The organism is Synechococcus sp. 'PEA 65AY6A-5F PE A' (genome assembly GCF_047462575.1).
GTDB lineage: Bacteria > Cyanobacteriota > Cyanobacteriia > Thermostichales > Thermostichaceae > Thermostichus.
In genome coordinates this window covers 1-56,576 of record NZ_JAOALE010000012.1, presented here as the reverse complement: position 1 = coordinate 56,576, position 56,576 = coordinate 1, and the positions used below count along the sequence as shown (strand labels likewise).

Here is a 56,576-nt window from a genome sequence, read left to right as displayed (position 1 = left end):
GCCGGATCCAGCGCAAACCCCAGTTGAGCTGCCTGGCGATAGGCCCGCAACAGCCGCACCGGATCGGCACTGAGGTTGTCGGGGTGAACCATGCGCAGACACCTCTGCTCAATGTCTGCCCGCCCCCCCGTGGGATCCAACAGGTGCCCCTCCCGCAGTTCCAGAGCCAGGGCATTGCAGGTGAAGTCCCGCTGCCGCAGATCTGCCTCCGGGGTGGGGCCCACCTGCAGGGCCGCGTCCACCGTCGCCGCTGTGGGGGTGGAAGCCCCTCCTTGGCCCAGCACGATGCGGGCAATCTGTCGCTCCGCATCCAGCACCACAAAGCCGGCCTTCAGCCGCCGCGCCACCCCCGCCGCCCACCCCACGGGATCCGCCGGACACATTAAATCCAGATCCACCGGCCCCTTGGAGTCTCCAGCCTGGCCCCGCAGCCAAGCCAGATAGGCATCCCGCAGGGATCCCCCCACCCAGTAGCTCCCCTGGGGCAGCCACTCTTTGGGAAAGGGCAGCCGTTGGCGGAAATAGGTCAGCAGCCACTTGCTCAGCAGGGCTTCGCTCATCGATGTGCACAGGGGGGAGACTTCGATGATCTAAAAGGCTAGGATCCCCAGAGCGCAAGCAACCAGACAGGCCGTACCCTCACCTGACCGCTGCGCAAAAACAAGCGATTGCTTTTGGGGATTTGACCCTCGCTTGCCCAGGCCCGCTCGCGGCCTGGATCCCTTTTAGCTATCGCTCCAGCAGCGAGCCGCCCACCGCCGCCGGTACAAAAGCAGGTGCTGAAGTGAGCAGATGGGGCCGCACCAGCGCCACCAGCCCGGCAATAAACAGCGGGTCGGCATTCAACGCGGGCACGCGGCGAAACTCGCGGATCCCAGCCTGGTGGGCCAGCTCCCGATACTCGATGTCGATCTCCTGCAGGGTTTCGATGTGCTCCGACACAAAGCTAATCGGCACCACCAGCAGTTGCCTGACCCCGCACGCTCCCAGCTCTGGGATCACCGTCTCGGTATAGGGCTGCAGCCAGCGCACCGAGCCCACCCGGCTCTGATAGGAGAGGGTGTGGCGATTGGGGCGCCCAACTTCCCGCCAGATGAGCTGGACGCAGGCCTCCATCTCCTGCTGGTAGGGATCCCCGGCCTGGGTGACATAGCTTTCGGGAATTCCGTGGGCGCTAAAGAGCACATGCACCCCTGCCGGATCCTCGAAGGCATCCAACTGCTCCCGGATGGCCCTAGCCATGGCCTGGACATACTGGGGCTGGTCGTACCAAGAGCAGATCTGGCGGCGCTCGATGCGGGCCAGCTCCGGGTCTTCGGCCCAGAGGCGATCCAGGAGTTTGAAGCTGGAGCCGGTGGTGCTGATGGAGTACTGCGGGTAGAGCGGCAGCACCACCAGGCGGGTGATCCCATCCGACTTGATCTGCTGCACCACCGACTCGATCAGCGGGTGCCAATAGCGCATGGCCACATACACCGGCACGTCGTAGCCCGCCGCCACCAGTTGAGCCTGCAACGCTTGTGCCTGGGCGGCGGTGATGCGCCGCAAAGGGGATCCCCCCCCGATGGCCGCGTAGTTGCGCCGGGATTTGGGCGCCCGCAGCGTGGAGATGGCCCAGGCAAAAGCCCTCTGCAAAAAGGGAAAGGGCAGCCGGATGAGCTCCGGATCGGCAAAGAGGTTGTAGAGAAAGGGCTGGACCTCAGCCTGGGTTTCTGGCCCCCCCAAGTTCAGCAGGAGCACGCCGCTTTTGGACATGACAAACCCAATGACCTTCCTTATCCACTGTAGGAGGTCTTGCCCCCCAGCGGGGAAGGGGCATTAAGTTTTCTTGCAACCTTTCTCAGCTTTCTCTCGGCCCCCATCCTTAGCCAGGGATCCCCCCTCCTCCCCTACTGCTCCGCCCGGTGTCAGCTAGAAACCGCAGGAGCCCCGCGCTCTGGCGCAGCCGAGCGTCGGGAGGAATGCGGTCTGTTGATGTATAGTGACAGCATGACCCAAGTCTTGACTATTTCCTGCGAACTGTTCGCGCTAGCGGGACGGAGTCCTATCGGAGTCGCAAGCCGCCAAGTTAGATGCGACGCTGGACGCCTTTGTGCAGGCCTTGAACTGGGTCAACCAAAACACGCCGGAGAAGATCCTCAACGCCCTTAAGCTCCAATCTCTGGGTTACCGCGACATCTGTGCCCGCTTTGGCCTATCCAGCAACCTGGCACAACAGGTATGCAGATGGGTGGTATCTGCCCGCAAGACTGCCAGCCAGAAAAAACCGTCCGGTCAAAGCCTTCAAGGCGGGCTTCGTGACCTACGCTGCCCGCATCTTCTCCTTCCGAGCGAAAGACTGGACAGTATCGCTCACCACCGTTGAGGGGCGGGAACGGTTGGAGCTGTCCATCGGCAACTATCAACGAGGGATGCTGGACGGCACCAATCCCCAATCGGCCACCTTGTCAAACGCAAAGAGGGTTCTTACTACGATTTGTGTGGAAACGCAACCGCCGGAGCTGCAAACCGCGGCTAAGGCGATTGGGGTGGACTTGGGGAGGAGAGATATTGCCCATACCTCAGAGGGAGATCCCTGGAATGGACAGCCGTTGATCCTGGTTGCGAGCGGTGCTCCCATGCAAAGCCAGTCAGGGCACAAGGTCTAGTCGGCGTAGATGCCGCCAACTCTTGCAACAGCTGTCTGGTCAGGAGAGACGCTTGCAAACCTGGGTCAATCCCTGCATCTGCAAGGCTATTGTTTCCAGGGCAAAGGCGACCAATAGCACGATTGCCTTGGAAGACCTAACTGGAATCGGAGAGCGTGTCAACCAACCGCCACGGAGCAAAACGGAGCGTCGGCGGTCGAATAGTTGGGCGTTCTACCAGCTGAGGCAGTTTGTGCACTACAAGGCGCTGCGGGCCGGGGTCACGGTTGTGGTGGTGCCGCCTGCCTATACCTCGCAGATTTGCCACCAGTGCCTGTGGATCGGGCAACGGGAAGGGAAACGCTTCCGTTGTGTCAACCCGGCTTGCAGTTGGGAAGGGGATGCAGACTACAACGCAGCATTAGCGTCAGCGAAGCGTAGCGCCTATGTCATTGCATTATTGGGGGCTGCTGTAAACCGGCCACCCTACATCCCCCTGCCCCCCGTATACGGGGGGCAGTCGGAGCCGGGTAGTTTACAACTCTTGGCCGCGGTAAACCCGCTGTAGGGCCGGCGTGACCGAATAGCTATCGACATCGGCCAGGCTCAACTTCAAGCGCAGCGTATTGAGCAGCCGCTGGTAGGGGGGCACAAAAGGGGTTTTGCCAAAGGGTTGGACGGCATCCCGGGCAACTGTCTCCAGAGGGCAGCCACGGTAGCGGAGCGGGCCAGCCCCAACAAGGTGAGCTGAGGATCCCTCTTGGCCGGGATCCACCGTCAAGCCGCGAAACTGAATCGCTCCCGGACGAGAGGCTTTGCGATAGCGCAGATAGCCGGCCCACACCTGAGCCATCCACTCCGGCAGAGCTTCGGGCCGAACGTGGCAGCGCTCCGGCAACAGCCGGTCGTTGAAAAAGCCGACAAGCACAGACCAAGCTTGCCAGAGAACAGCTCCCAAGAGGCGGGCAGCGAGAGATGGCGAAATCTTCATGGCGGAGGCCAAAAATCACTGTGGGTGGGAGTTGCCGTCGATTATATCAACCCCAATCCTGCAAGATGCTCATCTTGAACAGTTTCCCCCTCACTCGAAAGCGGAGGCCAGCTTGGGGCTAGGCGCGTTGAGCCGGCCAACTTCATCGACTACAATAAGCGCAAAGCTTAGGTGCCGTTTAAAGAAATTCTGAAAGCGCACCAACAAGCAGACTCCAGCACTACTGCACTGAACTGAGGGGCTCGAGACATGACCTGGCGCGGCGACATCACTCCCATCAATCGGCTGTGGGGATCCCTTCCCTACCTTCTGCCTTTGGTATCGGCCCTGCCCTTCGGCTTTGTGCCCTCGGGTTTGTTTCAATCTCTGCCAGGTTTGATCCCCATTTTTAGTCCACTGCTGCGCTTGCTGCCCCTGGCCACAGGCTGGTTGGGGGTGGGGATATTTCTCGCCCTGCTATTTTTAGTCCGCAACAGCCGTGTCGCCCACTTTGTTCGCTTCAACACCATGCAGGCGCTGTTGCTCAACATTGCCCTGTTCTTGGTGCAAGTGTTGATGCAGGTGTTTGCTATGCTCTTTGGCAACCTCGGCCTGGCAGCACTTGTCAGCATTTTGGCCACCACCGCACTTCTGGGCGTGATCGCCATCACCGTCTACGCTTGGGTGCAGAACGTTCGCGGCCACTATGCCGAGGTGCCGGTGCTCTCCGATGCCGCCTATGCCTGGATTCGCTATTAATTCCTGGCAAAGAGGGAGGTAGGCAACGCCTAGTCCAGAAGTGAGGATGAAAGCGTTACGCCAACCGAAGCTGCTGGTCGGGCTTGCGCTGCTAACTGGAGTGCTGGCCCTGCTCTGGCCGATGCTGCAGCGGGGCTACCCCATCACTCATTCCACCCACTTCAACCTCAGTTGGGCCTTTCAGTATCAGCGGCAGTTTTTCGGCGGGCAGTTTTACCCCCGCTGGCTGGAGTATTCCAACTTCGGCTACGGCAACCCCACCTTTGCCTTCTATCCACCTCTATGCATGGTGGCCCCTTTGCCGTTTCGCCTGCTGGGGCTGGATATGCCCGGATCCTTGGTGGCCAGCATGGGCCTGGCGATGGCGGTCTTTGGCGCAGGGCTGTATGCCCTTCTCCGGCAACTCATCCCCTGGGCTTGGGCTCTGGTTTTGGCTCTGGCGGGTATGGCCGGCCCCTATTGGCTGGTGGATATTTACCAACGGGGGGCAATGGGGGAAGTGTGGGCCATTGCTGTCTCTCCCTGGATTTTCTGGGCCTCAGTCCAGGTGATCTGCCGGCCCCAGTCCCTTTGGCCGATTGTGGCCTTGGCCATTAGCTATGGCCTGTTGGCCCTATCTCACTTGCCCACTTTGCTGGTCTTTACGCTAACTTGGCTGCCTCTGCCTTGGGTGCTGGGCCGCTGGGATCCCCTCTGGCCCAGGGTGGGGCGCTGCTACTTGGGGTTTGGGCTGGGGCTGGGGTGGACGGCGTTTTATCTGCTGCCAGCCTTTTGGGATCAGCGCCTCATCCAGGTGGAGTTGGTGAATTTTGTCGAAGAGTACATGCCCCAACATCGCCTGATGCTGAGTGGGCTAACCCGGCTCCAGCCGCAACTGACGCAGCACTGGTTTGAAAGGGGCCTGGTGGGGTACTGGATCTGGATGGTGGCCGTTGTCTTGGGTGCTGGGATCCTGGTTTTCTGGGAATGGCTGGCCCGCAGGACAAGGGGGATGACCCCAATCCATTCCGCTCGTGCTGGCGAGACGGAGTCCTTTGATGCCTTGGGATCCCATGCTCCCCTGGCCAAAGCCATCCTGCTCTACAGCTTGGGGGCCAGCTTGGTGGCCTTGCTGATGATGACGGATCTGCTGGGTTGGCTCTACGAGTGGGTTTTGCCCCTGCGCCGCATTCAGTTTTCTTGGCGCTGGATGGCGGTGACGGCGGTAACCGTGCCCTGGCTGTTGGGATCCCTGGCCGCCTGGGGGTGGGGGCAAAAGGGCTGGAGGATCCTCTTGATTGTGGGGATAGGTCTGGCCATGGGGATACAAAGTTGGCAGGGCTGGCAGGTCTTGTCCAGAGCCTGGTTTGACCCGCAAACCATCCAAACTTTTCAAGAGCTGTCTGCAGCCAAGCCATTTCCCAATGAGCCCCAGCAGCGACCGGGCATCGCTTTTCTTCACTGGCACTGGATCTTTCCCGATGGGCTGGCGCTGGTGGATGTGCTGGAGTACCGACCTCGCCAGGCAACGCTGCCCATGCCGCCCCCAGAGGTGGATCCGCTGCTGCGGTGGCAAGGCGACATGGTGAACTTTGGACGAGAACAAAGCGATCTGGAGCCACTGTTGGAAGTGGAACGGTGGAGCTATGGCTATCGTCGTTTTCGGGCCGTTAACCCCACTGCTCAGGATCGATGGGTAGTCCTGCGCACGTTTTACTACCCTGCTTGGTGGGTACAGGTGGATGGTCGCCTCACATCTGCCGAGCACAATGGACTGGGGCTGTTGCAGGTGCGGATCCCACCGGGGGATCATCGCGTGCAGGTGCGCTATCTGGGCACCCCAGCCGACTGGATAGGATGGATCCTGACTGGCCTAACGGGGGTGCTGCTGGTGAAGGTGCGGCGGCTGCTTAGTTTGTTGAATTTGAACGGAGCGCAGAGACAAGAAACTCCAGAGGAGGTAACAGCATGCTGAGTCGCGTGGCCGATTCCATCTACTGGCTCAACCGCTACGTGGAGCGCGCCGAGAACATCGCCCGCTTCATCGATGTCAATCTCAACCTCATCCTAGACTTGCCCAGCGGTCCCGCCCAGCAGTGGGATCCCATCGTCTACACCACCGGGGATCAGGAGCTGTTTTACCAGCGTTATGGCCAGGCGACCCAAGAAACGGTCATCCAGTTCCTGGCTTTTGATAGGGATTACCCCAACTCCATCCTTTCCTGTTTGCGGCTGGCGCGAGAAAATGCCCGTTCTGTGCGGGAGGTCATTTCTTCAGAAATGTGGGAGCGGGTCAACCGCTTTTATTTGATGGTCAAAGAAGCGGCTCAGCAAGGCCCCCACCTGAGTCAGCTCCATGATTTTTTCACGGAAGTGAAGCTGGCCAGTCACCTATTCGCCGGGGTGATGGATGCCACCATGACCCATGGGGAAGGATGGCATTTTGGCCAGATTGGCCGTCTTTTGGAGCGGGCGGACAAAACGGCGCGCATTTTGGATGTTAAGTATTTTATTTTGCTGCCCTCTCTGCAGTACGTGGGCACGGCTTTGGATGAGCTGCAGTGGATCGCCTTGCTGAAGTCGGCCAGTGCTTATGAAATGTATCGGAAACACAGCCGCCAACACCGCATCAATCCCAGGGAGGTGGCCTCTTTTCTCATTTTGGATCGGCAATTTCCCCGCTCTATTCAGTTTTGTCTTATTCACGCAGATCGATCCCTGCACCAAATCACCGGCACCCCAGCCGATACTTGGCGGGATCCCAGCGAGCGAGCTTTGGGCCGCCTGCGTTCTGAGCTGGACTACCTGACCATCGACGACATTATGGAGCAGGGCTTACATGAGTTTCTCGACAAATTGCAGCTACAAATGAACCACGTTGGCGATTGCATCTACGAAACTTTCTTTGCCATTCGCCCCTTGCAACCGTCTGAATCCTCTCCCCTGCTGCAACGGCAGGCTTAGCTAAAATCCCTCACCCCTAGCCCCTCTCCTACAAGAGTTAGAAATTAATCTAACGAACGCTTCCACAGCTATCGACAATGAGCCAAATGTGTTGCTTATATCTCATTGCTATTGTGCAATGGATTGACAATGGTGAAACAGGAGCAAAGGGACAGGTTGATTTTCTGGATCCCTGGCTCCTCTCTTTTTCTGGGACTGGAGGCGGCGCGGAGCGCTGGGGCAGGTCTGGAATTGCCGAACCCCCGGTAGCAGTAGGATTGGGGAAATGGAAGCCGTTGCCAAGGGCGTTTGGAAAGTGGGGTTAGAGCAGCAGCCGAGAGGGATCGACCAGGCAGCCTTTATTGCCGCCAATGCCACACTGATCGGCGATGTCCAACTTGCGGAAGCGGTGAGCATCTGGTACGGGGCCATCTTGCGGGGGGATCTCTCGCCCATTGTCATTGGCCACCGCAGCAACATCCAAGATGGAGCCATTCTGCACGGGGATCCCGGACAGCCGACCCTGATTGGCGAGGAAGTGACCATAGGCCATCGAGCGGTCATCCACAGTGCCCACATCGAGGGGGGATGTCTGATCGGGATTGGGGCCATTATCTTGAGCGGGGTCACCATCGGGGCGGGCAGCATGGTGGGAGCTGGAGCGGTGGTCACCCGGTCTGTGCCACCCCACTCTTTGGCGGCGGGGATCCCGGCCAAGGTTATCCGCACCCTCACCGAGGAAGAGCATGCCTCTAACCCCCAAAACCCTGAACTTTGCTGAATTTACTGAGCTTTAGGCGGTTTGGCAAAAGTCATTGAGAGGGATATAGTAGACCAAGTTTCCCCCTGATCCTTGAGTCCACCGCAACGGTTGCCGGGAAGTGAAGGGGGAAAGCGCTCGGGGGGTATTCCTCAGGGCTTTGCGGGATACCGCCTTCCTGCTCAGAGATAGGCAGGATGCGATCGCTTCTTTCCTGAACCATGTTCAGGAGAGTCCAGCGTGAATGTATCAGGTCGAGCAACTGCGCCTTCACGCCCAGCACTACGTGGATTTGGCGCTTCAGCATGCCAGCCGCTTTGGCCGGTGGAGCAGAGGTTCGGGCGAGCGGCTCTGAACCTATTTTGCAAGCCGTCTCTCAACAGCCGGGATCCGCGCAGAGCACCCAGGTATCTTTGCTGCCGCCCCCCTGGGAGGAGTTCACCACCAGAGATCCCTTCTTGAGGGCGACGCGGGTCAGCCCCCCTGGGTGAACGTAGATCTCTTTGCCGTAGAGGATATAGGGCCGCAAGTCCACATGACAGGGTTCTAGACGGGGGCCTTCTCCCCGATCCACCAAGGTGGGCACGCGAGAAAGGCACAGGGTGGGTTGGGCGATGTAGTTGCGCGGTTGGGCGCGGATTTTCTCGGCAAAAGCAGCCCGCTCTTCCGGTGTGGCCTGGGATCCCATCAGCATGCCATAGCCACCCGACTCGTTGGCTGCCTTCACCACCAGCTTGTCGAGGTTCTCCAGCACATACGCCTGATCCTTGGGATCCCAGCAGAGGTAGGTGGGCACGTTGGGCAAAATGGCTTCCTCTCCCAGATAGTAGCGGATCATCTGGGGCACATAGGCGTAGATCACCTTGTCGTCCGCCACCCCCGTTCCCAAAGCGTTGGCAATCGCCAGCCGCCCTGACCGATAAACCTCAAACAGGCCGGGTACCCCCAAGAGGGAATCAGGGCGAAAAGCAAGGGGATCGATGAAGTCATCGTCGATGCGGCGGTAGATCACATCCACCCGCTGCAGCCCTTTGGTGGTGCGCATTTGCAAATAGCCATCGGCCACCACCAGATCCCGCCCTTCCACCAGCTCCACCCCCATTTGCTGGGCGAGGAAAGAATGCTCGAAGTAGGCGGAGTTGTAGATGCCGGGGGTGAGCACCACCACCGTTGGGTTGGCTAGGTGCGGCACCAGGTTAAGCAGAGTATCCAACAAATGGCTAGGGTAGTCGTCCACCGGGCGGATCCCCATGGTGTTGAACAGGGAGGGAAAGGTGCTTTTCATCACCCGCCGATTTTCCAGCACGTAGGAGATTCCCGACGGACAGCGCAGGTTATCTTCCAACACGTACCAAGTCCCGTCCCGATCCCGCACCAGGTCGGTGCCGGTGACGTGGCACCAAATTCTCCCCGGCGGGTTGAGCCCCACACAGGGCCGCAGAAATCCCTTGGCCGTTTCGATCAGCTCGGCAGGGATCACCCCATCCTTAAGGATCTTCTGGTCGTGATAGACATCGTCGATGAACAGGTTGAGGGCGTGGATGCGCTGCTTGAGACCCTTCTCCAGCCGCTGCCACTCGGAAGCCGAGACGATGCGGGGAATGATGTCAAAGGGGAAAATTCGCTCCGTGCCCTGGCTATCGCCATAGACGTTGAAGGTCACCCCCATTTGAAAGAGGGCCGCCTGTGCTGCCGCTTGCCGCTGCTGCAGTTCCCCTTCTTCCAGAGAATGAATGCGCTCAATCAACGGGATCGCCTCAGGACGGGGCTGGTTACGCCCCAAAAACAGCTCGTCGTAAAACCCCTCGCCCGGGTCGTAGGCATCAAAACGCACGTCTGGGATCCCTGGAACGCTATCTTCTTCTACTGTTGGGGGCTCTGGATCTGCATAATGTGCTTTCAGCTACTTTTAGCCTGGTAAAAAGAAAGGACTCCGTCGCGCTGACGCGAAAGGACTCCGTCCCGCGAACAGTGGGTTGGCCAAACCAGGGGGGGAGCTCTAGGGATCCGCCACCTCAAAGGCCCATAGCCCCCGCTCGGCAGGGATCCGATGCAACTGCCCCTTGGGAAAGCGCCGTTGCAGCTCTGCCCCCTGCTGATCCCATACCCACTCGTTCATGAACAGGGTAAACGGTGGCTCCAGCGCCTGGATGGGCAACACCTCGGGGGAAAACACCGCTACCTTTTGTTCCCGTCCGGCAAAAAATTGGATCCAGCTTTGCCAATAGTGGGGTTCCCCCCAGCCGAAATAGGGGTAGGCAGTGCTAGCCGCCAGATAGAAGCGGTAGTCGGGATCCATTTGGCGAGCTGCCACATAGCGCCCGGTGGCCCCCACATCGTTGCCCTGCGTCCAGCCTTTGTGGACAAAGTCTCCAAAAATGGCCAGGTTCCACCCCCCAATCAGCAGGATTGCCCCCGCCATCGCCGCCGCCGGCAGCCAACTCCCGGCCCGGGATCCCCAGCGTTCCAGGAGACCTGCCAGCACTTGGATCCCTTCCAGGGTTAGGTAGGCTACAAAGGGCAGGATCACCAGCAGGCGAGTGTAGTTGGGGGCTTTGGTGATGGCCAAGCTAAAGAGCAGGTAGAGAAACAGGAAGCTGCCCAGGCAGAGCCAGTCGTGGGGTTGGCTGCGCCCTTTGAGAAGGCGGTAGAGCCCGGATCCCAGCCCCAGCCAGATCAAGACCCCTGTCAGGGGATCTACAAAGGCATGGCCGTAGTTGGGATAGATATAGCCCCGGTCGTGCTGGCTGGGGTCGTTGAACATACTTAGGCCGTTGCGGATGTTGCGCCACACCGCCTCGGCTGGCGTAGCGGCATTCACCCACATCTGCTGCAGCGCCCGCCCTTCTGGGAAAAAGAGAAATTGCTGGCGGGCATACTCGGCGCTCACTGGCGGAGCAGTGGCAGTGGCCACCAGAATGGGCGCAGCCACCAGGAAAAACCCCAGCGCCGCCGGCACCGTCAGCTTGGCCAAAGTCCAGAAGGGGTTGGCCTGCTTGTTTTCTCCTTGCAGATCCTCCCGGCCCAGGAGCAGGTAGAGGCCGCCAAACAGCAACCCCAGCAAGATCACCACCCGCCCCGGCAGATAGCCGTAGAGGGAGAAACCCGCTGCCCCTCCCCCCAAATACAAAAGCAGGGGATTCTTTTCCCGCACGCCCTTTAAGATCAAGGCCAGGGCCGCACACTCCACCAGCACAATCAGGTTCTCCCGCATCGCCATGCGGCTGATGCCCAGCAGAGCGTGGTTGGATCCCAGGAGGGCCGCCGCCGCCAAGGCCAGCCGGGGGTTCCAGAACGACCGAAAAAACCCGTAGGCCACCAGAATGGTGACAACCCCGAAGGTGGCATGCACCGTGCGCACATTTACCAGCGTGACTCCCCCCATCAGCCGCGTCAGGCCGCCAAAGAGGCTGAACATAAAGCGGGGAAAATAGAAGTACTCTGGCATCAGCCCAAAGATATCGGGGTAGCGTACCGCTGAAGCCCGCCGGGCCATGGAGGTGATGACAATCTCGTCGGTGTTGATCTGAAAGGGGATGTTGGCCAGGTCGTAGAGGTAGATGGGAGCAAAAACCAACGCCAATAGCCCCAGGTGCAGCAACTCCTGGCGCCAGCGCAGCCGCGTCGGATCCCAAGGGGGCTGAGCTGGGGGAAACTGGGCCACGTACAACCCCACCAACAGGATGCTCAACAACCAGATGCCAACCTGCAAGACGTGGTAGCCGAACAGCCCATACCCAAGGGTCAAGGCTATCCCCAAGCCCAAGCCGGATCCCAGCAGGGCCGGACGCCGAGAAGTTGCCAGCGTATCCCAAACCGCCATAGGACTGGAGTGAGGAACAGCACTGACCCCAGCCTACCAGGCCTCTGCCGGTGTTCGATCCCTCACCCCCGGCCCCTCTCTATGCAATATCAATAAGCAATATCAATAGCCCCGCATCGCCTCGGTCTCCCGCTCCAGTTCCGGCTCCACGAAGTTGGAGGGGTCGTAGAGGAAGCGGTTGACCTCGTCTTCAAGGCGGTAGATCTCAAAAGGCTGCAATTGCTTGCCAGTTCGCAGGGCCAGCAGGTAGCCATCCACCAGCAGGCGCAGCTCGTCAGTGCGCCGATAGCCGCGATGCCAACTGTCCACCAGCGCGTCGGTCAAAGCCTGATAGTGCCGGATCAACTTCGGGTCTTGCAACATGGGGTTCCCTTGCCCTGCTTGCTTCTATCCTAACGTTTGATGTCTGTTTGTGAGGAGGAGTTGCGAAGGGATGAGAAGCTGTGTTGTCTTAAACTGTCACTCCCCCTAACTCCCCTCGACAATGGGCAGATGCAGCCGCGAGGGGGTGTCGCTGCCGCTGTGAAGAGCGAGGGTGAGAATGCGGGCCTCGATGAGCCGCTCTTCTCGCATCCCCGTGCCTGTGTTAACGGGGTAGGCCGGGAAACAGGCCGCGCTAAGGCTGAGGCGCAGGGCGTGGCCGCGGGGAATGCGGATGCAGGTGGGCTGGCAAGGGATCCCAATGGGGGCCTTGGGCTGGGGATCCCGCAGCCGGCGGTAGCCCTGGGAAAAGTTATACACCTGGCCCTCCGGCCTCACCACCGAGAGCACGGCGCAGAGATCGAAACTGGGGCTGTCGGCTTCCACATACACTTCCACGAGAATGTCCCCTGCCAGGACGAGGTCGGTTGCCAGGGGAGAGGTGGTGTAGGTGAGAACATCGGCGCGGCAGTCGAGGGCAGAGCGCTCCTGCGGCCCGGCGGGATGGATGAGGTGGCCTCCTAGGGCCGGCACGGGTCGCCAGGGATCGTGAACAAAAGTATCCGACTGCTGCTTTGGTGGGGGCTCTGGGCGAAGGGATCCCTCTGCTTCAGAAAGGGCGGCCAGGCCGCTGCTGTGCAGGTAGAAAACCTTCGGCTCCGGCGTGGGCCAGGCCTCAAAGCTGCGCCAGCGGTTGGATCCCATCTCGAACAGGCGTACCGGCGGCTCTTGGAGGATCCCTGTGTCTTTGCCTTTGAGGAACTGGTCGAACCAGCGCACCTGCAGCCGATCGATGGGGCTGACGGCCTCGGGGCCAAAGTCCAGCGCCCCCACTTTGCGCCCCCAAGGCAGGTGGGCCCAGGGCCCGACAACCAGGTACTGAGGGTTTTGGCTGCGGGCGCTTATTTCCTTGTAAAGGCGCAGGCTGCCGGTTAGGTAGCTGTCGAACCAGCCGCCAATGTGCAACATCGGCAGATCCACCGCTTCCAGACGGGGGGAGAGCTGGCGCCAGTAGTCGTCGGGCTCGCTGTGCTCCAGCCAGTCAAAGTAATAGGACTGGGGCGCATATTGCTGCAGCACGCCTGGCTTGAGGGGGATGGGATCGTAAAGGGGCAGGTTGCGGGAGGCCTTGAAAAGGGCCTGGTAAGCGTTGGCATCGCCGCGCAGGCGCGCCCCCTCAGCTTCCAGTTGCAGGGCCCAACTGAGGTTGTTGTAGAAAGCGAAGGCTCCCCCCGGATAGGCGGCATCGGCGTAGAGATCGTAGGGCAGCATGGCTGGGCAGATGGCCTTCAGAGCGCTGGGACGGGTGGAGGCGGCATACAGTTGGGTCATGCCTTGGTAAGAAAAGCCGTACATACCCACCACACCGTTGCTCCCCGGCAAAGCGGCCGCCCAGTTGACGGCGTCGAACCCGTCCTCGGCTTCGTGGCGGAAAGGGTAGAAGGATCCCTTGGACGTGCCCCGCCCCCGCACATCCTGGACGACCACGATGTACCCGTGGGCCGCATACCAGCGCGGATGGGCGTATACTACCGTCGAGGCAATGGCCCGCCCGTAGGGTTGCCGCATCAGCAAGACCGGGTAGCTCCCCTCCCCTTCGGGGCGATAGACATCCGCGTCCAGTTGGATCCCGTCGCGGGTGAACATGGAAACAGTTTCGCGGGGGCGAACGGGCAACATGGCCTGGGTTGGGCTAGCGGATCTTGCCAAAGGGATACCAACCAAGGACAACCTAAGGGATCCCTGGGTGGATTCTTCCTAAGATAAAACAGAAGCCCTTATGAGAGCATGACTCTAGTCAATAATAAGCTCAACTATACTGAAAATAATGTATAATATGTTCAGTACGGATTACTACCAGTTGATCTTTCTGTTTACTTTCGAGTCTGCCAACATGGTAGCCAAAGCAAAGCAGAAAATTGGTAGTAAGACGACACGGAAACTGCGCTTTGGGTATTCTACTCAAAGCTTTGCGGGATACCGCCATTCTGTTTGGAAACAAACAGAATGCTATCGCTGCATAGTTGAACAGTGATGTTCAGCAGTGTTCAGCGTAAATGTATCAGGGAGAAACTCCCACCAGAGTTTGAGCCCCTTCCCTGGTATTGCCCTTGATCTCCGGCCTGCTGGCGCAAACGCAACCCCCTCCAGACCCCTCTTTTATGGCTTTTATGGATTTATGGAAACAGAGACCCTGGGAAAAGATTTGTCGGAGCATGCCTCTAACCCCCAAAACCCTGAACTTTGCTGAATTTACTGAGCTTTAGGCGGTTTGGCAAAAGTCATTGAGAGGGATATAGTAGACCAAGTTTCCCCCTGATCCTTGAGTCCACCGCAACGGTTGCCGGGAAGTGAAGGGGGAAAGCGCTCGGGGGGTATTCCTCAGGGCTTTGCGGGATACCGCCTTCCTGCTCAGAGATAGGCAGGATGCGATCGCTTCTTTCCTGAACCATGTTCAGGAGAGTTCAGCGTGAATGTATCAGTACCCCTGACTTCCAACCTCTACAGCTCCCAGAGCCATTGAGGCCTAAGCCTCAGCAAATGCCCTTCTCCAGCCCCCCGACAGCACCTGCAAATCCTCCTCATCCAAGTCCGCAGGAGTGCCGGAGCGGATGAGCTCGGCAAAATCTTCGTTGGGCACCATGAAGCAGAGGGCGTAGAGGCGGCCTGGGCCGGTGTTGCGGATTTCATGCACGCCTGTTGGCGGAACCAAAATGCTGTCTCCGGTTTTGATGGGGGCCGCTTTTCCATCGCAAATGGCCAGGCCTTCCCCCTTGAGAACAAAAAACATTTCCACAGCCATTTGATGGCGGTTGGGAGGGGTTTTGCCTCCCTCATCGAAGATCTCCACACAAAAGGTTAGAGAAATCTGAGCATGAGAAGGATCGAACACGATGGCCAGGCGATTGGTATCGTGGGGGCTGATGCGAAAAGCCTGATAATCGGCAGGGGTTTTAACAATTGGAATCACGCAGCGGGAAAGCGTTTGCATCGGGATCCTCCACTCAAGCGATAAGGGGTGAATAGCGGGAAGGGCTAACAGGGGAGAGCCGCCAGCAAGTCAGGGGAGGAGGCGACAAAGCCAAAGCATTGCTTGACGTTATAGAGGGTGGCCAGCAAACAGTATTCAGGAGAGGTGGTGGCGGCGCAGTCTTCCAGCAAAATGCAGTCGTAGCCGAGGAAATTGGCATCTTGCAGCGTGGTCATGACGCACTGGTCGATGTTCACGCCGGCAAAAAAGAGGGTGGTGCGCCCCAGGTTTCTGAGAATGCTATCGAGAGGGGTATCCCAAAAGCCGCTCATGCGGAACTTATCCACCCAGATATCCTCGGGCTTGACCTCCAGTTCCTCCACCACAGCAGCGCCCCAACTGCCCCGCGTGAGGACCAAAGACCCGTTCTTAGGCAAGGGATCCCCCAGCCCTACTCCCTCTCCGGTGGGGTTGTACACATGTCGCAAGCCGGCGCTGATGTTGAGCAAGTCAGGGCGATTGCCCCAGTTCACCCACACAATCGGCACTTGAGCTTGTCGCAGGCGGGGCAGCAGGGCTTTTAGAGGGCCGATGGGAGCCCGTGCCGGTGTAACATCGACGCCAATGCTGGCCAGCCAACCGTCGGGATGACAAAAGTCGTTTTGCATGTCGATCACCAACAACGCCGCCTTGGCCAGATCCAAGCGCAGGGTTTTGCTGGAGGTGGGTAGCAGGATGGGCCGGGGATCCAAAGGCGGACGGGTGAGGTCGGCCATTTCGGCATTCACAGCCCAGGCATTGGGAGGGATCCCAAGGGTCTTCAAGGGGCGATTGGGAGTGCTCATGGATTCTCCGCTCGCGTCGCGCAGCAGTGGGATCAGGTGGGGCGGATGACCCACAACTACGCTCGACCTTAATGCACAGCCAACCTCACTTTGGAATCATAGGCTACACTTTCTCACCTTATTGACGCATGGGATCCCCCAGGGTCAGTTGATAGGGATTGAGATGGAGACCAGGAGAAGAAAAACCGAGGAGATTTCCGAAAAGCTGCCTAGGGATTCCCCTCTGCACGCTATGCTGTAGAGACCAAGGTTATGTAGAAATATGAGCATCCTGCGGCAATATATCTTTCCTGCCCTCATCCTGCTGGTGTTTCTGTTTACCCTGGTGGTGGTGAGCATTCGCTCGTTTCTGCCGGAGGATATGGCCCAGCCTGCCCCTCTAGAAGAAGCGACGCCTGTGGCCCTTTCTGCAAATGCCTGAGGATGGCTGAACAAGGGATCCCTCTGCCTGTGGGTTATCGTTGGCGCATCGGTTCAGCCTGGGATCGGCCCTGGGTGCGACGAGGATTGCAGGCCACGTTGCAGGAATCTTTTCCAGAACAAAGCAACTGGGATCACCTAGAAGAGACGCTGGATCGCCTCTTCGACCCCCCCCGCACCCCCTGCTGGTGGATCTTGAAAGAAGAAACTGCAGAGCCGGTGGGCTGTGTTTGGGCCGGCATCTCCACAGATCAAGCCACCCATCGGCGGGTGGCCTACGTCTTTTTGCTCTGGGTGGATCCCGCCCATCGTCGGCAGGGCCTGGGCAGAGCTTTGATGCAACAGGTGGAACGCTGGGGATCCCAGCAGCAGTTAGCGGCCATTACCTTGCAGGTTTACCGCCACAACCAAGCTGCCCTCAACTTTTACAGGCAGGCCCACTTTACTGTGCAAGGCTACTGGCTGTACAAACCCCTTGGCCCTGCTGCTGCCTCGCAGGAACCGGAAGACTACGAAGTTTTGTAAAGAAGCCGGGATCCGCCCTCAGGTGATTTTTTGATGAAAGCGGTGGCAACGACTGGAGGGAACGCCCATGTCCAGACCTGTCAAACTCAGCGAGGCTGAGATCCAGACCAAGCTGGAAAGCCTGCCGGGTTGGTCCTTGCAGGATGGGAAGCTGCATCGCCAATTTCAATTTCGCTCTTTTGTGGAAGCTTTTGGCTGGATGAGCAGTGTGGCTTTGGTAGCCGAGAGCATGGGGCACCACCCCGAGTGGACCAATGTGTACAACCGCGTGCGGGTGGATCTCACCACCCACGATGCCGGGGGCATTACGGAACTGGACTTCACTTTGGCGCAACGCATGAACGAGCTGGCTGGCTAGACACTCTCTCGGCAGCAGACTGAGCCATAACCAGGGATCCCTGCGGCGCCGCGGGGATCCCTATTTGTTTGCCACTGCTCAGGTCAAGTTTTGACACTCCCACCCAGGGGATTCTTACGCAGCCCAAAATGGACTCGCGAAGGCGCTGTCAAGAAGCAACTAAAGTGGCTCAAGGGCTTTTCCGCTCCGCACTAAAGTACGGGGCTACCAAGCTATCCTCTTGTGTTAGGAGCTGCATCCGTCTGATAGACTAAGCCTAAGGTTAAGAAATGATAATTTTATGAACGTGCTGGTTGTGGGGGCAACGGGAACGCTGGGCCGTCAGGTGGTGCGGCGGGCCATCGAAGAGGGGCATCAGGTTACCTGTCTGGTGCGGAACCCAGCCAAGGCTGCTTTCTTGAGCGAGTGGGGGGCTCACCTCAAGGTGGGGAACCTACTGCAGCCCAGCACGCTCCGAGCGGCGATGGAAGGCATCGAGGCGGTGATCGACTGTGCCACGGTGCGAGTAACCGACACCCTCAGCGCCCGCCAGGTGGATTGGGATGGCAAAGTTGCTCTGATCAATGCGGCACGGGCTGCCCAAGTGGGGCATTTTATCTTTTTCTCCATCATGGGTGCTCAGCACGAGTACCCTAATGTGCCCCTGATGAATTTCAAGCACCACATCGAGAAATACTTGATCGGATCCCAGATGCCCTACACCATCTTTCGTCCGGCGGGCTTTATGCAGGGATTGATCGGCCAGTACGCCATCCCGATTTTGGAAGAGCAAATTGTTTGGGTAGCCAGCGAGAGCATCCCCACGGCCTACCTCGACACCCTAGATGCAGCTCGATTTGCCGTGCGAGCCCTCAGCGTCGAAGCCGCCAAGCAGCAGGTCTTTCCCTTGGTGGGACCCAAGGCCTGGACTTCCCAAGAGGTCATCGCTCTCTGTGAGCAGCTTTCCGGCAAAAAGGCCAAGGTTCGAACCATACCACTGGGGGTCTTGCGGGGAGCGCGCAGGGTGGCCCAGTTTTTTCAGTGGAGCTGGAACATTGCCGACCGGCTGGCGTTTGTGGAGGTAATTGCCGCCAAAGAGCCGATGTATGCCGACATGACGCCTGTGTGCGAAGCCTTGGGCATTGAACTGGCTTCCCTGACCTCCCTTGAAGACTACCTGGCTGAGTATTTCCAAAAGATGTTGAAACGGATTCGCGAGCTGAAGGTTAAACAACCCAAGGTCAAGAGGCCCTTCTAGGAAACTGCAACCAAACCAGTAGCTGGGACAGGGTAAACTGGATAGCGGCCCAGCATCCCCCAGGGTTCGCCCTGGTTCTTTTCTCAGCCCCGGCTTTCTCTCTATGAGCGAGACGGTTGCCCCCTCCCCTGAAGCGACTGACCTCCATCCCGAACCGGCCATTGCCATCTCCGGCCTGACCAAAACCTATCGCACCGGCTTTTGGCTAAACAAGGTGGTCAGCCCCCTGAAGGATTTTTCTCTAACGGTAGCCCGCGGCGAAACTTTTGGGCTGTTGGGGCCGAATGGGGCCGGCAAAACCACCACGATCAAATGCCTGCTAGGGATTGTGGAGCCCACCAGCGGCAGGGGCACGCTCCTGGGCAAGCCTCTGGGGGATCGCTCCATTAAGCAGCGGGTGGGATATCTGCCGGAGAACCCCTATTTTTACGATTACCTGACGGCATGGGAGTTTCTCTATTTTGCCGGCAAGGTCTTTCGCCTGTCCGATAGCCTCCTCAAGGAGCGGATCCCGCAACTGCTGGAGCTGGTGGGGCTTTCTATCGATACGGCCCGCAAAAAGCAACTGCGCACCTACTCCAAGGGCATGCTGCAGCGCACCGGCATGGCCCAAGCCCTGATCAACGACCCGGAGCTGGTGTTCCTAGACGAGCCGATGTCGGGGCTGGATCCCATGGGCCGCTACCAGATGCGCGAGATCATCTTGTCCCTCAAGCAACAGGGCAAAACGGTGTTCTTCAACAGCCACATCTTGGGAGATGTGGAGGTGATCTGCAACCGCGTCGGCCTCATGGTCGGCGGCAAATTGGTGCAGCAGGGGACGTTGGACGAGCTGCTGGGCCAAAGCAAAAGCTACCACGTGCAAGGGCACGGCGGCGCCATCGACCAGTTCCGCGACCGCCTCGAGCACTTCTCCATCCAGGGATCCCACTGGTCGGGGGAATGGGGCGGATCCCTGCCGGAGCTGCTAACGCTTCTAAGCCAGGCGGGGGCGGTGGTGACCGATTTGCATCTGCAGCGGCAATCTTTGGAAGAATTCTTCGTCGACCAGGTGCGGGCTATTGAAGGGGATCGGCCCGTCTCTGCCTAAGTGGACTCCACCCTAGGTGTCCTGGAACGTCATTTCCGCAGCCTGGATCCCGACTCGGCGATGACGGCGCGGTAGTACTCCTCCAACTGCTGCGTGGCTGCCGACCAACTCCAGCGCTCAGCCTCTTGGCGGGCCTGCTGCCGGAAGAGCTGCCGCTGCCCGGCGCTGTCCAACAGCTGCCGCGTGGCCCGAACAAAGTCGCTGTCGGAGTCCGGCTCGAAGAGAAAGCCGTTGCGGCCGCTGTCCACCACATCGGTAATGCCGCCGCAGCGGGGGGCGATCACCGGACAGCCGGCAGCCATGGCCTCCAACAAGACCAGCCCCAGCGTCTCGGTACGGGAGGGGAACACGAACAGATCCGCGGAAGCAAAGGCCGCTGCCAGGTCTTGCCCCTGCAAGTAGCCCGTAAACACCACATCGTAGCCGGCAAAATGTTGCTCCAGGGATCCCCGCTCCGGCCCGTCGCCCACAATAGCCAGCCGCGCTTGCGGGATCTGCTCCAGCAACACCCGGATCCGCCCCACCTCTTTTTCTGCTGAGAGCCGCCCCACGTAGAGCAACAGGGGTCGCTCCGGCTGCCCTGCCGTGAGGCGGGCCCGCATCTCTGGGCTAGCAGCCTGCGGGTGAAACAGCTCCGTATCCACCCCCCGCTGCCACAGGTGTACCCGCTCGATGCCGTGGGCGCTCAACTCCTGCATCATGGCCGTCGAGGTGCAGAGGTTGAGCCGCGCCAAATTGTGTCCCAGCTTGAGGAGGCTCCACAACACCCCCTCTAGGAAACCCAGCCCGTAGTGCTTGAGGTACTTTGGCAAATGGGTGTGGTAGGAGGCCACCAGCGGGATCCCCATCGTCTGGCTGTAGTAGAGGCCCCCCAACCCCAAAACTGCCGGGTTGACCACGTGGATCACATCCGGTCGAAAACGGTTGAGCAGCTTGCCGATGGCCGGGCCAGGGGCAGCCAGCTTCAACTCCGGGTACAAAGGCAAGGGGAAGCCCGGGATCCCGTAGACCCGTGCCCGCGCAAACCGCCTGGGGGCTCCCTGAGGCGCGACGATAAGCACCGAGTTGCCGCGAGCCGTTAGATGGCGCACTGTGTGGCAAAGCCGCGTGACGATGCCATCCACCTTGGGCAGAAACGTCTCCGTAAACAGGGCTATGCGCATTGGGATCCCAAGCCTAATGAAAAGACTCTAAAGATTCTCTGAGGATGAGTGTTGCACAAAACGGCAACGAGATAACGGCTTGGGACAGCAGCGGCACAACTTTATTCCAGCAGCTTGTCTTGCAGCGGAACAGAATGAGTTGGCTCTTGGTTCTGGCCGAGGGTATCAGCCGCCGTTTTGCTAATCAACAACAGCGTGGCCGCCAGGGCCAGTCCGATAACATCTCGCCACATAATCCGCTCCCACACTCCTCACTCCTCATGCCCCCTACTGTAGCGGCGGTTTTTGCGGCTGGGCAGTGATGGGCGACGGATTTTTAGGTGACAGGAATCACTTCCAAAATTGCGGTTTTGCCCCCTAGTCGCGAAAGGCCAGTTGCAAGCTGGTGATCAGCAAGACCAAAGAGAACACCGCCATCACCCCTCCCCAAAACCAGTAGGGCAAAAACAGGTTTTGGGCAATCTGGCTGGAATCCGAGAGGACCAGCCGCCCGTTAATCACCGCAGACTCCACAAACAGGTAGTCGAGTTGGTGGTAGGTGCTCACACAGGCTTGCACCCCCAAAAACTGCAAGGCAAAGCCCCGCAGCCAAGGAGAAGCCCAGCGAGCTACTGCCAGGATGCCCAAACCCATGGCCGGGAGGAACAACAGGCCAAAGGGAGAGCGCACCCAGAGCAGCGTCGAGAGCAACAACAGGGATCCCAAAAACACCAGCCCCAGCCGAGCTGTGCCGCGGCGGCGGGAGGTGAGGATGAACAGGGCCCCGGCTAGCGGCGGCCCCATCGGCCCGGCAGCGGCTACCAAGGCCCGCCCCACCCGCCCCAAAAATAGCTGGCCACTGTGGATGGCCAGCCCCGAGCCGTCGGGATAGATCTCGAGACGATGAAACTCTCCCCCCAACAGCAGCGCCATCAGGCCATGGCCCATCTCGTGAAACCAGGTGGCTAACAGGGTAAAGGGGTAGAGGAGGTAATTGCCCCAGGGAAACTGCCAGAGCAAGACCGTCAGCCCGGCAGCAGCCACCAGCCAAACCACGCTGTGCCGGCCAGGCCTTGCGGAAGGGGAAGGAGGCAGCTCAAACTGAGTCATACCAGCAGGTGGGTGGGGAAAAGGCCCAAGATGACCTGCTGGTCTAGACGATTGCCAGCAGAAGAAAGTTCCACCTCAGGCAAAAATAGCCAGGCCAACTCCCCTCTCCCTCCGAGAGAGAGGTTGGGGTGAGGGGCAGCAAGGAGACAGGGGAGCCGTCTCACAGGTAGGTTGAAGAAGCCCCCCAGGGATCCCTGCTTATGGCCACCTTCCTGCGCGACTGGAGCTACCGCTTTCCCTGGCTTTACCGCAGCATCAGCCGCGCGGCGGCCCTGGCGGTGGGGGGCCGCGAGCGATTGCGGCGATTGCCCCTACAAGGGATCCAGATTCATCCCCAGGAGCGGGTGTTGGATCTCTGCTGTGGCCCCGCTGAGGTAACCCCGATCTTGGCCGAGCTGAGCCAAAACGTCGTTGGGCTGGATGCTTCCCCCAAGGCCCTGGCGGCAGCCCGCCAGCGCCTCCCCCACGTCGAATTTGTGGAAGCCTTTGCCCAGGATCTGCCCTTCCCCACCGACAGCTTTGATTGGGTACACACCAGCCTGGCCCTGCACGAGCTGCCCCTCCCCGATCTGGAACAGGTGCTGCGCGAAGGGTGGCGGGTGCTCAAACCGGGGGGAGGGCTTTTAATTCTCGATTTGCACGCGCCCCGGCAGCCCCTACTTTGGCCTGGACTGGTTTTGTTTCTAGCCCTGTTTGAGACCGAGACTGCTTGGCACTTCCTCAAGCTGGACTTGCCCCAGTACCTGCAGCAGCAGGGCTGGCAAGCCGTCCGGCAGACCCTGCACGCTGGAGGAGCCCTGCAGGTCGTCCAGGCGCAAAAGCCTGTTGCTTGAGTTATAGGGCAGTTAACCCTGGTGCCAAAAGGGAGTGCCGAGGACAGGCGTACTGGGCTGAGCTGTTTCCTGAGGGATCATGGCCCCGGCCAGGTAGGCTCGGCGGCCTGAGCGCACCGCTTCTGCAAAGGCCTCGGCCATCGCCACCGGATCCCGGGCCAGGGCCACCGCTGTATTCAACAGCACCCCATCGAAGCCCCACTCCATCACCTGGCAGGCGTGGGAGGGCAGGCCCAGTCCAGCATCCACAATTAGCGGCGCCTCGATCCGCTCCCGCAGCAGGCGCAAGTTGTAGGGGTTGAGGGGGCCTTTGCCAGTGCCGATGGGGGCGGCCCAGGGCATGACCACCTCACAGCCGGCATCCAAGAGCCGCTGGCACAGCACCAGGTCGTCGGTGCTGTAGGGCAAGACCTTAAACCCCCGCCGAACCAGCTCGGCGGCGGCAGCGGGCAGTTGCACCGGATCCGGTTGCAAGGTGTAGTCATCGCCAATCAGCTCTAGCTTGATCCAGTCGGTGCCGAACACCTCCCGCGCCATCTCCGCCGTCGTGACTACCTCCTGCACGCTGTGGCAGCCGGCGGTGTTGGGCAGAACCGGGATCCCTAGCTTCTGCAGCAAGGCCCAGAACCCCTGGGAAGCTTCCGGCCCCAGCGCCCCCTGGCGCCGCAGGGAAACGGTCAACAAACAGGGCTGGGCCCGCGCCACCGCCTGCTCCAAAATAGCCGGCGAAGGATAGCGGGCTGTCCCCAGCAGCAGGCGGCTGGGCAGCGCTTGGCCGTAGAGCACCAAGGGATCCTCATCGGCCCGAGTTGAAGGGGAGACAGGAAGAAGAGTGGACATCGCTGAGGGGCAACAATGCGGGATTTGAGGGGAGGCAATCGGGCACTAGCCGCCGGCAACCGGCACGACGATCTCCACCCGGTCGCCTTCTTGCAAACGGGTTTGCTCGTAGCGGTCGCGTGGCACAAACTCCAAGTTAACCGCCACCGCAAAAGGGCCGCTGGCCCCCACCTGGGCTATCGCCTCGGCCAACGTGGTGCCCTCCGGCAGATCGTAAGGCTTTTGGTTGATCAAGACACGCATGGCGATAGGGATTCACCGGCAAGAGGGGCAGCCTGCACCTGAAAGGGGATCCCAAGCTGCTGCGCCAAGCGGCAACTGCCGTGGTGGAGGTACTCCAAAACGGCATCGTGAATGGCGGGGGAGATGAGGAAACCATGGCGGTAGAGGCCGTTGATCTGCAACAGCCGCGGGGAGCGCTCCACCACTGCGGGGAGATGATCTGCCAAGGTGGGGCGACATTGGCTGCCTAACTCCAGGATACGCGCTTCGGCAAAGGCAGGATGCACGGCGTAGGCGGCGCTGAGCAGCTCCAGAGCCGAGCGGACACTCACCGGCGAGCGATCTTCAGATTCGATTTCGGTAGCTCCCACCACAAACAGGTGCCCCGGCTTGGGAGCGATGTAGATCGGGTAGCGGGGGTGCAACAGCCGGGTCGGGCGCCGCAAAGATACTTCCGGGGCATACAGACGTACCACTTCGCCCCTAACTCCCCGCAGCGGTGCCTGTCCGCCCCATTCTTTTCGGGATCCCAGGCCGCGGCAGTCCAAAACCCACCCGCCGGTTTGCTCCTGCCAAGCTCGCGCCTGCTCCAGATCCCAGGGGCGGCCCCACTCCACCTCCACCCCGTGCTGGCGCAATTTGGCCAGCAAAGCAGCCAGCAGTTGGCGGTTGTCCAGTTGGCCCTCCTGGGGAAGATACAGGCCCTGCCCAAATCGCCCGGCCAGCGAGGGCTCCAGCTCGGCCAGCGCCTGGGCATCTAGTTGCTGAGGCTTGGGGAGATGGGGAAGGCGTTCCCCTACAGCAGCCAGTAGGGCCGAGAAACGCTTGGCTTCCCCGGCATCTTGGCGGTGCCAAAGGATCACAGTGCCCTCCTGCTGAAAGAAAACCGGCTCTGGCAGGCTGGCCAGAAGGGCGGGCCAGCGGGAGAGGGCATAGTACCCCTGCGCTACTACGCTGGCCTCGGCGACGGCAGACTCCGCCAGAGGAGCCAGCATAGCAGCAGCCAGATGGGCCGCGCTGCTCTCAGGGGCAGTGGGAGAAGCTGCCTCCACAATGCGCACAGAATGCCCGACCTCGACCAGGGTGGCAGCCAACAGGCGCCCCATTAGACCGGCTCCAAGGATGAGGACGGGATCCGGCTGCACTCTCCAAGAAGCGAGCGGGGGGGCGGCCAGAGAAGATGGGTTTGACAGGCTCATGGGGCGTTGGCGTGTCTAGCGCTACCCGCAGCACTATGGTGGCATATTCTATTGGGTCGAGAATGCTGAATGGCTCCTCATTAAAACCATCCCCTCTCCCCAGAGAGGAGAGGGGCGGTTGGCTTCATCCACCGGTTGAGAGTAGCCCAGCCTACAAGCCCTGCAGCACCGTATCTTGGCGCACCGACAGGTTCTGGATGCGGGTATCTTGGGCAGCCGGAGTGTCGGCTTGGGTAAACACGCCGATCTGCCGCAAGTAGCGGGCCAGGGCATCCTGCTCGCTGCCGGGGGTATCGAAGCTGTTGCCGGAGCTGGGAGCCAAGTTCACCCGGTTGGGGTTAGACAGGCGCGGAAAGGGATAGTCATCCCCGCCGTCGGCCAAAAAGCCCAACGTCACCAGGCGGAAGGTACGGCGGGGATCCCCTTGCAACTGGCCGTTGCGCACCACCACATCCCGGCCGGTGGGCGTGTCCACCCGCAAGGAGACCACGCGGGATCCCGGTGGCCGCGAGGGATCGAAGCTGAAGGCAAAGCCGCCGATCTGCGGGAAACGGCCCGGCGTGGCCCCCGGCTGGCTTTGCGCCACCCCATGTTCCATCAGTTGCTTCAGCTCCTCAGCGGTAACCGTCACCAGCGACAGGCCGTTGTTAAAGGCAAGGGAAGTTTCGATATCCAGTTGCGAAACTTGGCCCGCCTGCTTGCCGGCATCGGGGTTGGCCAGCGGAGGGATCCGCCGCACCGGCTCGCCGCCGCCACCGCCGGTGGTAGCCCCAATGGGAGCGCGAATGCCGCCGCCGTTTTTGAGGGAGATGACCGTGGTGGGGTCAACCGTTCTGGCATAGGCCAAATTGGCATCCGCCGTGAGGTTGCCCAGGTTGGTTTCCTCGGTGCGCACCTCGGCCCGCAGGCCGTTGAGGAATTGGGTGGTAGAGCCAAAGGTGCGGCCATCCTTGGTGCGGATGATGTTGCCGATCTCGTTGGCGATCCGCACCACGTCGGGGTTGGGGGTGCCGCGCACGGCTGCTACCCCTTGGTCGTCGGTGGCATAGGCGCCGCTCACCGGATCGATGCGGGCAATCACCCCGTTGGCGTCGAAACCGACCACCAAGCGGCCCACGTAGCGGTAGTTGGCGCCGGTGTTCACCACTGCCACGGGTTGGCCGCTGGCCGAGGAGCGCAGGATGGGGTAGTCACCTGTGCGCACATCTTCAGGGCGCAGGCGGTCGGTGGGCTTGGCGATCACCCGGTGGGAGCCGCCGGCGATGATGATGTCCACATCCCGCAGTTGGCTGGCTAGGGTTACCTCGTTTTGGAGCTGCTGCAGGTGGGCCAGGAGGATGATCTTGTTAATGCCCTGGCCGGTGAGCTGGTTGACGAAGTTCTGGATGAGGGCGGCATTCACCTGGTCGGTGTCGTCCACTTTGCCTTCCACCCTCACCTCAGGGCCAGGGCTAGAGATGGCGGCCAGGCGCGTAGTGGTGGCACCCACCAGGCCGATCCGCTGCCCTCCCACCGTAATCACCGCCGTCTTGACGATCTTGCCGCGGATGGAGCTGGCCTCTTGGCCATCGGCAGCAAAGTCAGAGCTGGTCAATTCGCCAGTGCCGCTGAAGCTGAGGTTGGCGCTCAAGTAGGGAAAGCGGGCGCCCGCGTAGCCGCGGCTGGTGTCGGGTCGGATCAAGTCGCGAATTTGGCGTGTGCCTTGGTCAAATTCATGGTTGCCAAAGGCAGCCGCCTCGAAGCCGATGGCGTTGATGATTTCAATGTCGGCTTTGCCAGGAGTGCGGTCATACCGGCCCCGCAGCGAGGGATCCGTGCTGGCGTTGTAGAAGGGGCTGGGAATGTAGTTGTCGCCGCTGGAGAGCACCACCGTATTTGGGAATTGGGGGCGCAGAGCGTTCACCACCGCCGAGAAGCGCGGCGCATCTTGTACGGCAGCGATCGAGGCTTCCAAGTCGCTGGCATGTAGGATTTGCAGGGTAAAAGCGGGCGGCTGAGAGGAGAGCCTAACGTTGGGATCTGAGGCGATAAACCCTGCCCCGCCGCCGGCTGGAGGAACTGAGCTACTGTCGGTGGTACCGCAGGCGCTGGCCAGGCTCAGCGGCAAGCAGCACAGCCCAACCCGCAGGAACTTGGCCAGAGCGTTCAGCCAAGCTGGAAGCCCTCCCTCAGCAGGGGCAGCCCCTCGAGCACGACAAGCTGGTTTCATGACCACTCAAGACGCATCCGCATTCACGTTACCAAGGCTAGACAGGAGATTTCGCTATGACCTGTTTAAGGTTAGGTCAAGCGCAGGTTAAGCTTCCCGGGGATCCCAGCCAAACTGCTGCAGATCCACCCGACCTTCGGCGTCAAAGGGGATCCCTTCAGCTTGGAGTAGGACTTTTTGCAAGTCGTCGTAGCCAAGGCGAAAGGGGGAGTAGGAAATGCGCCCTTGGGCGTTGATTACCCGATGCCAGGGGATGTCGGTCTCTTGACCTTGCAGGCGAAACAGGGCATAGCCCACCTGTCGGGCATAGCCAGGACAGCCGGCAAGCCGCGCCACCTGCCCATAGGTAGCTACACGCCCCGGCGGGATCCGCCGCACGACCTCATAGAAGCGCTGGTAGAGGCTGACAGACTGGGCCACCGGGATCCCTCCCCAAACTCAGGAGACAATGGAATTGGCCGATGACGGGCACAGATTATCCCATGAGCTACCTATGAGTTACCTCATTGCAGTACTGCCGGATCGCATGGCTGCCGAGGCGGCCTACAGCGCCCTGGAACAGGCTGGCTTTCCCCTGCAGCGGCTGCACCTACTGGGGCGAGGCTACAAAACGGCGGACGAGTTTGGGCTGATCGATCCGGCCCAAGCGGCCCGCCGCCAGATGCAGCGCCTGGCCATCTGGCTGGTGCCCTTTGGCTTTTTGGCCGGGGTGGGGTTCAGCGTCCTCAGCGGCCTGGATACCTTTGCCTGGGCGGGATCCCTGGGCAACCACCTCATCGGCGGCCTGCTGGGTGCGCTGAGCGGGGCCATGGGCAGCTTTTTTGTCGGGGGCGGGGTGGGCCTGACCAGTGGCTCCGGCGATGCTTTGGCCTACCGCAACCGTCTCAATGCGGGCAAATACGTGCTCATTGTGGAGGAAGAGAACGAAACCCGCCTGCGCGAGGCCACGCGGATCTTGCGCCAATTTGAGCCGGAGAACTTGCAAGGGTACAGCGAGCGCCTTTGAACTTGCCCAGAAAACCCGCCTGTTGGTACAGCAAGCTTAGACCCATTCGCATAGGTTCAATCGTGAGGTAGCAAAAAGCATGTCTTGGCAGTGGCAGCGACCTTTGTCCTTGCCTGCTCAGGTGGGCCGCGGCTGGGCCGTTGGACTGGGGGCGGGGATCGCCTGGCTGGCCTCTGGGCCGGCTTTTGCCCACCACGCCTTGGGCGGGAGATTGCCCGCCACGGGGTGGGAGGGGTTTTTGTCGGGCCTGGCCCATCCGGTGATCGGCCCAGATCACCTGGCCTTTGTGGTGGCCATTGGCTTAATTGCGGCAAGGCAACCCTGGCGCTACGGGATCCCGCTGGGCTTTGTGCTGGCCAGCCTGCTGGGCACCGGGATCCACCTGGCCGGCTGGGATCCCCTGGGGCTGACGGAGTTGGTCATCGCCAGCTCGGTGGTGCTCTTTGGCCTGCTGCTGGCCCAATCGCGGCAGATCCCAAGTTGGCTTTTGCTCCTGTGGGGATCCCTGGCGGGGCTATTCCATGGCTATGCCTATGCCGAGGCGATCATCGGCGCCGAACCCATGCCTTGGCTGGGCTATTTGCTGGGCTTGAGCTTGGTTCAGTACGGAGTGGCACTTTTTGCCCTCTGGGCGGCTGAAACCTGGGGGTCGCGGATCCCGGGCTTGCTGCGCTGGGCCGGCTGGGCCATCGCGGTGGTGGGGAGTGGCTTCCTGGCCTTGGCCGTGGTGGGATCCTAGACACCCTTGCACTGGGGATCCCCAATCCGGTACAAGGATAACGGTGAAGATTAGTAACAACAAGGGGAGATCCCATGGAGCGCACCTTTATCGCCATTAAGCCAGACGGCGTGCAGCGGGGGCTGGTGGGCAGCATCATCCAGCGCCTGGAAAGCCGAGGCTACCAGTTGGTGGGCCTGAAACTGGTGCAGGTGAGCCAAGAGCTGGCGGAAGCCCACTATGCCGAGCACAGGGAGCGCCCCTTCTTCCCCGGATTGGTGAAGTTCATCACCTCGGGGCCGGTGGTGGCCATGGTCTGGCAGGGCAAAGGGGTGATTGCCGCCGCCCGCAAGCTCATCGGCAAGACCAACCCTTTGGACGCCGAGCCGGGCACCATCCGCGGCGATTTCGGCATCGACATAGGCCGCAACCTCGTCCACGGCTCCGATGGCCCTGAGACCGCCCAACGGGAGATCGCCCTTTGGTTTCAGGAATCTGAGCTGGTAAATTGGACGCCCGCCACCCAAAGCTGGATTTATGAGTAGGGCGGCAGCAAAATGGTTCGTCGCGTCGATCCCTAGCTCTCTTCTCCCTTCGAACAGAAGCTAGAGATGAAAACTGTGCAGCGCTCCGGGGCTCCCCTCTCCCACAGGGGGAGGAGCTGGGGGTGAAGGTAGCGGCGCGGGGTGCTTGGGTGGTGTCTTATGTATTTTGTTTGAAACGGCTATAAATCTTTGGGCTTTCTGAGACAGGCATCGTACCTCTGCCCTACAACACAGCTCTGGAAAAGGCAGAGCCAAGCCGGCCCTAGCCAGAACGGGAATCGAGGCCGACGGGCTCAGAAGCGGCGGAGCTTTCGCTGGGATCCGGGAGATACAGCCGCTCTTCCGAAGCATCGTACTCAAAGAGCTCCGCGTAGCGGCCCCAGTCAACGGCTGTAGCAAACTGCCGTTCAGCTTCCTCGTGGGGAAAATGTTCGTCCCAGAGATCCAAGAAGAAGTCCGCCCGCATGGAGCGGCTGTTTTTTTCTTCCAGAGTCTGCAGGATGCTCTTGAAGACCGGCACCCGTGCCAAAAGCTGCTGTCGGAAGAGATCCTTGCTGCGCAAGATGGTGGTGTTGGCAAAGTCCTGGCCGATCTCGGTCAGTTGTACCACCCTGCCGGTTACCTCGGCAAAGCCCAACAGCACCGCCGCATCCAAAATCGGCAGCAGATCGTCCACTGCCAGTTGCAGCCGCTCGGCCAGCTCGGCAATCTCCACCCGTCCCTGGGGCCATTCCACAATCAGCTCCAGCAAACCGCTGATGCCGCCCACCCGCGCATGAGGCAGGGGCAGCGCGTAGGGAGAGGGTGCCCTGCTGCCCACCCGGCTGGGGACAGCCACCTCGCCAGTGACCGGGATCTCCGGATTGGTCATGATCTCGTAGATGTAGTCCACCAAGGACTTGAAGCGGGGATCCGTACGTTCGTGGGGCCGCGGCAGGTCGATTTTCACCTCTCCCCGGATCCGCCCCGGGTTGGATCCCAGGATCACCACCCGATCCGCCAAAAACACGGCCTCTTCGATGTTGTGGGTAACGATGAGAATGCTCTGGGAAGGGAAAGCCTGGGTGTTCCACAGCTCGTCGATCTCCCCCCGCAGGTTCTCCGCCGTCAGCACGTCCAGGGCGCTGAAGGGCTCATCCATAAACAGCACCTTGGGTTCCAAGACAAAGGCGCGGGCAAAGCCCACCCGCTGCTTCATGCCCCCCGAGAGTTCCTTGGGGTAGGCGTTCTCAAACCCATCCAGGCCCACCAGGTCGATGGCCTTGAGGGCCCTTTGCCGCCGGATCTGGCGCGGGATCCCTTGAGCCTGCAGCCCCAGCTCCACATTTTCTTGCACCGTCAGCCAGGGCAAGAGAGCAAAACTCTGAAACACCATGGCCACATCCGGGTTGGGGCCCCGCAGGGGTCGGCCATTGCTCAACACCCGCCCTTCGCTAGGCGGGATCAGGCCCGCCATGATGCGCAGCAGGGTGCTTTTGCCGCTGCCGCTGCGGCCCAACAAAGCCAAAACTTCCCCCGCCCGCACTTGCAAATCGATCTGGCTTAAAACTGTAAACTCGCCCTTGCCCTCCGGCAAAGGAAAGCGCTTGTAGACCTTCTCAACCTCGATCAGAACCGGAGAAGCCGCAGAGCTCATATCAGATGGCCTCAAAGATTAAAGGTGATATTTTTCTTCCGCCAATTGATACAACCGCCGCCAGAAAAGGCGATTGATGCCCACCACAAACAAGCTCATCATGCCAATGCCCAAAGTGATGCGGGGCCAATCTCCCACCGCCGTTGCTTCCGCAATATAGGTGCCCAATCCTGTAGCCTTAAGAGTGGTGGATCCCCAGGCCACGATCTCCGAGACAATGCTAGCGTTCCAAGCCCCGCCGCTGGCCGTGATCCCCCCGGTAACCCAGGCGGAAAAGATCCCCGGAATAATCAGCTTTTGCCAGCGCTGCCATCCCCGCAAGCCCACATCCACGGCCATTTCGCGCAAATCGGTGGGGATGCTCTGGGCGCCGGCAATGGAATTGAAAAGAATGTACCACTGCGCACCGAGCGACATGAGCAAAATGCTGCCCCACTCAATGCTGATCTGGGTGCGGATAAAAAACAAGGTGGCAAACGGAAAGAGGAAATTGGCCGGAAAAGCTGCCAGAAATTGCACCACCGGCTGCAGCAGCTTCGCCAGGCCTGGATTAAAGCCGATGGCCACCCCAATCGGCGTCCAGATCACGGTGGCGAAAACCAACAGCACGCTGACCCGCAGCAGGGTGAGGATCCCCAGCCCAAAGGTCAGCAGCACCTCCCCAAAGCCCACGGTGGTGGTTACAAAATAAACAATCCAAATCCCGATCCCGGCAATGGCAGCCCAAGAGAGCTGAGTCAACAGCCGCTCGCGGCGTCGCTCCGCCTCTGGATTGGGTGGATCCCCCCAGCGCAGGCGAGTTAAATGGGACAACAGCCGATCCGCCAATTCTCTGGAGGGAGCTAGCCAATTGCCAATCAGCCGTGGGATCCGCGCCGTGGTTAGCAGATCGTACAGCCACGACTCCGGGGCAGCCGCGCCGGCGCTCTGCTCCAGGCGAAACTTATCCGACCAGGCCACCAGAGGCCGCCAAAAGAGCTGATCCACCAGCAGAATCACCACCGCCATGGTCAAAAGCGCCCAACCCAACTTGGGCAGATCTTCCGCCTGGACGGCAGCTTCCACATAGGATCCCAACCCCGGCAGCGTATATTCCTGGTTGAGCACGCTGATGGCCTCGCTGGCGGCCACAAAGAACCACCCCCCGCCAAAACTCATCATGGCGTTCCAGATGAGGCCCACCATCGCCGCAGGCACTTCCAACTGGACGAAGCGCTGCCAGCCGGATAGGCGGTAGAGGGTGACCGCTTCCACCAGCTCCTGCGGCAGGGTGCGCAAGGATTGGTAAAAAGAAAAAGTCATGTTCCAGACCTGGCTGGTGAAGATGGCGAAGATAGAAGCTGCCTCCAGCCCCAGCAGGCTGCCGGGAAAAAGCGCGATAAAGCCGGTAACGGTGATGGAGAGAAACCCCAACACCGGCACCGATTGCAGGATGTCCAGCAAAGGGATCAAAATTCGCTCGGCCCAGCGGCTTTTGGCGGCGATATACCCGTAGATCAGGGTAAAAAGGGTGGAAAAGGCGAGGGCGATGAACATGCGCAAGGTGGAGCGGGCGGCGTAGTAGGGCAGGTTGCGCGGATCCAAGTCGATATGAGGTACCACCGCCGGCGGCTGAAACCGCTCAAAAGTCCCTGCCCCCACCTGCGCCACCAAGCCCAGGAGAACCAACGTGCCCAGAATGATGGCCCCATCCGCAGCCCCCGCTGGCAGCCGACGCAGCGCCTCCGGAGAAGGAAAAGTCCTCATCTTCCCTGACCAAGCCCGGCATCCGCGCCCAGTGTACACCGTTTGCGGTTAGCCAGGATCTAGCCGGCTACTCTTCCGGCAAGTCGGGGGGAGACTCCTTCCACTGGGGATCGTCCAAGATGGCTTTTTTGGTCTGTTTGAGTTGTTTCCACAGCTTCTTGATTTGCCGGTAGGCTTCTTCCGGGGTAATTTTGCCCCCGGTTTCCAAGCTACAAATCAAGGACACTTTATTGCTAAATTCCTGCAGGTTGGCATCAAAAACTAGGTTCTGCGGCCTCACTTCGCCCCAGTAGGGGTAGCGAGGCGAAATGAATTCATCTTTGTTGGGAGGTTTGTTGGGAGGAGTTGGTTCTGCCACGGCCTAACCAGGGTAAAAGAATGGTTCACAACAAGAAGGTCAACATGAAAAGCTCCATTAAAGCAGGATCTACTAGCCCAGTTTATGGGCGTTTTCTCTTAACCGGCTTGGGTACTTTTGTGGGATCCCGCGGCGGATACACTTGTGGATTGGAAATGGGCTGCTGCCCTCGCGGCGGGGGGAGAGGGCCCTTCTGGAGTCGGGGGGTTGAACGCTTCAGGCGTGGGCGCGGCGGCGCCTTGAGCACAGGACCGATGGGAGTTCCTGCCTCCACGTAGAGCAGGGATCCGCGGCGGCGCACCTGCAGATCCCAGAAGATGCCCACTCCTTTGCCCGGCAAGGATCCGATCAGGCGCAGTTTAAAAGCCTGAGGCTTGGGAGCTGTTGCCGCAGGCGATGCGGCGCCCTTGGCCGTCTGGGCCCGCTGAGGGGAAGAGCCGGCGGAGTTCTTTTTGCCGGATTGACGGATTTTGACGATAATGAACCCTTTTTCCTGCGATTGGAAAACGACCTCGCCGCGAATGGAAAACCAGTCCGGCACCACCGTCGGACGGGATCCCTCTGGCAGAGTTTGCCCCATTTCTTCTGGGGCCCACACCCCCATCAACTGCACGTGCAGATCCTGGCTCTTGTCGCGGGTGCGGGGATAGACCACCCACAAATAGTTGCGTTCCGGCTTCAGGTACTTGCGCACCAGGCTCATCACCCGGCCTAGCAGTACCGCATTGAGATCTAAACCATCCGAGGTGCGCAAAATCCCGCGAGTGAAGTGGTTGGGCGAGGGAATGTAACGCCCCTCGATGAGGCCAATCGCCCGGTACTGCATCTTCTCCCCGGGCGGCGGGATGGGCTCCAGGCAAGGTCGCTCTCTCCCCATCGCTTTCTTCTGCTCTAGCGTAGCGGCGGCGGCGACAACAGGCTGGCCCCCACCAGCAGCTGACCCGACATCTTGAGCTGATCCCCTGGGCTCGCTGGTTGAGGTGGGCCTGGGGGGCCGTACAATTCGAAGGGGAGGTCTCAGATCTGAGGACATCGTAACGGTTCCGCTGCAGTCAATCCAGGATGTTTACCAGAATGCCCAGCGGTGGGCGACGACGCTGGGAGGCAGTGCAAGACATCTGCCGTTGCCAAAACAGGGCTTACCTTTGCCCTTGACCCAAGACCCGCTCAACACACCACCGAGCTTTACCAGCCTTCCTCTTTTCCTCCCGTCAGCTTAGCAGACCCGCCCAAGGCCTGCGCCCAACAAGTCGCGGTTCAGCGGTTGTCAACACTGTAGCTGAAGTCTAGCCGATAGTAGCAACTGCTCCGGCCCAGGTTGCAGAATGTTGAGCTACAGAGCCGCACCTTTTCCTCAGCTCGCGCCCGGCGGCCCGGGACTAACCCAGCCATGCCAAGATCCCTTCCCTATCTGGCCTCTACCCATGTCTGAGGGGTGAAACTGCCGTGGAGGCCGTAGGGAATGTGATGCCGCAAGGGGATCCGCGCCACCGGGCCGGCAGCCAGGTCTGAGGCATCCAGGATCACCACCTGCGAGCGCTGACTGGCGGCATCAAAGACCACTGTTACAATCCAGCCGGCTTCCTCTGCAGCGTCCTCAGGATCGGGGATGAATACCGGCTCTCCCACAAAGCCGCGGGGGGCAAAGCTGTACTGCTCGCTGCGGCCTGTTGTCGTGTCCAACTTGAGAATGGCCTGCAGGGGGGCGTTGGGGCCGGGAGCATGGGTAGCCCCAATGTAGATGTAGCGATGGGATCCCCCCATACGGGCCGGATGGATAGCCGGAAACTCCACCGAGCGATCCAGCAGTAGCTCCCGCTTAACCTTGCCCGCCTTGGGATCCAGCTCAAAGCGCCACAGCTTGCCGGCTGGCACCTGGGCAAAGTCAATTTGCAAGTAGTCAGCCCCTGGCTCCAGGGCAGGGTAGGCTTCGTAGAGAACGGCATCCACCACCACCTGATCCCCAACCTCGTAGCCGTTGACAAAGTGGAAAACAAACCCCGGCTCCGTTTGCAGTTGCAGCGGCTCGCCCTGTTGGGGAAATAGCCAAATGCGGGTGGGCTCTCCTTTTTTTAGGGTCAAGCAGGTGCCCGCCGGCTGCAGGCCCAGCATATAGGGCAAGGGGTTGAAGGCCACCGGATTCTGGAAAAAGATCCAGTAGCGGGGCGTCCAGACAAAGTCGTGCAGAAAGGCAAAACCCGGCAGGCGGTAGTCCCGCTTTTCCACCAGCCTTCCTTGGGCGTCGACGCGGTAAAACAGCAGCGTGGAGGAAGGTCCTGTCTGCACCCCAAAGGCCATGAGATCCCCCGTGGCTGGATCCCGGCGGGGATGCGCCGTAAACGGCTGGTTGGGGGCAAGGGCACCGGCAAAGGTCTCGCTCCCTTCGGTGGCCAAGGTGGCGGGGTTGAGCCGATAGGGAGCGCTGGCCTCCCAAAGCGCCAGGAGCTTGCCGCCTTGGTAGATAACGTTGGTGTTGGCGGGGTTTTTGAAGCGCAGATCGAGGAAATTGGCCCACCAGCCTCCCGGCTTCTGGGTGCCGAATACGCCGCGGTAGAGCACCCGTCCCGCCTTCTCCTCGGCCTCAAACTCGGGAGTGCGCACAAACCGGTTGCGGAAATGCACCCGCCCGTCAATAAAGGTGATGGCACACACCATGCCGTCGCCGTCGAAGGGATGGCCGTAGCGCTGGGATCCCGCCTCCAGCTTGCCAGGCCCGTTGCGAAAGAGGGTTCCCTGCAGCCTTTCGGGGATCCGCCCCTCGATTTCCGTCGCCCAATAGTCATACTCCTGGCGTAAAGAGCGATAGCCCAACTGCCAGTCGGTGGTGCTGTAGGAGCGGGAAGCGACGCTGACCATGGCCAGTCTGCAAGCGACGCCTTCTATTGTTGCTTAAACTTTCGTAAAGTAGCCAGCCTTTCTCGGCCCAGGTAACGGCTGGGGCCGGGATCCCCAAGATGGAGCTGCCCCAATTGAACTATGGTAGGAAATGCCCTAGCAGCCCTTGACAGGATGAACAGCGCTCATGTTTGATGCCCTCTCCGAGAAGTTGGAACTGGCCTGGAGAAAGCTGCGCGGCCAGGACAAGATCACCGAAACCAACATCCAAGAAGCTCTGCGGGAGGTGCGGCGAGCCCTGTTGGACGCCGACGTCAACCTCCAGGTGGTGAAGCAGTTTATCGAGGACGTGCGGCAGGCCGCTCTGGGAGCTGAGGTCATCCTGGGGGTGACGCCAGACCAGCAGTTTATCAAGATCGTCCACGACGAGCTGGTGAAGGTAATGGGGGAGGCGAATGTGCCCATTGCCCAGGCGGAACAGCCCCCCACCATTGTGCTCATGGTCGGCCTGCAGGGATCCGGCAAAACCACCACCTGTGCCAAGCTGGCTTTGTATTTGCGCAAGCAGGGCAAAAGGCCGCTCCTGGTGGCCGGCGACATCTATCGTCCGGCGGCCATCGACCAGCTCAAGACCCTGGGCCAGCAGATTCAGATCCCTGTCTTCGACCTGGGCAAGACGGATCCCGTCGAGATCGCCCGCCAGGGAGTGGCAGCCGCGCGGGAACAGGGCTACGACTACGTTATCTTGGATACCGCCGGTCGCTTGCAGATCGACCTGGAGATGATGGCGGAGCTGGAGCGGATCAAGGCGGCGGTGCAGCCCCACGAGATCCTGCTGGTGGTGGACGCCATGATCGGGCAGGAGGCCGCCAACCTCACCCAGGCCTTCCACGAGCGGCTGGGTCTTACCGGCACCATCCTCACCAAGCTGGATGGGGACACCCGCGGTGGAGCCGCCCTCTCCATTCGCCAGGTGTCCGGCCAGCCCATCAAGTTCGTCGGCGTCGGCGAAAAGGTGGAGGCCTTGGATCCCTTTTACCCGGATCGCATGGCCTCGCGCATTTTGGGCATGGGAGACATCCTCAGCCTGGTGGAAAAAGCCCAGGAGGAAATCGACCTGGGAGATGCCGCCCGGATGGCGGAAAAGATGATGACCGCCCAGTTCGATTTCACCGATTTCCTCAAACAAATGCGCCTGATCAAGCGCATGGGATCCCTGGCGGGGCTGCTGCGGCTGATGCCGGGGATGGGCAAAATCAGCGAGGAACAATTGCAAAAAGGACAAGACCAACTGGCCCGCGCCGAGGCCATGATCAACTCCATGACCCCCGAAGAGCGCCGCAACCCGGATCTCTTGGCCCGCAGCGTCAGCCGCAAGCGGCGGGTGGCCCTGGGCTCTGGCCACAAGCTGGAGGATGTCAGCCGGCTGGTGAGCGATTTTCAGCGCATGCGCGACATGATGCGCAGCATGAGCCTGGGCGGCCTTGCAGGGATGCCGGGTGGACGAGGCCCACTGCCGGTGGGCGGCCCCCAGTGGCGAGGACGTTCTGCAGCGCCGCCGCGACAGCAGCCCAGCCGCAAGCCGGGCAAAGGTGGGGGCAAAAAGGGAGGCGGTAGCCGCGGGTTTGGCAGCCATTGAGAGCGGCTCATGCCCTTCCATGTTGTTTTGGTAGCTCCGGAGATCCCGGCCAACACGGGGAACATCGCCCGCACCTGTGCAGCTACCCGCACGCCCCTCCACCTGGTGGATCCCTTGGGGTTTCGCCTCTCGGATCGCTACCTCAGGCGGGCGGGGCTGGACTACTGGGAGCACGTCCAACTGCATCGCTATCCCTCTTGGTCTGCTCTGGTGCAAGCCCACCCCGAGGCGCGGTTCTGGTGCTTTAGCGTGCGCGGCAAGGCCCTCTACACCGAGGTGGCCTATCAGCCAGGAGACTGGCTGGTGTTCGGCAGCGAAAGCCGTGGCCTGGATCCTATGTTCTTGGAAACCTATCCCAGTGTGCGCATCCCCCTGAGCGGGCCGGTGCGCAGCCTCAATCTCAGCAATGCGGTGGCGATCGCCCTCTTTGAAGCGTTGCGTCAACAGGGATTTTCCACCCAATGAGGCGAAAGCTGGCCGGACAAGGCGATGGGCGGCAAACTAACGGTGGTATCTACACAGGAGTGGCAGTGGAAGACAGGTCTGGAGCCGGTTTGGGCCAGCAACCTTTGCAGACCAGACAGAGAAGCCGGCAACTTGCCCAACGGCAGCGGGGCAGACCTGCTTGGCCCCCTTGGCCGCCCAGCCACCGGCCCCAGGGATCCCGGCTGGCGTGGCTTTTGGGGGAGCGGATCCCGACAGTCCGACAACTAAACTTTCGCATTGCGGCGGTGGGCCTGGTTCTGGCTGTCGCCCTGGTGGGGGTGGGGGCACGTTTGGTCTATTTACAACATCACCAGGGCCTGCTCTTACAAAAGCGGGCCGAGGCCCAGCAGCGGGCCCAGCTCCGGCCCTTCATCCCCCGCCGCTCGATTGTGGACCGCCACTCCTTAGCTCGGCAGCAGGCGGAGCTGTTGGCTGTAGATCGCCCTGCCTATACCCTTTGGGCCCATCCCCGCCTCTTCGGCAAGCGTACCCCCCAGGAGATTGCCACTGCTCTGGCCCCTCTGCTGCGGCGGCCAGTTGAGCAACTGACCCAGCAGTTGTCGGCCACTCACGCGGTACGGCTGGAGCGCTGGCTGTCGCCGGAAGTGGCGACTCAAATTCAGGCCTTGTATCTGGACGGCCTGGAGCTGGTGAGCGAGCGGCAGCGGGTCTATCCCCAGAAGGAAATGGCCGCCGAAGTGGTGGGCTATGTGGATCTGGATCACCGCGGCCAAGCGGGGCTGGAGTACTCTCAACAGGTCTTGCTGGAGCGGACGGTTCAGCACCTTACCCTTCCCCGCGACGGCTACGGCCAGTTGTTGGCGGCCGAAGTGCCGGAAGGACTGTTGCAATCCCACGAGACGGTGCTGCAACTCACCCTGGATATGCGGCTGCAAAGGGCTGCTCGCGCCGCCCTGAAAACGCAACTGGAACGGTTTCAAGCCCTACGGGGCACGGTGATCGTCCTGCAACCTCACACGGGAGAGATCCTGGCCCTGGTGAGCGAGCCCACCTACGATCCCAACCGCTACTTCGAGTATGACCCTGCCCTTTTTCGCAACTGGGCTGTTACGGATTTGTACGAGCCGGGATCCACCTTCAAGCCCATCAACATCGCCATTGGGCTCGATGCCGGCGCCTTCACGGCCAACGAACGGGTCTACGACGCGGGGCAGATCTGGATTGGTCGCTGGCCCATCCAAAACCACGACTACCGCCAGCGGGGTGCCCATGGCTGGCTGAGCGTTACCGAGGTTCTGCGCCTGTCTAGCAACGTAGGCATGGTGCACCTGATGCAAAAGCTGGATCCCCGCCAGTACTACCATGCCCTCCTGCGGCTGGGATTGAACGAGCGCAGCGGTGTCGATCTGCCCTTTGAGCCGCCCAGCCGCCTGAAGCCCCTGCGGCAATTTGTAACTGTACCGGTGGAGCGGGCCACCGTCGCCTTTGGCCAGGGATTGGCCCTCACGCCTTTGCAGTTAGCCACCTTGCACTGCATCATCGCCAACGGCGGGCTGAAAGTGCGGCCCCACGTGGTGCGCGGTCTGGTCGAAAAGGATACAGACACCTTGGTTTGGGGATCCCCGCAACCCCAGCCGGTGCGGGTGCTGTCGGAGCAGGCTACCCTGGCGGTGCGCATCCAAATGCGAGATGCGGTGGATTTTGGCACCGGGCAATCGGCCAAGATCGAGGGATACGAAATCGGCGGCAAGACGGGCACGGCCCAAAAGGCAGGGCCGCGGGGAGGCTATCTGCCTGGCAAGCGCATCACCAGTTTTGTGGCCTATTTCCCCGCCCTTCGCCCCCAGTACGTGATCTTGGCCGTGATCGACGAGCCGCGGGGAGAAGATGCCTTCGGATCGACAACGGCGGCTCCTGTGGTTCGCTCGGTTATCCAGGAGATCATCACCCTAGAGGGGATCCGTCCCAATTCCCCTTGACATGGCCTGATCTCTATCCAATGGCAATGGAACCGATCGAGAAGCCGATCCTTAACTCCTTGGGAGAGGAGTTGAGGATGAGGGCACTGGAGCAGAGCGCTTCAGGAGTGTCTTAATTGGGTCTGAAATAACCAGACGCTCAAGACTTGTCGCCCCCGGGATCCAGCTTAGCCTCTGCACTTTTCCAGCTCAGCTTGGAGTTGAGGTAGAAGTTCCAGAATACAACAATACCGATCGCAATTAAGTTGGCCAACAGATAGTGAATGCCCAAGCGCTCGCTCAGCAAAATCACCAGCGAAGAGTTAAGAAACAGGCCGATCAAACAGATCATATTAAACTTGGCCAGCCGCTTCAGGCGGTTCGAGAGGCCCGGCTGCAATCGGGTAACATGGCGAAACGTCCACAGATCGTTCCACAGGAAGTTATTGAGAATGGCCATTTCCGAAGCGATCAGCTTACTCGTGATGAGATCCCATCCTAAGTTGGCCGGGTCGTGTAACAAATAGAGCAAAACCATGTCCACCACCGTGCCTGACAGGCCGACTGTGCTGAAGCGCAAAAAGGCTCCCACCTGCCCTAGCGAGAAGCGCAGGTGAATGAGATGGTGGAGATACTGAAGACAGGTTTGCAGTTGAATTTTGCTCTCGCCGTTTTGGCGCTCCTGAAAGATGTAGCCGACTTCAGCAATGGTTGTCACCCGGCCCCGTGCCAGCACCTCGATCAGCAGCTTGTAACCCTTGGGGCTGAGCGGGATCCCGGCAATGGCCTGGCGTCTGACCAGAAATAACCCGCTGAGCGGATCCGACACCCGCCTAAAAACCCCTGGCAGCAAAACCAGCCCGATGGCTTGAGCTCCCCGAGAGACGAGGCGCCGGCCCAGGTTCCAGTGGCTCACCCCCCCCGACCCCACGTAGCGGCTGCCCACCACTAGGTCTGCTCCCTCTTGGATGGCAGGCCATAGCTTGAGAATGATCTCCGGCGGATGCTGCAGATCCCCGTCCATCACCCCCAGCACCTCGCCGCGGGCCGCTTGCCATCCGCGCAACACAGCCGTGGCCAGGCCCCGTTCCCGCTGGCGGCAGATAACTTTGAGTTGGGGAAGCTCCTCTTGCAGTTCCTGGGCCAACTTGGCGGTGTAATCCGGGCTGTTGTCGTCCACCACAATCAGCTCGTAGGCTCCCGGTAGAATCGTGTCGAGGTGGGCGCACAACTGCCGGATCAGGCTGCAAATGCTGGAGGCCTCGTTATAGGTGGGAACGACCAGCGAAAGTTGGACAGAGCTGGGTTGAGAGAGCGGCGGGATCTGAATAGGGACTGCCGAAGCTTGCAGATGGGTGGACGAAGCAGGAGCTACATGAGGCATTCAGCAGGCCATCCAAAAACGAGGGTAACGGATCCTAAGCGGAGAGCTTGAGTGCAGGTCAAACTTGGAGCTGTGTCGCTTCGCAACAGCGCCACGCGCCACCGGCGCAAATGATCCCTTATCGTACCGATGGATGAGCTCTGGGACTAGACTTTTCTCGACCTACTCAGCTCGCCGAGGCTAGGGAGATCCCGTTGAAGGAGTCATCAGCACGGGCATCTGGGCCTGGGCAGCGTCGGACTCAGGCGAGGGCAGGGCAGGGGCAGGACTGGGGTAGGGAATGCGCTCGTGGTTGGATTCCCGCCACACCTCCACAAAAGCGTCTGCCACCACCTCCAAATCCCGCAGCGTCAGACCGCTATCGACCAGTTGGCCATCTTGCCAACGGGCCTGGGCGATTTTGCGGACAACGGCCTTAGCCCGCTCAACCACCTCAGGGCCGAAGCCGTCGCTCAGGGTCATGCTGCGCAGGGCCGCCTCACAGGCATCGGCCAGCATCACCACCCCTGTCTCCTTGCTCTGGGGGATGGGGCCATCGTAGCGGAACGGCTCCTCGGGCACCGGTTGATCTCCGGCTTTCATCTGGGCTTGATGGTAAAAGTAAGCAATCAGGATCGTCCCCTGGTGCTCAGGGATAAAAGCTTGGACGGCGGTGGGCAGATTGTATTGCTTGGCCAGGCGCAGCCCATCGCTGACGTGCGCTTTGATGATCTGGGCGCTGCGGTAGGGATCGTCCAGTTGCGTATGGGGGTTGAGGCCGCCCATTTGGTTCTCGATGAAGTAGCGGGCCTGCAACATCTTGCCGATGTCGTGGTAGAGGGTGCCGGTGCGCACCAGCTCCACGTTGAGGTTTAACTTCTGGGCGGCCCGTTCCGCCAAAGTGGCCACAAACAGGGTGTGCTGAAAGGTGCCAGGGGCCTCTGCCGCCAGCCGCCGCAGCAAGGTGCGGTTGGGGTTGCTCAACTCGATGAGGCGAATGGGGGTGGCCAGGTCGAACAGGCGCTCCAGGTAGGGGCTGGCCCCCAGGGCCACAATGCTCCACCCCAGCGTGATCCCTCCCCCCAAGGCCATCGCCAATAGGTCGATGCCGCCCGTTGTGGTCAAGCTAGCAGCCGCATAGGTGAGCATCTGCACTGCCGCCGCCCCTCCTCCCAGCAGGGCCAGCTCTTCGCGGGAACGCGAGCGCCCGGCCAGGGCGCAGGCCACCACACTGCCGGAAAGTAAGGGCACAAAGGTGAGTAGGTTGGCAGCAGAGACCAAGGGCAAAAACAACGCCTGGCCCACCACTACCACCAGGCCCAGCCCAGCCCCGTAAAAACTGCCCAGCAACAGCCCCACCGCCGGCAAAGAGCTGAACTCCAGCTTGAACAAGGCCGCCAACAGGGGAGCAGTCAGGGAAACCATCAGGATCAACACCCGATCCCGGCGGCGCAATCCCGGCTGCAAGCGTTGCTGCAAAGGCACGAAGACAGCCAGGCCCAAGCCCATGACGCCAGCTACCCCCACCAGGCCCCAGATGTTGATCCGGCGCTGGGTAAAACCAAAGTGATCCAAAATCAAAAAGATCTCGGGGGTGATGACCTGATCCACTCGCACAATTACCTGGTTCTCGGCAACCGAGATCAGGACGGGCTCAACTTTTTCCAGCTCGGCGCGAATGCGCTGCTCGGTGCGCTGCGGATCCACCTCCAGATTGGGGATCAGCACCTGCTGCAGCCACTGATAGACCAGCCCCTGCAGCTCCCGCCGCTGGGCGGCACTGCCCGGAAAGGCCAGATCGTCCAGTTGGGCTTGGATCCCTTCGGCGCGCACCTCGCGGGGCAGGCCATCCACAATGCCTATCTTCTGCAGGCGCTCCAAGACCCGCCGGCTCAAGTTTTGCAAATGTTGCCAGTCGGCCTCCGTCAAGTTGAGAACCGTGGCCGGGACAGGGGGGGTGAGCTGTTCCAGAGACGGCAAAGCCCCTTGGTAGCGCTGCTGTGCCGCCTCCACCTGGGCAATTAGCTGGGTATAGGGATCCGTCGCCGCCGTCTGAGTGGCCGCTCCATCCAACCAGGCCCGCTGCCAAACCTGGACCAGCTCTTGCCTGGCCCGCTGGTCGGGGGGAAGCTGCTCCGGACGCCTTTGTGCCGGAAAAGGCGGAGCGGTCGAGGGGGTGCCGATGGCCGTTTCCCGCACTGCCGCCTGTAAGGCCTCCCATTCTTCGGGTGGCAGTTGGCGCAGATAGATCTGAGTAGGCAGGGAGAGCAACTGAACGGAAACGTAGGGCAGAGGGCCGGCCTCTTGCCGAATCGCCTCCACTGCGGCCAGGAGGGCCTCCAGATTTTGCCGCATGCTCTCGTTGGCGGCGCTGTTGATTTTGAGGGCCTGTACCACCCGCCGTCGCGCCTCGGCTTGCCGGGCCTGGGTGGCCTCCACGTCCTCGATCTCTGCCGCTGCAGGGGCGAGAAACGTTTGCGGGGAGCGGCTGCCAACGGTCAGTTGCGGCTCGTTGTAGTAGCGGATCCCGTGGACGGCAGTGAGGGAGAGAAGCGCTAGGGCGTAGCCGACAACCCGCTCGGAAAGGGGGGGCTGGGCTTTTCGAGAAGAGGCTGCCTGAGGTCGCCGGCTCCAGCGCTGCACTGGGGACGTGAGGGGGTTTCTCATAGAAGGATTTGCCTGGCAGCGTTCTTCTCTTTTCTATCCCCTTTTGCTCCCCTAGCCCAGGAGATAGCCTAGTCGCCAATCGTGATCTGCCCGATCATACCCGCTTCGGCATGGCCGGGAATGGTGCAAACCAGAGAGTAAACCCCAGATTTCAAAGGAATAAATTGCCACTCCACCGCCGCGCCTGGCTTCAGCTCCAGTTCTCGGATCTGGCCCTTGATTTCCACACCGGCCACTTCCAACTTGCGAGTCCAAACGGCATCGGCAAAATCTTTGGCACTGAAATAGTGCTTCAACTGGCTGGGGTTGCTCAAGTGCAAACGATAGAGGTTGCCGTTGCGAAAAAAGAGCTCTTTGGGCACAAAGACCAACTGGTTGTCGGCAGTACCTAACTCGACAGCTTTGTCCTGGGGCGTTTGCCGCGACAGATCTCGCGCCCATGCCGGATGCGGGATCCCGACGAACCCAATCCACAGACAGAGGCCCAAAATGAGGAAGTGACGCAGCCCACTCCACATGGCGACACCCTGAAAACTTAGCTTGGAAACCCAAGATAGCAGCTCAAGTGGGGGTCAGGGGAGCGGCACTTTCATAGAGCCGCACAGTCGGAGCTGCCTCGCCGGCTTCCCGCTGTTCCATCGCCACAGCGGCAACATAGCCCTCGGCAACCGGCAGAGGCAGGGTCAGCCAACAGGGATCCCCGGCCCCGATCCTGGCTCCAGCCAGCCCCACGCCCATGGCTTTCAGGAGAGCTTCTTTCTGCGTCCACAGCTCCAAGAAAACCCTCTCCCGCTCTGCTGGTGGACAGATCCATAGGCGGGCCTGGTCGGCGGCGGAAAAATAGCGCTGGGCAATGCGCTGCCAGCGGGGCACGGGCCGGATCCGCTCTAGGTCCACGCCAATTCGACGCTGCAACGTCAAGCCAACCAGGATCCACTCGTGGGAGTGGCTGAGGTTGAACTGCAGCGGTAGGGGTGGATCCGGCCAATAGGGCTTGCCGGCAGTGGTGTAGCCGAGGGGGATCGCGTGGGGAGGGAGGCCGCTGTAGCGGCCAAGCAGGGTTCGCAATAGCAAACGACCACCCAGAAAGCGACGCCGAGCCTCCAGCCGCTGTAAACGCTCCGCGCGCTGCCGTTCCTCCTGAGAAAGAAGATCAAGCTGAGAGAGCAACTCCGCCAGCGGCGGCAAGACTTGGAGCCACAAGTGCACCTCCGACTTCGCCAGCAACAGTTGCAGGGATCCCGCCGGGGAAGCTGCCATCTCGCCGAAGTTGGGTATGGACAGTCCTAGAGAATAAGGATGCGGTAACATGACCTTGAATTGGTGGGGTTGGCAACACCACCTAGACAGTACACCCCTTCCTGCAGGCGCTCGCGAGGCCCGGTTTGACCTGATGTCCTCTTTCCACTATCCACCCCGCCCAGACCGTGTCCGCGCCGCTCGTCAGCAGGCCATTCGCCAGGGGATCCTTTGGCTGTTGTTGGGATTCACGGCTGTGTTGGCGGGCTCCGCCGGCGCCTTCTTGGCTGTGATGTTGCCCCGTCCGGTGATCCCCACTTCCCTCACTCCCGGCGAACAAGAAGCCTTCCGTCCGGATGCTTTGCGGGCGGCAGCTCTGGATCGCTCGTTGCATATCCTCATTCTCGGCACCGACAACCCGGATCCCGCCCTGCCCTTGTCCAGAGAACGGGAGCGTCTCAACACCCGCACCGACACCATTCTCTTGGCCCGCTTCGATCCCCAAGCGCGGCGGATTACCGTCCTATCCATCCCCCGCGATACCCGCGTGCGCTTGCCCAGCTTTGGTGTCACCAAGATCAATGCAGCCAACCTGGTGGGTGGACCAGCTCTAACGGCCCAGGTGGTCAGCACCTTGCTGGGCGGGATCCCGATTGACCGCTACGTTCGCCTCAATACCGATGCCCTGGAAGAGCTGATCGATGCGGTGGGCGGTGTGGAAGTCTACGTGCCGGAGCCGATGCACTACGTAGATCACACGCAGCGGCTATTCATCAACCTGGAGCCCGGCTGGCAACGCCTCAACGGCGAACAAGCCCACCACTTTGCCCGCTTTCGCCGCGATCACCTGGGGTTGGGGGATATTGGTCGGGTGCAACGGCAACAGGAACTGCTGCGGGCCCTGAGTCGAGAACTGCTCTCCCCCGCCGTTTGGCCTCGGATCCCGAAGGTTTTGCAGGTCGTCCGCACCCACCTGGATACCAACCTCACCTGGGAAGAGGTTCTGAGCTTGGCCAAGTTTGTCCTCACCTCTGGGGGCGATCGCATCGACCTGGTGCTGTTGCCGGGCCGCTTCAGTCAGCCAGGAGAATTTTCCACCAGCTATTGGCTGCCGGATCCAGCCGCGATCCGACGGGTGGCTGTCTCCCACTTTGGCCTAGAGGCAGAGGTAGCCCGCATTCCGCCGCAACGCCTGCGCATAGCCGTGCAAAATGCTACCGGCAAGCCGGGAATGGCCCGCCGCATGGTGCAAGAACTGGTTAGACAGGGTTATACCCAGGTTTTTGCCGTCGAAGACAGCCCCCAGGTGTTGCCGCAAACAGAGATCCTCGCCCAAAGCGGGGATCGCGAGGGAGCCAAGCAGGTGCGGGCCGCCCTTGGGCTAGGAGAGCTGCGGGTGGAATCCACCGGCGTGCTCAACTCCGACATCACCATTCGCATCGGCCAAGATTGGGCCCAGCAGCTTACCCTCGATATTGACCAGGCGCAGAGTCCGGCCAGAGGGGCTCAGCTCTAGGGCCGGTTCGGTGGCGAGTGCGGATTTCTGGAAACAGTTCGGCTTGTCGGGGCCTCTGTTGCCTCTGTAGATTGGCACTAGCTTGTTTGCGTGCTGAGCCATCTATGACTGTGCTGGAACAGGGATCCATCACCATCCACACCGAGAACATCTTCCCCATCATCAAGCAGTCTCTCTATTCGGATCGGGAGATCTTTTTGCGAGAGCTGATCTCCAACGCCGCCGATGCCATTGCCAAGCTGAAGATGGCCAAACTGGCTGGCGAAGTGGCGGATCCCCCGGAGCCAGAAATCACGATTGCGCTCAACAAAGAGGCCAAGACCCTCTCGGTCAGCGACACTGGCATCGGCATGACTGCCGAAGAGGTGAAAAAATACATCAACCAAGTGGCCTTTTCCAGCGCTGAGGAGTTCCTTCAAAAGTACAAAGGCAAAGACGCAGAACAGGCGATCATCGGCCACTTTGGCCTGGGGTTCTATTCCTCTTTTATGGTGGCGCAGCGGGTGGAGATCGACACCCTTTCCTATCAGCCGGGCAGCACCCCTGTGAAATGGTCTTGCGACGGCAGCCCAACTTTTACCCTTTCCGATTCCCAGCGCTCCGCCATCGGCACCACGGTTACCCTTTACCTCAGCCCGGATAGCGAGGAGTACCTGGAGCCGGGCCGCATCCGCGAATTGGTGCGCAAATACTGCGACTTCATTCCCGTCCCCATTAAACTCAACGGAGAAGTCATTAACCGGCAAAAGCCCCTCTGGAAGATTCCTCCCTCTGAGCTCAAGGATGAGGATTACCTAGAGTTTTACCGCTACCTCTATCCCTTCCAAGAGGATCCCCACTTCTGGGTACACATCAACACAGATTACCCCTTCATCGTGCAAGGGATCCTCTACTTCCCCAAGCTGCGGCCTGATATCGATCCCACTAAGGGTCAGGTCAAGCTGTATTGCAACCAAGTTTTTGTCCAGGATAACTGCGAAGAAGTCATTCCCAAATTCCTCCTGCCTCTGCGCGGCGCCATCGACAGCCCAGACATTCCCCTCAACGTCTCCCGCAGTTTTTTACAAAATGACCGTACCGTCAGGCGCATTGGGGATCACGTGGCCAAAAAGGTGGCGGATCGCCTCAACGAGCTCTACAAAGAAGACTACGAAAAATATGTCAAGGTCTGGCCGGATATCAGCCTCTTCATGAAATTTGGGGCGATGAACAACGACAAGTTCTTCGCCCAGATTAAAGACATTCTCATCTTCCGATTGGCCGGATCCCCTGCCGATAAACCTGAGTACGTGACCCTCAAAGAGTACCTGGAGCGCACGCGGGAGAAACAGAATAAGCGGGTTTACTACGCCACCGACGAGGCAGCCCAGAGCGCCTATATCGACCTGCACCGCTCCCAAGGACTAGAAGTCATTATGCTGGATAGCTGGATCGACAGCCACTTCAGCAGCTTCCTGGAGCGGGAGTATCGGGAAGAAGGGATCCAATTTAAGCGGGTGGATTCCGAGCTGGACGAGACGCTGATCCAAAAAGACAAAGCTGCCGAGCTCGTCGACCCGGTAACACAAAAAACCCGCAGCGAAAAGCTGGTGGATCTCTTTCGTCAGGCTTTGGGCAAAGAGAAGCTGCAGATCAAAGCCGAGGCCCTCAAGTCGGAGTCGGTTCCGGCTATGATCCTGCTGCCGGAGGCGCTGCGGCGCCTGCAGGAGCTTAATGCGATCCTGCAACAGAAGCCAATGGAGTTTTTGGAAGAGCACACGCTGGTGCTCAACACCGCCCACCCCTTGATCCAAAACCTGCAGGCTCTGGCCGAGGAGGGGCGGGATCCGGAGCTGGTCAACCTCATCTGCAACCACATCTACGATCTGGCGCTGATTACCCAGAAAAGCTTTGACCCGGCAGCCGCACGGGCCTTTGTGCAGCGTTCCAACGAGGTGCTCACCCGTTTAACCCGCCGTCAGTAGGCGGCACCCTCCAGAGTTACCCCCGGCTGCAGGGCTTCCGCTCCACCGGGCAGAGAGGGGCGGGAGGCCGCCCCATTGCTGGCAGCCCTGTCGCTCCCTTGCAAGAGGGGAGCTACTTGGCGCATCAGGGTGGCCATCTCCAGAGCGCTCATGGCGTATTCCCAGCCTTTGTTGTTCTTGATCCCAGCCCGCTCCAGCGCCTGCTGTAGGGTATCGGCGGTGAGGATCCCGAAGATGACCGGCACGCCGGTGCGAAAACTGGCTGCCGCGATCCCCTTGGCCACCTCTGCTGCCACATAGTCGAAATGGGGGGTTTGGCCCCGAATGACCGCCCCCAGGCAGATGATGGCATCGTAACGGCGGGACTGCGCCAGTTGGCAGGCCAACATAGGCACCTCAAAGCTGCCGGGCACCCAGTAATAGTCCACCTGCTGGCTCTCCGAGCTGACATCGATGCCATGCCGCTTCAGGGCATCTTGGCACCCCTCCAACAATTTGCCGGCAATCAAATCGTTAAACCGACTGATAACAATGGCCAGACGCAGATCCCCCGTCTGAACAAAATTGCCTTCGTAAACTGCCATCTGCGCTGCTCCGGGAAAAAACCAGGCGCTGCTCCACACCGCACAACCGTGTCTTCCTATCCTAATTTACCCTTCTCCTCCAGATCTGCCCAAAAAGGGGTGGTAGCACCTGGCCTTCGACATTCTCACAGTAGCTAAACGGCTCGCCAGTCCCTCTCCGTCCTCCAGAAGAAGAGCCCGCGGAGACCCGCTCGAGCCGGCGAGCTCTCAGGGAAATCTCGCCAAGGGTCATAGATTGAGTTTTATGATTTAAGAGTAAACCTTTAGTGATCCTTGATTCTCCATGAAGGCCATTACGCTGCACCAGTTGCAAATCTTCGAGGTTGCTGCCCGTCATCTCAGCTTCACCCGTGCCGCTGAGGAGCTTTACCTGACCCAGCCCACGATTTCCATGCAGATCAAGCAATTGAGCAAATCGGTGGGGCTGCCGCTGTTTGAGCAGGTGGGCAAGCGGCTCTATCTCACAGAGGCGGGGCAAGCTTTGTACCAAACTTGTCAAAAAATCTTTGAGCAGTTGAACGAATTTGAGATGACCCTCGCCGACCTGAAGGGGTTAAAACAAGGGCGACTGAGCATTGGTGTGGTCACTACGGCCAAATACTTTATTCCCCGCCTGCTGGGCACGTTTTGTCAGCGGTATCCCGGCATCGATGTATCCCTCAAGGTGCTGAACCGGCAGCAGGTTTTGGAGCGACTCAGCCACAACATGGACGATCTCTATGTGATGGGGATGCCCCCGGAAGATTTGGACGTGGTGGCGCAACCTTTTCTAGAAAATCCCTTGGTGGTGATGGCTCCTATTCACCATCCTTTGGCGGGCCAGAAGCGGATCCCCCTGGCCCGTATTGCTCAAGAGCCCTTCTTGGCCCGCGAGCCCGGCTCCGGCACCCGCATGGCGGTGGAGCGGCTCTTCGACAAACATAACCTCAAGCTCAACATCCGCATGGAGATAGGCAGTGGCGAAGCCATTCGCCAGGGCATTATCGGCGGGCTGGGCATTTCGGTTTTGTCTCAGCATGTGTTGGCTCTGGGAGATTGGCAAAACCATTTGACCATTTTGGATGTGGAAGAGTTTCCCATCCGTGGATTTTGGCATTTGGTCTATTTGCGCTCCAAGCGCCTCTCGGTGGTAGCCAAAGCTTTTGCCGATTTCCTGCTTTCTCAAGTTTCTCAAATAGATCTGGATCTTCCTCCTAAAGAGCCGCGCAGAGCCAACTCAAGTCCCAATCCGGATTGGCTTTCTGGCAAAGGGGATAAATTGCAGCCGCCAGCTCTTGCTGCAACCCCTGGAGGCTCCGAAAATCATGGGTAAAAAAGACCCGTAAAAATGCCAAATAGGCCCGTGCCCAATTGTCTTCGGGATCCAGCTCGACAATCCGCTGAAAATGCCGCTGGGCTGCTTGCGGCCGCAGCAGGGCCACCTCCAGCAACGCCAGCTCGTAGTGGCTTTGGATCTGCCGTTCCCGCCAGCTCTGGGCGGCTGCCCATTGCTCTTCTCCCTCCAGCAGTTGCCGGATCAAAACCCGATCCGGATCGGTGAGGAAAGTTGGATATTGCAACGTCGTCCAGGCGTTGAGGTAGAGGGAGAGCGCCTCCAGATCCCCAATCGCAGCCGCCCTAGCTGCCTGTTGTAGGAGAAAGAGGGGATCTCCAGGGGAGATAAGGGATCCCCCTTTCCCGCTGCGGGATCCCTCCCAGGGCTGACTGAACGACCGACGCCTTCCCTGGGGAGGTTGCCACTCCAGGTGGAGGATTCCTTCTTTGGTTGCCAGCTCTGGCCAGGCCAAGATCTCCTCCACCTGCCAACTGCCGGCGGCGTAGGGCAACAGGCGGTTCTGTCCCACCACCCAGGCCCGCTTGGCCAAGACCTGCCCCTGGGGATCTTCCAGTCGCGCCCAGACGAGGGTTTGCGCCAAGTCCTGGGCTGGCCCCTGCCAGCGCAAGTGCCAGGCTGGGATCCCTTCCTCTGGCAAGACCTGGAGCTCTAGCAGCTCCACCGCCTCTGCCGCAGCGGGCAACTCTTGCAGCACAACCCTGGGCTTGCTGGGGAAGTAGGTGGACAGCCGGCCCACCGCCGGCAGATCAAAATGCTCTTGCTGCCAGTCAGGACTTTTGTCTAGGAGTTGCCGAATTTGCTCCTTAGCTGGACCGTAGGGGCCGACAATTCCTTGCTCCCCTGGCGCATCCACAAACCCATCCAGAAGCGCCAGCTCCACCTCTGGCCAGGGGGTTTGGCCGGCGCCGCGGAAGGTGATGGGCCAGCGCTGTAGGGCCGCCAAGTAGCTGAGAGTTTCCGACGAGATCAGCTCGGTGTTGGGAAGAACGCCTAGGGTGGCGGTCAAACCTGGCTGCACCCGGGATCCAATCCACCGCGTCAGCTCCTGTTGAGGGTGCTGCCCCTGCCAGCGCATCTGGATCCCTTTCCAGAGCGGAGCCACGCCGGGAGCGAGGGGCTGCCCCAGGTTCAAGAGGGCCAGAGCTCCCAGGGCTAGGCTCATGCCCACTCCCCGGCGCAGCGCCCTTTCCCCCCAGCGCTCGCCCAAGTAGCGCCAAAGCTTGGCCAGCCCTCCTGCCGAGAGGATGGCCAGCAGGGGCAACAGCGGCAAAGTAAAGCGCACATCCTTAATGGCTACCAGGGTGTAGAGAAGGTAGCCCCCTCCGTAGAGACCCCAGAGGAGAGCCTCCCGCCGGCTTGGGGATCCCCACAAGCTCAGCAGTGGCAAGGGGCATAGCCAAGGGCCCATCTGCAGGGGCAACCAGCGCAAGTAGGCCGTCCACCAGCACAGGGATCCCGCCGCACAGGTGACGTAGTAGTGGGCGGTGTCGGCATAGGCCCACCCATTGCTGAGCACAAACAGCCAGTTAGCTCCATACCAGGGCCAGCACAAGAGCAGCGTCACCCCCATTCCCAGGGCCAGGTGGGCCAGCCGCAGCGGCCAAGGGATCCTCACCCCCAGCGGAACAGCCAGCAGCGGCGGCAGCAAAAACAGCACCCCCGTCCACTTGGTCAGCAGCACCGCCGCCAGCCCCGCCCCCACCCCCACCGCCCCCCGCCAGGACGGCTCCTCCGCGTAGGCCCACAGCGCCCAAAAAGCCAGCGTCACCGCCACCAGCAGCGGCAGCTCCAGCATGTAGACATGAGCCAAAGCCGTGATCCCCGGATAGAGAAGCACCAACACTGCCGCCAGCCAGCCCACTTCCCAAGAGCGATAGGCCCGCCACCCCAGCCGCTGGGTGGCCAGGGTCAGGATCCCCAGCAACACCAAATTGAGCAACTGCCCATCGGCCCGGCCAAACGGATGCAGCGCTGCCAACGGGATCCCCAACCAATAGGCCAGAGGCGGGTAGCGCTGGTTCAGGTGCAAAAACTGCTGCCACCACAGCCCTTCCCAGCGAAACCGGCTCAGGTGATCCCCAAACGCCTGCGCCTGCAACAGGTGCTGCGCCTCATCCCAGGCCGGCGGCAGGGGATCGCTCCAGTTCCAAACCAGCAGCAGCAGCAGCGCCACCATCCCCAGCCCGGCCCAGACCTGGAGAAAGGGGATCCCTTGCCCCTTTTGGACCTTCCTTCTGGCTATCTCGCCCATAGCCGGCTGGATCCCCTCCCTTTAGCGTTCTGCCCCAGAGCTAAACTCAACCTGGATCCAGCTATCTAAGCTATCCAGAATTCCCCATGACCGTCTCGACCACGGGTTCAGAAGGAGTTTGGATCCTTTCGGATCAACTGCATCCGCAGCAATCTGCCCTGGCCTCCCTCTCAGCCCTCCCCCCCCACCGCGTTCCCGTTCTCCTTGTCGAGTCCCACGCCTGGGCCAGCTCCCGCAACCATCACCAGCAAAAGCTGGTCCTGGTCTGGTCGGCCATGCGCCACTTTGCCCAAGAATTGCAACAGCGCGGCCACCCCGTCACCTATGCGGAAGCCGAAGACTATGCCGAACCCCTGCAAGCCTGGGCTAGGCAACATCGATTGCAACAGATCCGCCTCATGCAGCCCACCGATATTCCCGTCCGGGATGAGGTGGAAAAGCTGAGGTCTGCCCTCCCCTGCCCCCTCCTGGTCTTGGAAAATAACCACTTTCTCTGGACAGCCCGCCAATTTATCGACTGGGCCTCAGGCCGCAAGCGCCTCCTCCTAGAGGACTTCTATCGCCAAGGGCGCAAACGCTTCCGCATCCTCATGGACGGCTCCCAGCCCCTCGGCGGGCGCTGGAACTACGACCGGGAAAACCGGCAGCCTCCCCAACCTGGCCGGCGCTACCCGCCGCCTCTGACGTTTCCCCCCGACACCATCACGCAGGCGGTGATGGAGAAAGTGCGGCGCCATTACGGCCACCACTTTGGATCCCTGGAAGGCTTTGGCTGGGCCGTCACCCGTGCCCAAGCCCTGCAGGTGCTTGAGGACTTCATCCAGCACCGCCTGCCCCACTTCGGCCCCTGGCAGGACGCTATGCAAGTCGAAGAAGACTTCCTCTACCACTCCCTCCTTTCCCCTTACCTCAACCTAGGGCTCCTCACCCCCCAAGAAGTCATCACCGCTGCCGAGCAGGCCTACCATCGCGGCGGGATCCCTCTCCCCTCTGCCGAAGGCTTCATCCGCCAGATCCTGGGCTGGCGGGAATACATGCGCGGCTTCTACGAATACCAAATGCCCCAGGGCTATGCCCAGACCAACTTTTTTGGCCACTACCGCCCCCTGCCCGACTTTTTTTGGACAGGCGAAACGGACATGGCCTGCCTGCGGCACACCCTGAGGCAAATTCGCCGCCATGGCTATGCCCACCACATCCAGCGCCTAATGGTGCTCAGCAATTTCGCGCTCATCAGCGGTATCCAACCTCAAGCCGTAGAAGCGTGGTTTCACGACGTGTTCATCGACAGCTACGACTGGGTGATGCAGCCCAACGTCATCGGCATGGGCCTCTTTGCCGACGGGGGCATGCTTTCCACCAAACCCTACGCCGCTTCCGCCCAGTACATCCGCAAAATGAGTGACTACTGCCGCCATTGCCGCTACAATCCCAGCGAAAAGGTGGGCGAACGGGCCTGTCCCTTCAATACCTTCTACTGGGATTTCCTGTTGCGCCACCGGCCCCTTTTGCTTCCCTTGGGAAGAATGAAAGGGGTACTGGCCCACCTGGATCGCCTCCAGCCAGAGCAGAGGGCCCAAATCCAAGCGCAAGCCGCTGCTTGGTGGGAGTCCACCCCCAATGCCTAGCTGTCTGGTATTCACTAGAATTGGAGCACCCTCTCTTCACGTGTTACTTGGTTCAAGGAGCCCACGTCATGAAATGTCCCCGCTGCGGCAAGCAAGAAATTCGTGTTTTAGAGTCCCGTTCGGCAGAAGGTGGCCAAAGCGTGCGGCGGCGGCGGGAGTGCATGTCCTGTGGCTATCGCTTCACCACCTATGAGCGCATCGAATTCATGCCCATCATGGTCATTAAACGGGATGGATCCCGAGAGAGTTTTAACCGCAACAAGATCTTGCAGGGGGTGATGCGCGCTTGCCAAAAAACCCAGGTTAGCGTCAAGCAGATGGAGGAGTTGGTCAACGAAATCGAAGAAAAACTGCAACTGGAAGACGTTCAAGAGGTAACTACCCTACGCATTGGCGAGATGGTACTGGAGCGCCTACAGCGCCTGAGCGAAGTTGCCTATGTGCGCTTTGCCTCCGTGTACCGCAAGTTCCAGGGTATAAAAGACTTTGTTACCGAACTGGAACAGTTGGAACGGTTGGAAACCCACCTACGACGAGATCTGGAGCGGCCGTTGCGGAACTCTCCCCCTTCAGAGTCGGAATCCACAGCTTCTCCAGACTGGGTGGGGGGTATTCCCCAACTCCTCGATCAAAACGACACCTCGAGCAATCTCTCGGAGATCCCGAAATAACGCTTGCGGGCGAGAAAAACTGCTAGAAAGGGGCTCCCATCCAAAAAGCTTAGCGGTATGCTTGGGTTAGCAATTGCCGCTTACACTAAGCATAGCGCTAGGCATCCTCGGCCGGTCGGTGTTCAGCGCTACCCCTGGGTGATCCTTGCGGCCTTGTCTGTTCGGGATCCCCGCCTGCCCACCTTCCTCAGCTTTTCATCCTTTCTGACGGATTGATTCAACTTATGCAGTACGACTTTCGGGGTTCTAGCCCCTCTGAAGCTCGCAACAGCAACCCCAATGGCTTGCCCGGCAACAGCAGCTTTCGCGCCCCTGCCTCACTAGAGACCGGGCCGGGGACAGTGCCAATCCAGGTATATCAACAAGTGGCTGAAGAGCTGGAATCTGCCCGTCAGCAGGTGAGCCGCCTCTCCTCCGAAAACCAGCGCCTGCGCGCTCTGCATCAACAATTGTCTGGAGAAATTACTGCCATCGCGCAAGAATTTCAGGGGCAATTGGGCCAGGCCTTGAAGCGCCTACAGCAAATCAGCCTACGGCTTGCTGACACAAGCCAAGCCGCTGCTCTTGAAAGAGAGGCTGCTGCAGCCCCTTTTCGAGGGGATGGCCTGACCTCAGAACATGACCAAGCCTCTCCCTCCTATGATTTTTTGAATCGCCTCAAGCGACGCCAAGCTCGCAGCGAGGTTTCACCCTTCCCTGGCAACGTCTATCCAACTCCCTCTTACTCTGACTTTGCCACCCCCCCCCTTGAGCCCCGATCTCAGCCCTCCACTCTACCCCCCCGTCCCCGTCAAGACACTCCTGCTGAGCCTCCTTACCCCCGTGCCGGCTATCAGATTCCCTCCTTGGAAGAGTTGATGCAGAATATGGGTGGCGAGGTTCATGCCACCAGTGTCTACCAACGGGTGCGCGATCAACATCACGGATCCCAAGGATCCGTTTTGCTTTGGATGGCCGCTGCAGTTCTTTTGGTAGTCGCCTCTTTTGGATTGGGCTTCGTAGCTGTACAACCCTTTTTGCGCAACAACCCATCACCCGCTCCTGTGAAAGCACCCCAATAGTCCCGGAGAAGGAATTCCGTACACCCTCTACACCCATAGAGACTGCAGAGTTACCCCTTGAGATACGCAACAACCCCCCTTGTATTGGGGGGTTGGTGTGGAGAGATGAGCCTGGCACCGAGCTAG

50 protein-coding genes and 1 pseudogene (1 of these 51 running past the window's edge) are annotated in these 56,576 nt (G+C 60.3%); 23 read left to right on the top strand and 28 right to left on the bottom strand.

The genetic code is table 11. The features are described from left to right. Both GG26_RS06005 and hemH read right to left on the bottom strand, forming a co-directional pair. Positions 1–560 carry the start of a CCA tRNA nucleotidyltransferase gene (locus GG26_RS06005; RefSeq protein ID WP_414389380.1) on the bottom strand. It extends 778 nt beyond the left edge of the window, so the window shows 560 of its 1,338 coding nt (coding positions 1–560); it begins with the start codon at positions 558–560; its stop codon lies off the left edge, out of view. Positions 561–729: 169 nt separating this feature from the next. Beyond that, on the bottom strand, positions 730–1,755 hold the full coding sequence (gene hemH / locus GG26_RS06000) for a ferrochelatase (RefSeq protein WP_414389378.1): 1,026 nt from the start codon (positions 1,753–1,755) through the stop codon (positions 730–732). Between the two features lie 234 nt (positions 1,756–1,989). On the opposite strand from hemH, the pseudogene GG26_RS05995 reads away from it, so the two are divergent. After that, positions 1,990–3,195 (top strand): annotated as a pseudogene (locus GG26_RS05995) (RNA-guided endonuclease InsQ/TnpB family protein). On the opposite strand, the gene GG26_RS05990 reads toward GG26_RS05995, so the two are convergent. After that, positions 3,163–3,618 (bottom strand): hypothetical protein, encoded by a 456-nt coding sequence (locus tag GG26_RS05990; RefSeq protein WP_240530479.1) that lies wholly within the window; start codon positions 3,616–3,618, stop codon positions 3,163–3,165. The pseudogene GG26_RS05995 and the gene GG26_RS05990 sit on opposite strands and share 33 nt — an antisense overlap. Before the next feature lie 249 nt (positions 3,619–3,867). Between GG26_RS05990 and GG26_RS05985 the strand changes: the two genes are divergently transcribed. The 4 genes from GG26_RS05985 to GG26_RS05970 all read left to right on the top strand — a co-directional run bounded on the left by GG26_RS05985 (position 3,868) and on the right by GG26_RS05970 (position 8,059). Next, the gene (locus GG26_RS05985) at positions 3,868–4,356 is read left to right on the top strand and encodes a Tic20 family protein (protein WP_011429915.1); all 489 of its coding nucleotides are present in this window, start codon (positions 3,868–3,870) and stop codon (positions 4,354–4,356) included. A 46-nt stretch (positions 4,357–4,402) separates the two neighbouring features. Next, on the top strand, positions 4,403–6,310 hold the full coding sequence (locus GG26_RS05980; protein ID WP_414389374.1) for a hypothetical protein: 1,908 nt from the start codon (positions 4,403–4,405) through the stop codon (positions 6,308–6,310). Continuing rightward, positions 6,304–7,299 (top strand): alpha-E domain-containing protein, encoded by a 996-nt coding sequence (locus tag GG26_RS05975; protein ID WP_414375235.1) that lies wholly within the window; start codon positions 6,304–6,306, stop codon positions 7,297–7,299. Before GG26_RS05980 ends, GG26_RS05975 begins: the two co-directional genes overlap by 7 nt. 265 nt (positions 7,300–7,564) lie before the next feature. Continuing rightward, positions 7,565–8,059 (top strand): gamma carbonic anhydrase family protein, encoded by a 495-nt coding sequence (locus GG26_RS05970; RefSeq protein ID WP_011429918.1) that lies wholly within the window; start codon positions 7,565–7,567, stop codon positions 8,057–8,059. Positions 8,060–8,414: 355 nt separating this feature from the next. Here GG26_RS05970 and GG26_RS05965 read toward each other — a convergent pair whose 3' ends face one another. From GG26_RS05965 to GG26_RS05940, 6 genes are all read right to left on the bottom strand, one after another. Next, the gene (locus tag GG26_RS05965) at positions 8,415–9,872 is read right to left on the bottom strand and encodes a circularly permuted type 2 ATP-grasp protein (protein WP_414388987.1); all 1,458 of its coding nucleotides are present in this window, start codon (positions 9,870–9,872) and stop codon (positions 8,415–8,417) included. A gap of 165 nt (positions 9,873–10,037) precedes the next feature. Beyond that, positions 10,038–11,861 (bottom strand): glycosyltransferase family 39 protein, encoded by a 1,824-nt coding sequence (locus GG26_RS05960; protein WP_414389371.1) that lies wholly within the window; start codon positions 11,859–11,861, stop codon positions 10,038–10,040. Between the two features lie 102 nt (positions 11,862–11,963). Continuing rightward, on the bottom strand, positions 11,964–12,224 hold the full coding sequence (locus tag GG26_RS05955) for a DUF6761 family protein (RefSeq protein ID WP_011429921.1): 261 nt from the start codon (positions 12,222–12,224) through the stop codon (positions 11,964–11,966). 105 nt (positions 12,225–12,329) lie between these two features. Further along, positions 12,330–13,961: a CocE/NonD family hydrolase gene (locus GG26_RS05950; RefSeq protein ID WP_414389367.1), complete on the bottom strand. Its 1,632-nt coding sequence runs from the start codon at positions 13,959–13,961 to the stop codon at positions 12,330–12,332. An 847-nt stretch (positions 13,962–14,808) separates the two neighbouring features. After that, positions 14,809–15,273 (bottom strand): cupin domain-containing protein, encoded by a 465-nt coding sequence (locus GG26_RS05945; RefSeq protein ID WP_414331516.1) that lies wholly within the window; start codon positions 15,271–15,273, stop codon positions 14,809–14,811. Between the two features lie 44 nt (positions 15,274–15,317). After that, positions 15,318–16,097: a cysteine hydrolase family protein gene (locus tag GG26_RS05940; protein ID WP_414389364.1), complete on the bottom strand. Its 780-nt coding sequence runs from the start codon at positions 16,095–16,097 to the stop codon at positions 15,318–15,320. A 262-nt stretch (positions 16,098–16,359) separates the two neighbouring features. On the opposite strand from GG26_RS05940, the gene GG26_RS05935 reads away from it, so the two are divergent. The 5 genes from GG26_RS05935 to GG26_RS05915 all read left to right on the top strand — a co-directional run bounded on the left by GG26_RS05935 (position 16,360) and on the right by GG26_RS05915 (position 19,727). Further along, the gene (locus GG26_RS05935; protein ID WP_011434410.1) at positions 16,360–16,518 is read left to right on the top strand and encodes a hypothetical protein; all 159 of its coding nucleotides are present in this window, start codon (positions 16,360–16,362) and stop codon (positions 16,516–16,518) included. Positions 16,519–16,547: 29 nt separating this feature from the next. Continuing rightward, positions 16,548–17,042: a GNAT family N-acetyltransferase gene (locus GG26_RS05930; RefSeq protein ID WP_414389361.1), complete on the top strand. Its 495-nt coding sequence runs from the start codon at positions 16,548–16,550 to the stop codon at positions 17,040–17,042. Positions 17,043–17,109: 67 nt separating this feature from the next. After that, positions 17,110–17,400, top strand: coding sequence for a 4a-hydroxytetrahydrobiopterin dehydratase (locus GG26_RS05925; protein WP_011429926.1), 291 nt, complete (start codon positions 17,110–17,112; stop codon positions 17,398–17,400). 280 nt (positions 17,401–17,680) lie between these two features. Then, positions 17,681–18,637 carry an NAD(P)H-binding protein gene (locus GG26_RS05920; protein WP_099812242.1) on the top strand — a complete coding sequence of 319 codons (957 nt, stop codon included), beginning with the start codon at positions 17,681–17,683 and terminating at the stop codon, positions 18,635–18,637. Between the two features lie 103 nt (positions 18,638–18,740). Then, on the top strand, positions 18,741–19,727 hold the full coding sequence (locus tag GG26_RS05915; RefSeq protein ID WP_011429928.1) for an ABC transporter ATP-binding protein: 987 nt from the start codon (positions 18,741–18,743) through the stop codon (positions 19,725–19,727). Positions 19,728–19,756: 29 nt separating this feature from the next. Here GG26_RS05915 and GG26_RS05910 read toward each other — a convergent pair whose 3' ends face one another. The 3 genes from GG26_RS05910 to GG26_RS05900 form a co-directional block, all read right to left on the bottom strand. Beyond that, positions 19,757–20,890, bottom strand: coding sequence for a glycosyltransferase family 4 protein (locus GG26_RS05910; protein ID WP_011429929.1), 1,134 nt, complete (start codon positions 20,888–20,890; stop codon positions 19,757–19,759). A 101-nt stretch (positions 20,891–20,991) separates the two neighbouring features. After that, positions 20,992–21,123, bottom strand: a complete 132-nt coding sequence (locus GG26_RS05905) for a hypothetical protein (RefSeq protein WP_011429930.1) — start codon at positions 21,121–21,123, stop codon at positions 20,992–20,994. Between the two features lie 124 nt (positions 21,124–21,247). Further along, entirely contained in the window at positions 21,248–21,979 is a 732-nt protein-coding gene (locus GG26_RS05900) for a M50 family metallopeptidase (protein WP_011429931.1), read from the bottom strand. A 200-nt stretch (positions 21,980–22,179) separates the two neighbouring features. Here GG26_RS05900 and GG26_RS05895 point away from each other — a divergent pair, with 200 nt between their 5' ends. Further along, positions 22,180–22,812 (top strand): class I SAM-dependent methyltransferase, encoded by a 633-nt coding sequence (locus GG26_RS05895; RefSeq protein ID WP_011429933.1) that lies wholly within the window; start codon positions 22,180–22,182, stop codon positions 22,810–22,812. Between the two features lie 12 nt (positions 22,813–22,824). Here GG26_RS05895 and GG26_RS05890 read toward each other — a convergent pair whose 3' ends face one another. From GG26_RS05890 to GG26_RS05870, 5 genes are all read right to left on the bottom strand, one after another. Further along, a complete protein-coding gene (locus GG26_RS05890; protein WP_414389355.1) occupies positions 22,825–23,652 on the bottom strand; it encodes a thiazole synthase in 828 nt (275 codons plus the stop codon). A gap of 45 nt (positions 23,653–23,697) precedes the next feature. After that, positions 23,698–23,895: a sulfur carrier protein ThiS gene (gene thiS / locus GG26_RS05885; protein ID WP_011429935.1), complete on the bottom strand. Its 198-nt coding sequence runs from the start codon at positions 23,893–23,895 to the stop codon at positions 23,698–23,700. Next, entirely contained in the window at positions 23,883–25,073 is a 1,191-nt protein-coding gene (locus GG26_RS05880; RefSeq protein WP_071813508.1) for an FAD-dependent oxidoreductase, read from the bottom strand. The genes thiS and GG26_RS05880 overlap by 13 nt, the downstream gene beginning before the upstream one ends. 151 nt (positions 25,074–25,224) lie before the next feature. Further along, positions 25,225–27,282 carry a bifunctional metallophosphatase/5'-nucleotidase gene (locus tag GG26_RS05875; RefSeq protein WP_414389352.1) on the bottom strand — a complete coding sequence of 686 codons (2,058 nt, stop codon included), beginning with the start codon at positions 27,280–27,282 and terminating at the stop codon, positions 25,225–25,227. 87 nt (positions 27,283–27,369) lie between these two features. Beyond that, positions 27,370–27,702, bottom strand: a complete 333-nt coding sequence (locus GG26_RS05870; protein ID WP_011429938.1) for an MGMT family protein — start codon at positions 27,700–27,702, stop codon at positions 27,370–27,372. A 73-nt stretch (positions 27,703–27,775) separates the two neighbouring features. Between GG26_RS05870 and GG26_RS05865 the strand changes: the two genes are divergently transcribed. From GG26_RS05865 to ndk, 3 genes are all read left to right on the top strand, one after another. Beyond that, a complete protein-coding gene (locus GG26_RS05865) occupies positions 27,776–28,288 on the top strand; it encodes a hypothetical protein (RefSeq protein ID WP_041438215.1) in 513 nt (170 codons plus the stop codon). A gap of 79 nt (positions 28,289–28,367) precedes the next feature. After that, complete coding sequence (locus tag GG26_RS05860; RefSeq protein WP_414347757.1) at positions 28,368–29,027, top strand: HupE/UreJ family protein; 660 nt, start codon at positions 28,368–28,370, stop codon at positions 29,025–29,027. A gap of 74 nt (positions 29,028–29,101) precedes the next feature. Beyond that, positions 29,102–29,551 carry a nucleoside-diphosphate kinase gene (gene ndk / locus GG26_RS05855; RefSeq protein WP_011429941.1) on the top strand — a complete coding sequence of 150 codons (450 nt, stop codon included), beginning with the start codon at positions 29,102–29,104 and terminating at the stop codon, positions 29,549–29,551. Between the two features lie 262 nt (positions 29,552–29,813). Here ndk and GG26_RS05850 read toward each other — a convergent pair whose 3' ends face one another. From GG26_RS05850 to GG26_RS05830, 5 genes are all read right to left on the bottom strand, one after another. Next, positions 29,814–31,187: a nitrate/sulfonate/bicarbonate ABC transporter ATP-binding protein gene (locus GG26_RS05850; protein WP_099812237.1), complete on the bottom strand. Its 1,374-nt coding sequence runs from the start codon at positions 31,185–31,187 to the stop codon at positions 29,814–29,816. An 18-nt stretch (positions 31,188–31,205) separates the two neighbouring features. Further along, complete coding sequence (locus tag GG26_RS05845; RefSeq protein ID WP_099835046.1) at positions 31,206–32,933, bottom strand: ABC transporter permease; 1,728 nt, start codon at positions 32,931–32,933, stop codon at positions 31,206–31,208. A 67-nt stretch (positions 32,934–33,000) separates the two neighbouring features. Then, the gene (locus GG26_RS05840) at positions 33,001–33,291 is read right to left on the bottom strand and encodes a hypothetical protein (protein WP_099835047.1); all 291 of its coding nucleotides are present in this window, start codon (positions 33,289–33,291) and stop codon (positions 33,001–33,003) included. 82 nt (positions 33,292–33,373) lie between these two features. Then, the gene (locus tag GG26_RS05835; protein ID WP_240527419.1) at positions 33,374–34,168 is read right to left on the bottom strand and encodes a hypothetical protein; all 795 of its coding nucleotides are present in this window, start codon (positions 34,166–34,168) and stop codon (positions 33,374–33,376) included. 530 nt (positions 34,169–34,698) lie between these two features. Beyond that, complete coding sequence (locus GG26_RS05830; RefSeq protein ID WP_011429946.1) at positions 34,699–36,147, bottom strand: carotenoid oxygenase family protein; 1,449 nt, start codon at positions 36,145–36,147, stop codon at positions 34,699–34,701. A gap of 166 nt (positions 36,148–36,313) precedes the next feature. Between GG26_RS05830 and ffh the strand changes: the two genes are divergently transcribed. Genes ffh through GG26_RS05815 form a run of 3 tightly spaced genes read left to right on the top strand, consistent with a single transcriptional unit; the run spans position 36,314 to position 40,191 of the window. Beyond that, complete coding sequence (ffh, locus tag GG26_RS05825) at positions 36,314–37,765, top strand: signal recognition particle protein (protein ID WP_099812235.1); 1,452 nt, start codon at positions 36,314–36,316, stop codon at positions 37,763–37,765. Between the two features lie 9 nt (positions 37,766–37,774). Then, positions 37,775–38,230 carry a tRNA (cytidine(34)-2'-O)-methyltransferase gene (locus tag GG26_RS05820; RefSeq protein WP_011429948.1) on the top strand — a complete coding sequence of 152 codons (456 nt, stop codon included), beginning with the start codon at positions 37,775–37,777 and terminating at the stop codon, positions 38,228–38,230. After that, positions 38,227–40,191, top strand: coding sequence for a peptidoglycan D,D-transpeptidase FtsI family protein (locus tag GG26_RS05815; protein ID WP_414389343.1), 1,965 nt, complete (start codon positions 38,227–38,229; stop codon positions 40,189–40,191). The genes GG26_RS05820 and GG26_RS05815 overlap by 4 nt, the downstream gene beginning before the upstream one ends. 139 nt (positions 40,192–40,330) lie before the next feature. Here GG26_RS05815 and GG26_RS05810 read toward each other — a convergent pair whose 3' ends face one another. From GG26_RS05810 to GG26_RS05795, 4 genes are all read right to left on the bottom strand, one after another. Continuing rightward, complete coding sequence (locus tag GG26_RS05810) at positions 40,331–41,554, bottom strand: glycosyltransferase (RefSeq protein ID WP_011429951.1); 1,224 nt, start codon at positions 41,552–41,554, stop codon at positions 40,331–40,333. A 180-nt stretch (positions 41,555–41,734) separates the two neighbouring features. Next, positions 41,735–44,200, bottom strand: a complete 2,466-nt coding sequence (locus GG26_RS05805) for an HD family phosphohydrolase (protein WP_011429952.1) — start codon at positions 44,198–44,200, stop codon at positions 41,735–41,737. A gap of 68 nt (positions 44,201–44,268) precedes the next feature. Beyond that, the gene (locus tag GG26_RS05800; protein WP_011429953.1) at positions 44,269–44,718 is read right to left on the bottom strand and encodes a plastocyanin/azurin family copper-binding protein; all 450 of its coding nucleotides are present in this window, start codon (positions 44,716–44,718) and stop codon (positions 44,269–44,271) included. Between the two features lie 43 nt (positions 44,719–44,761). Further along, positions 44,762–45,511 (bottom strand): 4'-phosphopantetheinyl transferase family protein, encoded by a 750-nt coding sequence (locus GG26_RS05795; RefSeq protein WP_099812234.1) that lies wholly within the window; start codon positions 45,509–45,511, stop codon positions 44,762–44,764. Between GG26_RS05795 and GG26_RS05790 the strand changes: the two genes are divergently transcribed. Further along, complete coding sequence (locus GG26_RS05790) at positions 45,510–46,955, top strand: LCP family protein (RefSeq protein ID WP_049749735.1); 1,446 nt, start codon at positions 45,510–45,512, stop codon at positions 46,953–46,955. The genes GG26_RS05795 and GG26_RS05790 overlap by 2 nt on opposite strands. Before the next feature lie 104 nt (positions 46,956–47,059). Then, positions 47,060–48,919 (top strand): molecular chaperone HtpG, encoded by a 1,860-nt coding sequence (gene htpG, locus GG26_RS05785; RefSeq protein ID WP_099812233.1) that lies wholly within the window; start codon positions 47,060–47,062, stop codon positions 48,917–48,919. On the opposite strand, the gene ribH is transcribed toward htpG, so the two are convergent. Then, on the bottom strand, positions 48,913–49,503 hold the full coding sequence (gene ribH / locus GG26_RS05780; RefSeq protein WP_011429957.1) for a 6,7-dimethyl-8-ribityllumazine synthase: 591 nt from the start codon (positions 49,501–49,503) through the stop codon (positions 48,913–48,915). The genes htpG and ribH overlap by 7 nt on opposite strands. A 283-nt stretch (positions 49,504–49,786) precedes the next feature. Here ribH and GG26_RS05775 point away from each other — a divergent pair, with 283 nt between their 5' ends. Next, positions 49,787–50,815: a LysR family transcriptional regulator gene (locus GG26_RS05775; RefSeq protein WP_011429958.1), complete on the top strand. Its 1,029-nt coding sequence runs from the start codon at positions 49,787–49,789 to the stop codon at positions 50,813–50,815. Here the strand turns inward: GG26_RS05775 and GG26_RS05770 are convergent. Beyond that, on the bottom strand, positions 50,697–53,090 hold the full coding sequence (locus GG26_RS05770) for an ArnT family glycosyltransferase (protein ID WP_240530995.1): 2,394 nt from the start codon (positions 53,088–53,090) through the stop codon (positions 50,697–50,699). The genes GG26_RS05775 and GG26_RS05770 overlap by 119 nt on opposite strands. A gap of 86 nt (positions 53,091–53,176) precedes the next feature. Here GG26_RS05770 and GG26_RS05765 point away from each other — a divergent pair, with 86 nt between their 5' ends. The 3 genes from GG26_RS05765 (at position 53,177) to GG26_RS05755 (ending at position 56,450) form a co-directional block, all read left to right on the top strand. Then, the gene (locus GG26_RS05765; RefSeq protein ID WP_414389336.1) at positions 53,177–54,718 is read left to right on the top strand and encodes a cryptochrome/photolyase family protein; all 1,542 of its coding nucleotides are present in this window, start codon (positions 53,177–53,179) and stop codon (positions 54,716–54,718) included. 68 nt (positions 54,719–54,786) lie between these two features. Then, entirely contained in the window at positions 54,787–55,389 is a 603-nt protein-coding gene (gene nrdR / locus GG26_RS05760) for a transcriptional regulator NrdR (RefSeq protein WP_011429961.1), read from the top strand. 224 nt (positions 55,390–55,613) lie between these two features. Next, entirely contained in the window at positions 55,614–56,450 is an 837-nt protein-coding gene (locus GG26_RS05755) for a hypothetical protein (protein WP_414389334.1), read from the top strand. Positions 56,451–56,576 lie beyond the last annotated feature (126 nt).

What these genes read in the sequence shown, in the direction of transcription:
- hemH (WP_414389378.1), bottom strand. Translation starts at nt 1,755, where the DNA reads ATGTCCAAAAGCGGCGTGCTCCTGCTGAACTTGGGGGGGCCAGAAACC.
- GG26_RS05990 (WP_240530479.1), bottom strand. Translation starts at nt 3,618, where the DNA reads ATGAAGATTTCGCCATCTCTCGCTGCCCGCCTCTTGGGAGCTGTTCTC.
- GG26_RS05985 (WP_011429915.1), top strand. Translation starts at nt 3,868, where the DNA reads ATGACCTGGCGCGGCGACATCACTCCCATCAATCGGCTGTGGGGATCC.
- GG26_RS05980 (WP_414389374.1), top strand. Translation starts at nt 4,403, where the DNA reads ATGAAAGCGTTACGCCAACCGAAGCTGCTGGTCGGGCTTGCGCTGCTA.
- GG26_RS05975 (WP_414375235.1), top strand. Translation starts at nt 6,304, where the DNA reads ATGCTGAGTCGCGTGGCCGATTCCATCTACTGGCTCAACCGCTACGTG.
- GG26_RS05970 (WP_011429918.1), top strand. Translation starts at nt 7,565, where the DNA reads ATGGAAGCCGTTGCCAAGGGCGTTTGGAAAGTGGGGTTAGAGCAGCAG.
- GG26_RS05960 (WP_414389371.1), bottom strand. Translation starts at nt 11,861, where the DNA reads ATGGCGGTTTGGGATACGCTGGCAACTTCTCGGCGTCCGGCCCTGCTG.
- GG26_RS05955 (WP_011429921.1), bottom strand. Translation starts at nt 12,224, where the DNA reads ATGTTGCAAGACCCGAAGTTGATCCGGCACTATCAGGCTTTGACCGAC.
- GG26_RS05950 (WP_414389367.1), bottom strand. Translation starts at nt 13,961, where the DNA reads ATGTTGCCCGTTCGCCCCCGCGAAACTGTTTCCATGTTCACCCGCGAC.
- GG26_RS05945 (WP_414331516.1), bottom strand. Translation starts at nt 15,273, where the DNA reads ATGCAAACGCTTTCCCGCTGCGTGATTCCAATTGTTAAAACCCCTGCC.
- GG26_RS05940 (WP_414389364.1), bottom strand. Translation starts at nt 16,097, where the DNA reads ATGAGCACTCCCAATCGCCCCTTGAAGACCCTTGGGATCCCTCCCAAT.
- GG26_RS05935 (WP_011434410.1), top strand. Translation starts at nt 16,360, where the DNA reads ATGAGCATCCTGCGGCAATATATCTTTCCTGCCCTCATCCTGCTGGTG.
- GG26_RS05925 (WP_011429926.1), top strand. Translation starts at nt 17,110, where the DNA reads ATGTCCAGACCTGTCAAACTCAGCGAGGCTGAGATCCAGACCAAGCTG.
- GG26_RS05920 (WP_099812242.1), top strand. Translation starts at nt 17,681, where the DNA reads ATGAACGTGCTGGTTGTGGGGGCAACGGGAACGCTGGGCCGTCAGGTG.
- GG26_RS05915 (WP_011429928.1), top strand. Translation starts at nt 18,741, where the DNA reads ATGAGCGAGACGGTTGCCCCCTCCCCTGAAGCGACTGACCTCCATCCC.
- GG26_RS05910 (WP_011429929.1), bottom strand. Translation starts at nt 20,890, where the DNA reads ATGCGCATAGCCCTGTTTACGGAGACGTTTCTGCCCAAGGTGGATGGC.
- GG26_RS05905 (WP_011429930.1), bottom strand. Translation starts at nt 21,123, where the DNA reads ATGTGGCGAGATGTTATCGGACTGGCCCTGGCGGCCACGCTGTTGTTG.
- GG26_RS05900 (WP_011429931.1), bottom strand. Translation starts at nt 21,979, where the DNA reads ATGACTCAGTTTGAGCTGCCTCCTTCCCCTTCCGCAAGGCCTGGCCGG.
- GG26_RS05895 (WP_011429933.1), top strand. Translation starts at nt 22,180, where the DNA reads ATGGCCACCTTCCTGCGCGACTGGAGCTACCGCTTTCCCTGGCTTTAC.
- GG26_RS05890 (WP_414389355.1), bottom strand. Translation starts at nt 23,652, where the DNA reads ATGTCCACTCTTCTTCCTGTCTCCCCTTCAACTCGGGCCGATGAGGAT.
- thiS (WP_011429935.1), bottom strand. Translation starts at nt 23,895, where the DNA reads ATGCGTGTCTTGATCAACCAAAAGCCTTACGATCTGCCGGAGGGCACC.
- GG26_RS05880 (WP_071813508.1), bottom strand. Translation starts at nt 25,073, where the DNA reads ATGAGCCTGTCAAACCCATCTTCTCTGGCCGCCCCCCCGCTCGCTTCT.
- GG26_RS05875 (WP_414389352.1), bottom strand. Translation starts at nt 27,282, where the DNA reads ATGAAACCAGCTTGTCGTGCTCGAGGGGCTGCCCCTGCTGAGGGAGGG.
- GG26_RS05865 (WP_041438215.1), top strand. Translation starts at nt 27,776, where the DNA reads ATGAGTTACCTCATTGCAGTACTGCCGGATCGCATGGCTGCCGAGGCG.
- GG26_RS05860 (WP_414347757.1), top strand. Translation starts at nt 28,368, where the DNA reads ATGTCTTGGCAGTGGCAGCGACCTTTGTCCTTGCCTGCTCAGGTGGGC.
- ndk (WP_011429941.1), top strand. Translation starts at nt 29,102, where the DNA reads ATGGAGCGCACCTTTATCGCCATTAAGCCAGACGGCGTGCAGCGGGGG.
- GG26_RS05850 (WP_099812237.1), bottom strand. Translation starts at nt 31,187, where the DNA reads ATGAGCTCTGCGGCTTCTCCGGTTCTGATCGAGGTTGAGAAGGTCTAC.
- GG26_RS05845 (WP_099835046.1), bottom strand. Translation starts at nt 32,933, where the DNA reads ATGAGGACTTTTCCTTCTCCGGAGGCGCTGCGTCGGCTGCCAGCGGGG.
- GG26_RS05835 (WP_240527419.1), bottom strand. Translation starts at nt 34,168, where the DNA reads ATGGGGAGAGAGCGACCTTGCCTGGAGCCCATCCCGCCGCCCGGGGAG.
- GG26_RS05830 (WP_011429946.1), bottom strand. Translation starts at nt 36,147, where the DNA reads ATGGTCAGCGTCGCTTCCCGCTCCTACAGCACCACCGACTGGCAGTTG.
- ffh (WP_099812235.1), top strand. Translation starts at nt 36,314, where the DNA reads ATGTTTGATGCCCTCTCCGAGAAGTTGGAACTGGCCTGGAGAAAGCTG.
- GG26_RS05820 (WP_011429948.1), top strand. Translation starts at nt 37,775, where the DNA reads ATGCCCTTCCATGTTGTTTTGGTAGCTCCGGAGATCCCGGCCAACACG.
- GG26_RS05815 (WP_414389343.1), top strand. Translation starts at nt 38,227, where the DNA reads ATGAGGCGAAAGCTGGCCGGACAAGGCGATGGGCGGCAAACTAACGGT.
- GG26_RS05810 (WP_011429951.1), bottom strand. Translation starts at nt 41,554, where the DNA reads ATGCCTCATGTAGCTCCTGCTTCGTCCACCCATCTGCAAGCTTCGGCA.
- GG26_RS05805 (WP_011429952.1), bottom strand. Translation starts at nt 44,200, where the DNA reads ATGAGAAACCCCCTCACGTCCCCAGTGCAGCGCTGGAGCCGGCGACCT.
- GG26_RS05800 (WP_011429953.1), bottom strand. Translation starts at nt 44,718, where the DNA reads ATGTGGAGTGGGCTGCGTCACTTCCTCATTTTGGGCCTCTGTCTGTGG.
- GG26_RS05790 (WP_049749735.1), top strand. Translation starts at nt 45,510, where the DNA reads ATGACCTTGAATTGGTGGGGTTGGCAACACCACCTAGACAGTACACCC.
- GG26_RS05795 (WP_099812234.1), bottom strand. Translation starts at nt 45,511, where the DNA reads ATGTTACCGCATCCTTATTCTCTAGGACTGTCCATACCCAACTTCGGC.
- htpG (WP_099812233.1), top strand. Translation starts at nt 47,060, where the DNA reads ATGACTGTGCTGGAACAGGGATCCATCACCATCCACACCGAGAACATC.
- ribH (WP_011429957.1), bottom strand. Translation starts at nt 49,503, where the DNA reads ATGGCAGTTTACGAAGGCAATTTTGTTCAGACGGGGGATCTGCGTCTG.
- GG26_RS05775 (WP_011429958.1), top strand. Translation starts at nt 49,787, where the DNA reads ATGAAGGCCATTACGCTGCACCAGTTGCAAATCTTCGAGGTTGCTGCC.
- GG26_RS05770 (WP_240530995.1), bottom strand. Translation starts at nt 53,090, where the DNA reads ATGGGCGAGATAGCCAGAAGGAAGGTCCAAAAGGGGCAAGGGATCCCC.
- GG26_RS05765 (WP_414389336.1), top strand. Translation starts at nt 53,177, where the DNA reads ATGACCGTCTCGACCACGGGTTCAGAAGGAGTTTGGATCCTTTCGGAT.
- nrdR (WP_011429961.1), top strand. Translation starts at nt 54,787, where the DNA reads ATGAAATGTCCCCGCTGCGGCAAGCAAGAAATTCGTGTTTTAGAGTCC.
- GG26_RS05755 (WP_414389334.1), top strand. Translation starts at nt 55,614, where the DNA reads ATGCAGTACGACTTTCGGGGTTCTAGCCCCTCTGAAGCTCGCAACAGC.